Annotated in this window: 46 protein-coding genes, 1 tRNA gene and 6 pseudogenes (2 of these 53 cut by a window edge); 31 read left to right on the top strand and 22 right to left on the bottom strand. The window is 45.3% G+C overall.

Going from position 1 to position 57,671, the window contains the following annotated elements:
* A pseudogene (locus QUB24_RS07430) lies at window positions 1-269 on the bottom strand (ISKra4 family transposase); it reaches 790 nt to the left of the window's first position.
* Between the two features lie 180 nt (window positions 270-449).
* Window positions 450-994 (bottom strand): annotated as a pseudogene (locus tag QUB24_RS07425) (transposase); the annotation flags it as partial.
* Between the two features lie 448 nt (window positions 995-1,442).
* Between QUB24_RS07425 and QUB24_RS07420 the strand changes: the two are divergent.
* A pseudogene (locus QUB24_RS07420) lies at window positions 1,443-1,757 on the top strand (transposase); the annotation flags it as partial.
* 63 nt (window positions 1,758-1,820) lie between these two features.
* On the opposite strand, the gene QUB24_RS07415 reads toward QUB24_RS07420, so the two are convergent.
* From QUB24_RS07415 to QUB24_RS07400, 4 genes are all read right to left on the bottom strand, one after another.
* Window positions 1,821-2,567, bottom strand: a complete 747-nt coding sequence (locus QUB24_RS07415; RefSeq protein ID WP_333152013.1) for an SDR family NAD(P)-dependent oxidoreductase — start codon at window positions 2,565-2,567, stop codon at window positions 1,821-1,823.
* Between the two features lie 296 nt (window positions 2,568-2,863).
* A complete protein-coding gene (locus tag QUB24_RS07410; RefSeq protein ID WP_333152011.1) occupies window positions 2,864-3,814 on the bottom strand; it encodes a hypothetical protein in 951 nt (316 codons plus the stop codon).
* A gap of 169 nt (window positions 3,815-3,983) precedes the next feature.
* Window positions 3,984-5,987: a lipoxygenase family protein gene (locus tag QUB24_RS07405; protein WP_333152009.1), complete on the bottom strand. Its 2,004-nt coding sequence runs from the start codon at window positions 5,985-5,987 to the stop codon at window positions 3,984-3,986.
* Window positions 5,988-6,049: 62 nt separating this feature from the next.
* Complete coding sequence (locus tag QUB24_RS07400; RefSeq protein WP_333152007.1) at window positions 6,050-6,457, bottom strand: phenylpyruvate tautomerase MIF-related protein; 408 nt, start codon at window positions 6,455-6,457, stop codon at window positions 6,050-6,052.
* Between the two features lie 1,051 nt (window positions 6,458-7,508).
* Here QUB24_RS07400 and QUB24_RS07395 point away from each other — a divergent pair.
* The 4 genes and pseudogenes from QUB24_RS07395 to QUB24_RS07380 all read left to right on the top strand — a co-directional run.
* Window positions 7,509-7,721: pseudogene (locus tag QUB24_RS07395) on the top strand (IS1/IS1595 family N-terminal zinc-binding domain-containing protein); the annotation flags it as partial.
* A gap of 95 nt (window positions 7,722-7,816) precedes the next feature.
* A complete protein-coding gene (locus QUB24_RS07390; protein WP_333152006.1) occupies window positions 7,817-8,131 on the top strand; it encodes a transposase family protein in 315 nt (104 codons plus the stop codon).
* A pseudogene (locus QUB24_RS07385) lies at window positions 8,082-8,753 on the top strand (ISAs1 family transposase). Before QUB24_RS07390 ends, QUB24_RS07385 begins: the two are co-directional and overlap by 50 nt.
* Window positions 8,754-8,770: 17 nt before the next feature.
* Window positions 8,771-9,019 (top strand): ISAs1 family transposase, encoded by a 249-nt coding sequence (locus QUB24_RS07380; RefSeq protein WP_333152146.1) that lies wholly within the window; start codon window positions 8,771-8,773, stop codon window positions 9,017-9,019.
* Window positions 9,020-9,327: 308 nt separating this feature from the next.
* On the opposite strand, the gene QUB24_RS07375 is transcribed toward QUB24_RS07380, so the two are convergent.
* The 3 genes from QUB24_RS07375 to QUB24_RS07365 form a co-directional block, all read right to left on the bottom strand.
* Window positions 9,328-9,885: a single-stranded DNA-binding protein gene (locus QUB24_RS07375; RefSeq protein WP_333152004.1), complete on the bottom strand. Its 558-nt coding sequence runs from the start codon at window positions 9,883-9,885 to the stop codon at window positions 9,328-9,330.
* Window positions 9,886-10,109: 224 nt separating this feature from the next.
* Window positions 10,110-12,653 carry a mannose-1-phosphate guanyltransferase gene (locus tag QUB24_RS07370; RefSeq protein WP_333152002.1) on the bottom strand — a complete coding sequence of 848 codons (2,544 nt, stop codon included), beginning with the start codon at window positions 12,651-12,653 and terminating at the stop codon, window positions 10,110-10,112.
* Window positions 12,654-12,902: 249 nt separating this feature from the next.
* The gene (locus QUB24_RS07365) at window positions 12,903-14,141 is read right to left on the bottom strand and encodes a transposase (protein WP_333152000.1); all 1,239 of its coding nucleotides are present in this window, start codon (window positions 14,139-14,141) and stop codon (window positions 12,903-12,905) included.
* 411 nt (window positions 14,142-14,552) lie between these two features.
* On the opposite strand from QUB24_RS07365, the gene QUB24_RS07360 reads away from it, so the two are divergent.
* A complete protein-coding gene (locus tag QUB24_RS07360; protein WP_006633481.1) occupies window positions 14,553-14,750 on the top strand; it encodes a hypothetical protein in 198 nt (65 codons plus the stop codon).
* Window positions 14,751-14,757: 7 nt separating this feature from the next.
* Window positions 14,758-15,495 (top strand): class I SAM-dependent methyltransferase, encoded by a 738-nt coding sequence (locus QUB24_RS07355; RefSeq protein WP_333151998.1) that lies wholly within the window; start codon window positions 14,758-14,760, stop codon window positions 15,493-15,495.
* Between the two features lie 245 nt (window positions 15,496-15,740).
* On the opposite strand, the gene QUB24_RS07350 is transcribed toward QUB24_RS07355, so the two are convergent.
* Window positions 15,741-17,402 carry a hypothetical protein gene (locus QUB24_RS07350; RefSeq protein ID WP_333151996.1) on the bottom strand — a complete coding sequence of 554 codons (1,662 nt, stop codon included), beginning with the start codon at window positions 17,400-17,402 and terminating at the stop codon, window positions 15,741-15,743.
* Between the two features lie 507 nt (window positions 17,403-17,909).
* Entirely contained in the window at window positions 17,910-18,389 is a 480-nt protein-coding gene (locus tag QUB24_RS07345) for an NUDIX domain-containing protein (protein ID WP_333151994.1), read from the bottom strand.
* A gap of 152 nt (window positions 18,390-18,541) precedes the next feature.
* On the opposite strand from QUB24_RS07345, the gene QUB24_RS07340 reads away from it, so the two are divergent.
* The 7 genes from QUB24_RS07340 (at window position 18,542) to QUB24_RS07310 (ending at window position 21,618) form a co-directional block, all read left to right on the top strand.
* Entirely contained in the window at window positions 18,542-19,243 is a 702-nt protein-coding gene (locus tag QUB24_RS07340; RefSeq protein WP_333151992.1) for an alpha/beta fold hydrolase, read from the top strand.
* 261 nt (window positions 19,244-19,504) lie between these two features.
* Window positions 19,505-19,630 (top strand): hypothetical protein, encoded by a 126-nt coding sequence (locus QUB24_RS07335; protein ID WP_333151990.1) that lies wholly within the window; start codon window positions 19,505-19,507, stop codon window positions 19,628-19,630.
* A 177-nt stretch (window positions 19,631-19,807) separates the two neighbouring features.
* Window positions 19,808-20,224: a XisH family protein gene (locus QUB24_RS07330; protein WP_333152144.1), complete on the top strand. Its 417-nt coding sequence runs from the start codon at window positions 19,808-19,810 to the stop codon at window positions 20,222-20,224.
* Window positions 20,212-20,547, top strand: coding sequence for a XisI protein (locus QUB24_RS07325; protein WP_333151988.1), 336 nt, complete (start codon window positions 20,212-20,214; stop codon window positions 20,545-20,547). The genes QUB24_RS07330 and QUB24_RS07325 overlap by 13 nt, the downstream gene beginning before the upstream one ends.
* 167 nt (window positions 20,548-20,714) lie before the next feature.
* Entirely contained in the window at window positions 20,715-20,927 is a 213-nt protein-coding gene (locus QUB24_RS07320) for a hypothetical protein (RefSeq protein ID WP_333151985.1), read from the top strand.
* The gene (locus tag QUB24_RS07315; RefSeq protein ID WP_333151983.1) at window positions 20,924-21,208 is read left to right on the top strand and encodes a type II toxin-antitoxin system mRNA interferase toxin, RelE/StbE family; all 285 of its coding nucleotides are present in this window, start codon (window positions 20,924-20,926) and stop codon (window positions 21,206-21,208) included. The genes QUB24_RS07320 and QUB24_RS07315 overlap by 4 nt, the downstream gene beginning before the upstream one ends.
* A 56-nt stretch (window positions 21,209-21,264) precedes the next feature.
* Window positions 21,265-21,618, top strand: coding sequence for a hypothetical protein (locus QUB24_RS07310; RefSeq protein ID WP_333151981.1), 354 nt, complete (start codon window positions 21,265-21,267; stop codon window positions 21,616-21,618).
* A gap of 218 nt (window positions 21,619-21,836) precedes the next feature.
* Here the strand turns inward: QUB24_RS07310 and QUB24_RS07305 are convergent, their stop codons facing one another.
* Window positions 21,837-22,217 carry a hypothetical protein gene (locus tag QUB24_RS07305; RefSeq protein ID WP_333151979.1) on the bottom strand — a complete coding sequence of 127 codons (381 nt, stop codon included), beginning with the start codon at window positions 22,215-22,217 and terminating at the stop codon, window positions 21,837-21,839.
* 378 nt (window positions 22,218-22,595) lie between these two features.
* Window positions 22,596-23,177 carry an RNA polymerase subunit sigma-24 gene (locus tag QUB24_RS07300; RefSeq protein WP_333151977.1) on the bottom strand — a complete coding sequence of 194 codons (582 nt, stop codon included), beginning with the start codon at window positions 23,175-23,177 and terminating at the stop codon, window positions 22,596-22,598.
* A 195-nt stretch (window positions 23,178-23,372) separates the two neighbouring features.
* Here QUB24_RS07300 and QUB24_RS07295 point away from each other — a divergent pair, with 195 nt between their 5' ends.
* A complete protein-coding gene (locus tag QUB24_RS07295; protein ID WP_333151975.1) occupies window positions 23,373-24,749 on the top strand; it encodes an NB-ARC domain-containing protein in 1,377 nt (458 codons plus the stop codon).
* A 124-nt stretch (window positions 24,750-24,873) separates the two neighbouring features.
* A complete protein-coding gene (locus tag QUB24_RS07290; protein WP_333152141.1) occupies window positions 24,874-25,215 on the top strand; it encodes a DUF433 domain-containing protein in 342 nt (113 codons plus the stop codon).
* A gap of 48 nt (window positions 25,216-25,263) precedes the next feature.
* Here QUB24_RS07290 and QUB24_RS07285 read toward each other — a convergent pair whose 3' ends face one another.
* Both QUB24_RS07285 and fba read right to left on the bottom strand, forming a co-directional pair.
* Window positions 25,264-25,902, bottom strand: a complete 639-nt coding sequence (locus tag QUB24_RS07285; RefSeq protein ID WP_333151973.1) for a type I restriction endonuclease — start codon at window positions 25,900-25,902, stop codon at window positions 25,264-25,266.
* Between the two features lie 312 nt (window positions 25,903-26,214).
* On the bottom strand, window positions 26,215-27,291 hold the full coding sequence (gene fba, locus QUB24_RS07280; protein WP_333151971.1) for a class II fructose-bisphosphate aldolase: 1,077 nt from the start codon (window positions 27,289-27,291) through the stop codon (window positions 26,215-26,217).
* 760 nt (window positions 27,292-28,051) lie between these two features.
* Between fba and QUB24_RS07275 the strand changes: the two genes are divergently transcribed.
* Complete coding sequence (locus QUB24_RS07275; protein WP_333151970.1) at window positions 28,052-29,698, top strand: DUF6930 domain-containing protein; 1,647 nt, start codon at window positions 28,052-28,054, stop codon at window positions 29,696-29,698.
* Here QUB24_RS07275 and QUB24_RS07270 read toward each other — a convergent pair.
* On the bottom strand, window positions 29,681-29,827 hold the full coding sequence (locus QUB24_RS07270) for a hypothetical protein (protein WP_333151967.1): 147 nt from the start codon (window positions 29,825-29,827) through the stop codon (window positions 29,681-29,683). The two genes, QUB24_RS07275 and QUB24_RS07270, sit on opposite strands and share 18 nt — an antisense overlap.
* A gap of 28 nt (window positions 29,828-29,855) precedes the next feature.
* On the opposite strand from QUB24_RS07270, the gene QUB24_RS07265 reads away from it, so the two are divergent.
* From QUB24_RS07265 to QUB24_RS07240, 6 genes are all read left to right on the top strand, one after another.
* Window positions 29,856-30,110, top strand: coding sequence for a hypothetical protein (locus QUB24_RS07265; RefSeq protein WP_333151966.1), 255 nt, complete (start codon window positions 29,856-29,858; stop codon window positions 30,108-30,110).
* Entirely contained in the window at window positions 30,100-30,471 is a 372-nt protein-coding gene (locus QUB24_RS07260; RefSeq protein WP_333151964.1) for a type II toxin-antitoxin system PemK/MazF family toxin, read from the top strand. The genes QUB24_RS07265 and QUB24_RS07260 overlap by 11 nt, the downstream gene beginning before the upstream one ends.
* A 60-nt stretch (window positions 30,472-30,531) precedes the next feature.
* On the top strand, window positions 30,532-31,968 hold the full coding sequence (gene zds / locus QUB24_RS07255) for a 9,9'-di-cis-zeta-carotene desaturase (protein ID WP_333151961.1): 1,437 nt from the start codon (window positions 30,532-30,534) through the stop codon (window positions 31,966-31,968).
* A 183-nt stretch (window positions 31,969-32,151) separates the two neighbouring features.
* The gene (locus tag QUB24_RS07250) at window positions 32,152-32,598 is read left to right on the top strand and encodes an SRPBCC family protein (protein WP_015175311.1); all 447 of its coding nucleotides are present in this window, start codon (window positions 32,152-32,154) and stop codon (window positions 32,596-32,598) included.
* A 106-nt stretch (window positions 32,599-32,704) separates the two neighbouring features.
* Complete coding sequence (locus tag QUB24_RS07245; protein WP_333151959.1) at window positions 32,705-34,768, top strand: serine/threonine-protein kinase; 2,064 nt, start codon at window positions 32,705-32,707, stop codon at window positions 34,766-34,768.
* Window positions 34,769-34,854: 86 nt separating this feature from the next.
* A tRNA-Val gene (locus tag QUB24_RS07240) sits at window positions 34,855-34,928 on the top strand.
* A gap of 78 nt (window positions 34,929-35,006) precedes the next feature.
* Here QUB24_RS07240 and QUB24_RS07235 read toward each other — a convergent pair.
* The gene (locus tag QUB24_RS07235) at window positions 35,007-35,240 is read right to left on the bottom strand and encodes a hypothetical protein (RefSeq protein ID WP_333151957.1); all 234 of its coding nucleotides are present in this window, start codon (window positions 35,238-35,240) and stop codon (window positions 35,007-35,009) included.
* A 107-nt stretch (window positions 35,241-35,347) separates the two neighbouring features.
* Window positions 35,348-36,717 (bottom strand): annotated as a pseudogene (locus tag QUB24_RS07230) (IS4 family transposase).
* Between the two features lie 81 nt (window positions 36,718-36,798).
* Between QUB24_RS07230 and QUB24_RS07225 the strand changes: the two are divergent.
* Together QUB24_RS07225 and QUB24_RS07220 are read left to right on the top strand one after the other, a co-directional pair.
* Entirely contained in the window at window positions 36,799-37,194 is a 396-nt protein-coding gene (locus QUB24_RS07225) for an ISAs1 family transposase (protein WP_333151955.1), read from the top strand.
* A 130-nt stretch (window positions 37,195-37,324) separates the two neighbouring features.
* Window positions 37,325-37,702, top strand: coding sequence for an ISAs1 family transposase (locus tag QUB24_RS07220; RefSeq protein WP_333151953.1), 378 nt, complete (start codon window positions 37,325-37,327; stop codon window positions 37,700-37,702).
* A gap of 279 nt (window positions 37,703-37,981) precedes the next feature.
* Here QUB24_RS07220 and QUB24_RS07215 read toward each other — a convergent pair whose 3' ends face one another.
* Window positions 37,982-41,065, bottom strand: a complete 3,084-nt coding sequence (locus QUB24_RS07215) for an esterase-like activity of phytase family protein (protein ID WP_333151951.1) — start codon at window positions 41,063-41,065, stop codon at window positions 37,982-37,984.
* A 1,088-nt stretch (window positions 41,066-42,153) separates the two neighbouring features.
* Between QUB24_RS07215 and QUB24_RS07210 the strand changes: the two genes are divergently transcribed.
* A complete protein-coding gene (locus tag QUB24_RS07210) occupies window positions 42,154-45,357 on the top strand; it encodes an endonuclease/exonuclease/phosphatase family protein (protein ID WP_333151948.1) in 3,204 nt (1,067 codons plus the stop codon).
* Between the two features lie 222 nt (window positions 45,358-45,579).
* On the opposite strand, the gene QUB24_RS07205 is transcribed toward QUB24_RS07210, so the two are convergent.
* Both QUB24_RS07205 and QUB24_RS07200 read right to left on the bottom strand, forming a co-directional pair.
* Window positions 45,580-45,786 carry a hypothetical protein gene (locus QUB24_RS07205; protein ID WP_333151946.1) on the bottom strand — a complete coding sequence of 69 codons (207 nt, stop codon included), beginning with the start codon at window positions 45,784-45,786 and terminating at the stop codon, window positions 45,580-45,582.
* Between the two features lie 46 nt (window positions 45,787-45,832).
* A complete protein-coding gene (locus QUB24_RS07200; RefSeq protein ID WP_333151944.1) occupies window positions 45,833-46,207 on the bottom strand; it encodes a DUF1257 domain-containing protein in 375 nt (124 codons plus the stop codon).
* Between the two features lie 415 nt (window positions 46,208-46,622).
* Between QUB24_RS07200 and QUB24_RS07195 the strand changes: the two genes are divergently transcribed.
* From QUB24_RS07195 to QUB24_RS07185, 3 genes are all read left to right on the top strand, one after another.
* A complete protein-coding gene (locus QUB24_RS07195; protein WP_333151942.1) occupies window positions 46,623-47,825 on the top strand; it encodes a WD40 repeat domain-containing protein in 1,203 nt (400 codons plus the stop codon).
* Between the two features lie 695 nt (window positions 47,826-48,520).
* Entirely contained in the window at window positions 48,521-50,893 is a 2,373-nt protein-coding gene (locus tag QUB24_RS07190) for a PAS domain S-box protein (protein WP_333151940.1), read from the top strand.
* Window positions 50,893-52,593, top strand: coding sequence for an EAL domain-containing protein (locus QUB24_RS07185; RefSeq protein WP_333151939.1), 1,701 nt, complete (start codon window positions 50,893-50,895; stop codon window positions 52,591-52,593). The genes QUB24_RS07190 and QUB24_RS07185 overlap by 1 nt, the downstream gene beginning before the upstream one ends.
* Before the next feature lie 142 nt (window positions 52,594-52,735).
* On the opposite strand, the gene QUB24_RS07180 is transcribed toward QUB24_RS07185, so the two are convergent.
* Window positions 52,736-54,061, bottom strand: coding sequence for a J domain-containing protein (locus QUB24_RS07180; protein ID WP_333151937.1), 1,326 nt, complete (start codon window positions 54,059-54,061; stop codon window positions 52,736-52,738).
* Between the two features lie 204 nt (window positions 54,062-54,265).
* On the opposite strand from QUB24_RS07180, the gene QUB24_RS07175 reads away from it, so the two are divergent.
* Complete coding sequence (locus QUB24_RS07175) at window positions 54,266-57,568, top strand: DNA polymerase I (RefSeq protein WP_333151935.1); 3,303 nt, start codon at window positions 54,266-54,268, stop codon at window positions 57,566-57,568.
* A gap of 11 nt (window positions 57,569-57,579) precedes the next feature.
* Window positions 57,580-57,671, top strand: the 5' portion of a protein-coding gene (locus QUB24_RS07170) for a thermonuclease family protein (protein ID WP_333151933.1). It continues 466 nt past the right edge of the window; 92 of the gene's 558 nt are visible here — the first part of the coding sequence; the start codon lies at window positions 57,580-57,582; its stop codon lies off the right edge, out of view.

Genomic DNA, 57,671 nt, shown 5'->3' with positions numbered 1-57,671 from the left:
TTTGAGATTTAATTTTTCTGCTTGTTTTTCTGTAATTTTTAACTCACCCACACAGCTTTTTACTGTTCGGGGGCGTCCTTTGTCCGTTCCCGTGGTTTCTTTGATAAAAAAAAAGCCACTTGGGGTCCCACTATCTCTATCCATTGTTTTCTCAGGTGCCCTTCTATTGTTTCTAGGCTCTCTAATGCTTCGGGGGGAGTGTTTTTGTATAAAATTTTGGCGATTTCAGCAGTATGGGCTTGTAAACGTGCTTGTTCGTCAGGCGTCATGTTGGGTCCGTCAAAATTTTTTATTGACTATTGTAACTCTTGAGACACTCTATTCTTCAGTTCCTCTAAAATGGCTGATTGACTCTCAAACATATTTTTTGGGGAAGCTAAGTGTCGGTTTTCGCAAAAAACAATATACTCTATCATACTTTTGTATACTTGCAAAATCGGGATGCTCCCTATCACACTCACTGCTTTACGAAAAGCATGACCCAATAGATTATATGTATCTTCAACTTTGCCGCCTCCCCATAGCGGCGACGAATCTAAAGCCGCTTTGAGTTGGGATGAACCAAATCCACCTTTTTGCTTGGCAATTTCTACGGTGCGGTCAATTAAGCGTTGATCCACTTCTTTTTTAATTAAGCCGTTTCTAAATCTAATCAAAGTCGCTTTGCCCAAAGGGGGAGTTTCACAATTGAGACAATCGAGAACTAACTGCCAACGTTGATCCATCACCATTTCTTCAATCACTTCATCATCAGAAATCCCCAAATATGCTTGTAGAATAATTGCCAAGGCAAGTTGTGCAGGAGGAACTGGGCTGTGACCCACTGTGCTGTATTTAAAAATTGTAGCGAGTTCGTCTTGAAACTCATCATTAAATATGAATGAACGGTTGAGGCCTTAGAAACGTGAATAGCTTGGCTATGAATGATGCGTTTGATAATCAACTCTTCATGGTTTGAAAGTTCAATGGGAGGATGCCATAAGGGAGGACGCATAGGGTTTTTTCTTTCTTCCGGATGGTGAGAATTTAACAGGCTCCTCAACTCACATACCATATCTACCCGGTTTTGTCAATATCTAATACTGTACCGATGCCCTAGGTGGTCTAAGTTTTCTACTGTTATTTCAGTTGCTTTCTGCACTCTTCTGTTAAATCGTGATTTTATGGTTTCTCTAGACTTGAGTTTACACTATTTTTGGCTAATGATTGATATTTGGTTGCGTTCGCAATTAACACATTTTGGTTCTCCATCCTGTTACAGAGTCTAATTTTAACTGCCATCACTATTTAACTCACGCCCCAGCCTCAATTTTCAGCAATGGACAACCGCGTAATGCTTTGTTACACAATTCTCTAAGTGTTTTTACTCATTATTGTCTCGAAAGACTGACTTTGAACTACTCAAGTCCCGTATGTGCCAGTTGAGGGTGCGGAATGTGGGTTTAATGAAAAAACGCCCCAACTCAAGACTGACAATCATTTGGGATGGAGCAAGTTATCATAAGTCACAAGAATTCAGAGAGTATTTAGACTTGGTAAACCAAGGAAAACCCCCAGAAAAATGGCAAATAAATTGTATCTTATTTGCCCCGAATGCCCCCGAACAAAATCCAGTAGAAGATATTTGGCTACAAGCAAAGAATCTTTTAAGAAAATTCGCCTATCGCTGTAAATCTTTTGCCATCGTCAACAGGTTATTTGTTTTTTTTCGGAATCGTCAAATATTTGGATTTCCGAAACTTTATATCTATGGATAGTGTTCACAAATCATTTAGGATTGCTATATCTGCTTCCTTGGTTAATTTAGCCTAAAAAAGCGATCACTGCTGATCCATTGGTCTGAGGAGAATTTCGTTGACGTTGACATGCGGCGGTTGCGTAACCGCATAAACAATGGCTGCCGCGATGTCCTCACTGGCGAGTGGAGTTTTTGATTGAAGCCAGGTTTTGACCCATTCTTGCGCGCCGGTATCCGCGATCTTATTGCCCAACTCCGTCGCCACCGCACCAGGCTCAATCAGTGTAACTCTGATTTTATCGGTGTAGACCTCCTTCCGCAGGGCTTCCGAAAACGCGCCCACGCCGAATTTTGTTGCGGCGTAGACGGCAGCATTGACTAATACTTCGCGACCCGATGTGGAGGAAATATTGACAATATGCCCACCGCCTTGCGCCTTCATCAACGGCAAGGCGGCATGAGTAGCATACATCAAGCCTAGGAGGTTGATGTTCAGCATACTTCGCCATTCCTCAGTATTCGCACCATCAATCGAGCCGAGTTGCATGACACCTGCATTATTGACCAGGATGTCTACACGACCCCATTGTGCATTGGCTTTAAGCAACATATCGTGCGCTTGCGCTTCATCGGCTACATCAGCGATTATCGGCATTGCCAGTCCGCCGTTGTCTAAAATTTGTTTGCTTAGAGTTTTGAGTCGCTCAGCACGACGTGCGACCAGGGCAACATGCGCCCCTTCTGCGGCTAGTGCTAACGCTGTCGCTTCACCGATACCTGAGGAAGCACCAGTTACTAGTGCAACTTTTCCGTCTAATTTACCGACCATGTGTCTCTCCTTTCCCTTATTGGGTCAAATGCTGATGAAAAATACCAATCTCAATTGAGGCGATAGGCTGCTTTGTCTGTTTTACAGCTCAATTGAGATTTGCTCTTAAGCCCCCTTCGGGGGATGAACCGCAGCCCGCCACGAGAGTTCATAAGTACAAGCGTAAAAATTGCCATGAACCATGAACCAGGAACGTGAAATCCCACGTCATTAGATGGGTGGGATGAGTTCACTGAGTAATGAGGCTGCAAAGACTCAACTTTGACCCCCTATACTCTCGAATTAACCGCAGAAACTTAGGGTTTAGCTGAACCATCCGCGAATTCAAATTTGTGAACGATATAGCTTTTGAAGATAGGTTGTTGGGTTTCGGGTACGCGCTTCACAACCCAGCTGTGATGAGCATCCACAACAACCCGTTTACTGTGTGCGGCTGGTGGCTTCCACATACTGCCCTCCCAGTGGATGATTGCCTCCACATCAGCGTGGTCAGATGAAGGAGTAACCTTTATTTCTTTCACTTGATGAATTTCATCAAAATAGGCATTGATGGCACCGTCATACCATTGATTAAACTCTTCCCGATTCTGCACTTTAACGCCGCTGGGAAATTGCATTAGAAATCCTTCTTCTTCAAAGGCAAGGAAAGGAGTACATTCTTCAACTGGAGCGTGAGCATCTAGTTTTTCATAAAAATCCGCTGCCAATTGCTTGACTTCTGACTCAGTTAATGGAATTAACTCAAGTCCGTCTCGGCGTTGGATAAAGGCGACTATTTCAGGAATACGCTTGGGGAGGAATTCTCTAAGAGTCTTGAGGGCTTCGGCTCGCTCCTCTCGATTCTCGCTTTGCAGTACGATGTCAACGGTGATGGAAACTTCCGTTGCCCTGTCCCCCTCTTCACGCGCCTTGAAGGTGACGTTGTAGAGTGTGAATAGGGGTGTTGCCTCTGGGATGTCCATTTTCCAGACATGATTCTTCCGGTCGTTGACCAACAAGCGATCGCGGACTACCGAATCCATGAAGTTGAATCGGACAATAGAACCTGGCCCATCTTGCGGTTTGCCAAATCCAGTTTCGAGTTCTACATCCGTGCGCCCACTGAAAGCCTTGAGCAATTCGAGATAGTTGTCGAAGGCAGACCAGAAATGATCAACTGAAAGGGGTACGGTTTGCACGTTATGCAGTGAGATCCAGGAACCATACTCTAGCTCATCTGTCGAATCCAAGTTGTTGGTTGAGTTCATGTTTGTGTTTGTGTCTCTATTGGTTAGTGCAAGGGGTCAAAGCCACATTACGAATTTGCAATAACGCAGTTTAAGCAAGTCTGTAAACTTCCTTCCCGGCATAAAAAAGGGAGTGTTGAAACTCCCTTTTTTATGCCGGGATCAGATGAATAAACCAACGAGCAGGAGACTAGCTGTTGATTCTAGAACGAAGGTTGTTGAGATCGTACCCTAGTTTCTCAAACTCTGGCTTCTTACTCTTAAACAGTTCTATCAGTTGAGACGGGACATCTCCATCTTCATTTTTGAGAATGTAACCGTATTTGAAATTGGTTAGCATGTGTGACACAGCAACAATAATACTGGCTGCTTGGCGATCGCATAAAACCTTCTCATCCTCTTCATCTCCCATTGAGCCATTTCTCAAGAGACCGCCATACTTGAGTTCAACAAACTCAGGATTATGCTCATTGTGAATCCAACTATGCCAAAAGGTGCATTGGTAAATCACATACCGGGCAACCTGTTTGAGATTCTCGATATCTTGTACAGTGGGTTGCTCCGATGAAGTAATAGGTCTAACCGCTTTGACTTCCCCATTTATCTCTCGACGGGGATTAGATGAATGCTGAATTTCATTTAAGTCATACCATTCATCTCCATCATCAACTTGCTCCATACTCAGAGTAAGATAGGGAACGCTATGTTGAACCAACTCCTCTGAAAATCTGAATATTTCGTCCCAATTCCTGACGATTTCGTCATGATTGGTGACAAAAAATGAATCGACATGAGTGCTGATCAGTTCCCAGCATAAGTTGCCGAGTTTGGCAAATGTATGAGACTCACACAGCGGTGTCCTAGGCCGCCAATCTGTCCAATCATAAGTCCCCATACATGACCTGACCCATTGCAACATATCTGGATTAATGAACATGGGTTCTAGCTTGGCGAAAAACCCTTCCTGAGCGTCCATCAAGATTTTGCGTCCAAATTTGTTAATATGGACTACTTCTTTGAGATGAGGGTACAAGAGGTCGCGGAGGGGATTTTTTCTTACATTCCTCAAAAGTGCGATTGCATACTGCTCCATATCAAAGTGACACTGAGCAAGATGGCCCTTCACCTCCCCTAAAACACCCAGGTGAGTACCGCGAACGACTCGCTTAGCCTGCAACCACTTCTTTCCATCCGCTGGAGTATAAGTCTGCGATTGTTTCATTTGGGGATTCGGCTTGGTATTATTATCCTCCCGGAACTGAAGTGTTATCTCTATCGGCAACAATTGGTCGTTTTTTAATTCAAATTTGACTTTGTAATTTGGCAAATCTATCTTGCCAGTCAGGTCAAATTTCTCCCCATTAAAAGATGTCGTGTATAAAGAAGGATTGTTTTTATCCTTTTTTAAGATGAGTGGGTTGAACCCATTGAGCATTTTTTCTCCAAAGAATTCATCGCTTCTTGTATAACCCTTACGCTCTTTTTCTAGGATAAGCGTTAATGTTTCTGGAAATGATTTTTGGATCTCGTCGTAGGATGGCTGATTGGGATCTCTTCGATTTCGTTGAATTAATTCATTCATTGTTTTGCCATATTTTGCTACGGATTGCAGTGTTATGGCAAGAGCCTCAGGCACGAAATCGTGTCGAATAGAATTCGGAAGGGCATAAGGAAAGAGGCTATACTCTGGATCGTACTCATAAAATGAGAGTTGCACTGTCCCAAAGTCATAAACTTCTTGGGTGACATTCTCAGCACCCTTGACGACTTCAATCAAATTCCTCTTTTTGACGGTTTTTCCATCGATAATAAGGGTTTGAGGCACATCAAAAATCTTAAAATCCAAATCTGGGACATCACCAAAGCCCGCAAGACTGGGGTCATAAAATATTTCAAACTCCCCGTGTTTATTCGTCACCCCACTTCCTAGATAATCATTTAACCCGAATGGATCTCGATCCCATAACTCCACTTCTAAATTGGGTATGGGTATATCCGAATCCTTATGTACTATTTTCCCGATCACTTTCCGGGATTGCTTGATGACCTTTCCCTTTAACTCCTCTTTCAGTTTTAAGATAGAAGTCAAAGGTAAATCCTCTAAAATCTTATATGCTAGAAGCTCTTTCTCGGTATTGCTATATTGCTCTAGAGAGACTTCACCTGAAACAATTCTTTGGATAAAGTTTGCCATTTTTGATGATTTCCTCGATTCGCTCAATGGTTAATTACTGATTTGTTGTTATTTTCTTGGCTTCAGCTTTTTTTTCGAGCCGCTTCTAGGGCTTCTAAGTCAGCACCCCCTACTATCTGTGCAAAAGTTTTTCGATTCCAACCAACCAGATGCATCTGTGTGAATTCTTGGAAGAAAATGTACATTCGGTTGGGGAGTACATTGAAGTTTGTCAGTAATATATCGCTGATGCTTTCTGTAAGCTTGGTGGTAATCTCGACAGGCATTTTGACACTAAGGACTTGTACAATAGCTGCAGGCTTGTCATAATCACCCCCAAATCCCACATTGACCTTGGTGTTTACAACAACCGATATCATTGTTTTTGGGTCTCCTTTGTTTAGATGAATTGCGTCAGTAGTTTGAATAATAACATCATTTATGATTTTATTACTAAACTTCTGATTCGTCTCAATTCTTACAAAAGGCACCTTATTTTTCTCCTTAATAATAGAACTGTTTTTCAGCTCTTCAAAACAATTATTTCAGTCGCTCAATTTTTTAGCGACTAGTGCAGCGTGGCAAAAGCTTCCATCAGTCTTAGAAATAAAGTATGATCTCCCGCACGGTCGATAATGGTTTCCAACTCCCAGTTGCATCTTAGTGCCTGCAGAAACCCTGCCCAGTGCAGAAAATATTACTTAAGCAACATCACTCGACAGACGCGATTGCCTGTCCTACAATAGGAATGTGTTTGTAATGGGATGCTGCCCCACTTTTGCATCTAAAAAACTGCGATCTCACAATTCCACCTACCATCAATAAAGAGACTACACCACTCACTTGTAAGATGTAGTTGACAACAGATCCCTAATGAATAGACTATGAACCAGACCTGACCTGGTTTATAGACTTTTTACATCCTCGATAACTGTCACTCTCTGATAGGAATTGCATTTGAGTATGGGGTGTGAGATTAAAGTTGAATTGTCAGCCTCATGTTTGGTTGCCCACTATACTAACCTCTCCCATAGAGGAATGTCAAGAAAATGGCATCTATCTTAGGTAAAGAATTATGACATAATTAAAAATGGTAATACCAATTTTATGTGAAGTTGCATATATATAATAGAGAGAGAGCTTTTATGGTGCGTTTATGAGTCGTAGTTTAAAAATCACAATTGAGGAAAGTGCATAATTTTTAGAAAAACAACTAAAAAATACTCGTACTGCAAGCCTTAAAGAACGAATACAAGTATTATGGTGGTTAAAAACAGGGCAAGTACAGGAGCATCAAGAATTAGCGCATCGTTTGGGTAGAGACAAATCTACGATAACGGGCGTGGTTACAAAAGTAGCGACTTGTGGATGATCGGAATTATTATTGGTAAAAAAAGCGCCCGGACAAGTACCCCACTTGACTCTCTTTGCATTAGCAGGACTCAAAGAACGTTTAGAAAAAGGAGCAGCCTTCAAAAGCTACGGAGAAATTGTTGAATGACTCAAAAAAGAGTATAATCTTGGGCGTTGCTGAGTTAGAGTATGAATAGGAGGAATAATTTATGCAATGCAAGCGAATGTAAATCAACCCATATCCGTAAAAACGGCAAGAAGAAAGGAAAACAGAATCACATTTGTGTCCAATGTGGTCGTCAATTCATTAATCAGTATGAACCCCATCGAGGTTATAGCGATAGCATCAAACGTGATTGCCTAAAAATGTACGTCAATGGTATGGGTTTACGGGCGATAGAACCAGGGTAAACGCATCTTAACTTTAACGCAAAATATGCTACAGTTAAATCCGACTAAATTTCAATGTATTTTGTTGTAGTTTATTGGTGCTATCAATGGCAAGAGGTTTTAGTAAAGCTGTAACTTCCAAACAAAAACAAACAGATTCATTGCCTTCAATGAATATTTTAAATACCAGTTTTTTAGAGCATTTTGCCAATTTGAAATACCCAAGAATAGAAAGAAGTAAAGAACACTTACTCAAAGATATTATAGCGATTGCGATTCTAGCTATCATCAGCGGTTCAGACGGATGGGTGGCAATAGAAGCCTATGGTAACGCCAAATATAAATGGTTGAAAAGCTTTCTAGAATTACCGAATGGTATACCATCTCATGACACATTTAGTCTCCTTCTTTGCCCGAATTGAACCACAACAGTTTCAAGAAGGTTTTTTGAGCTGGGTAAATGCCATAGTCGGGGAATTAGAACTAAACGTGATTGCCATTGATGGCAAAACGATGAAACAATCTTATGACCGAAATGACCAGCAAAAAGCGCTACATATAGTTACAGCTTGGTCTTCATCTCATCAATTGGTTTTAGGTCAAAAAAAAGTCGATAAAAATCCAATGAACTGACAGCAATTCCGGAATTAATAGAAATGTTATAAATTGCCGGAAGTGTAATAACCATAGATGATCGCTTGCTGTCAAAAAGACATAAGATCTCTGATTATCAAGAAAAAAGTAGATTATGTTTTAGCTTTAAAAGGGAATCAAAAACTCCTCTATCAAGCTGTAAAAGAGTGGTTTGAAGTAGCTAAAAAAGAAGATTATTTAGGCAGAGACTACAGTTATTATAAGCAAGTAGAAGCTGGACATCATCGAGTGGAAAAAAGACAAGTGTGGACTGTTGATGTATCCGAGTTACCACAAGTGCATAATCAAGCATTATGGACTGGATTAAAAACAGTTGTCATGATAGTTAGTAAACGGCGGCTGTGCAATAAAACCACGACGCTCAGCTCGTTTTTACGCTTAGTAGTTTAAGCAGTAATGCTGAGAGAATTGCTGGGGCTATCCTCCGTCATTGGGGCATTGAAAATAGCTTACATTGGACGCTTGATGTTACATTTTGTGAAGATGAAAGCCGGATTCGGAAACAGAACTCTCCCGAAAATTTTGCACTTCTACGTCGATTAGCCATAAATTTACTGAAACAAGAAAAAACTTCTCAACAAAGTCTAAAAATGAAACGGTATCGAGCCGCAATGGACAATCATTATTTAGTTAAAATTTTAAACTCTGCCAGTTAATACTCGAAATCTAAGAGCAATCTAAGAAGAAAAATTATCCGGCTTTAATAATTTTATAAAATCTTAAGGTTCTGATTTAATCTGCTTAAGTGGGGTTAAGATTAATGATTTTAAGAAGGTTTTTTTAGTTATTTAGTAATTCACAAATTGCTGGTTTTGTCAAATTAATTTAGATGCGTTTACCCTGGCTATCTCTCACCAAATGCACTGGTTGTCCAGTGTTGTTTAGTGTCTAGCCGATCGCTCTTAAATTAAGGTGCCTCACTTTCGATCCAACAGTCCAGTTGTAAAGTGATGCACCCTAATTTTTAAAATGGAATCGGATCGTAATCGGGATTTTCCGGTTCGTTAGACGAACCCGACTGGCGATCGGACTCAGAATTTGAAGACTGATGCGAGTTCCAATCCGAACTAGAGGTGCGGTTAGGGCCGCTTGGAGCGCTGTTAGAACTGCGGTTCCGCGAGCCTAAAGGTACTACATTGCTCGGCACATTAGCCGGGGCGGTGTCGCGAATTTGAGCCGGTTCCGGGGCGGTTCTAGCAGCAGGAGCCGAACTCATGGCATCAGCCCCGACACTGTAAATCCTTTGAGCTGTCAGTTCAGCGCGCTTTTCTTTAATACCATCTCTTTCGATCGTATTCATGCTCAGTCGCCCCTCAATAATCACGCGATCGCCCTCGTGATATTTCTCGTGAATTTCTTGAGCAAAATTTCCCCATCCTATCACTTTCAAATGTTCGGGCGGATCTTCTGGTTTTGGGCCGGGAAACTGCACCAACATCTCAGCGATTTGAAGTTGATTGTCAGGAGTATAACGGAGTTGCGGTTGTTGAATTATTTCCGCCATCAAAATGCAGCTATTCATCTGTTATCTGTGCGTAATTGGGAATTAGGAATTGGAATTGGAAATTGGTAATTGGCCCGCGCAGGAAATTGGTAATTGGCCCGCGCAGGGAATTGGGATTGGGAATTGGGCATGAACTTTCAAGTAAAAAGGTAAAACTTAAAATAACGCATTTTATTTTTTTACTTTTGCATTACCAATTCCCCATTGCCAATGCCCTGCGCGGGCCAATGCCCAATTCCCGATTACACGTTACCAAATTTATCTTGGAGAACTGCCGCCTCGGCTTGACTGACAAAATCGTGAACGAGGGCGCGGTACTCCTTCAACGTTTCAGATACCCAATCTCGATCCTCACTGTTGGCGAAGATATGAACGGTCGGTTCACTAGCATCGGGTAAAACTAATACCCAATTGTCGTCGCTGTAGTTAAAAATCTTCACTCCATCTAATAATTCTAAACGATCGGGCGAATGAGTTTCTACTAAATGTCGCATCAGCGAACCCTTGATAGTCCAAGGACAGCGGACGCTGTAACTGCGGTGGGTGATACGGGGAAGTTCCGCCTTGATCTGTCCGAGCGATCGCTCCTGAATCGTCATCATTTCTATCACTTTAGCAATGCAGAACATTCCGTCAAATCCGGGATGCAACTGCGGGAAAATAAAACCCATAAGGCCGCTGCCGCCCAAAACCACATTCGGGTTCCTGTTAGCGGCTTCCATCAAAGCAGTTGGGTTCGCCTTCGTGCGGATTACCTTGCTTTGATAGCGTCGGGCGATCGCCTCCACCGCAGAAGACGCATGCACCGGCACTACTACTGTACCTTTGGGATGAGAAGTCAGCATCAAATTTACCATCAACGCCGTCAGCATTTCCCCACGAATCGCTATCCCAGACTCATCTACCAAAATGAGCTGTTCGCCGTTAGCCGATACCTGCACTCCAAAATTAGCGCTGAGTGCTTTCACCACCCGGCCGAGTTGGTCAAGCAAATATTCCCGTTCCCCGTTGCTTAGAGAAGTCTGTTTGAGACTGGCATTGAGAACCACCGCATCGCAGCCGAACTTGGCAAGCATTTGGGGCAGAATTGCTCCTGAAACCGCGTAAACGTAATCGATTACCACCTTAGTATTGCTGTAGCGTATTGCCTCAACATTCATCTGCCGCTCAAAAATGCGGTTGTAAACATCAAGAGCTTGGTTAAAGTACGTCATCTCTCCAATTTCGGGAATTAGAGCTCGCCGCAAATCTTCCTTAAAATAAGCCCCCTCGATTTTTTTCTCAGCTCCTTTAGTAATATTGATGCCTTTGATATCGAAGAATTCAATTAAAATGTGGTCGGAGCGATCGGGCGAAATGCGAACATGAATTCCGCCGGCAATTGATATTGTAGACGAAACCGTGCGCGCGATCGGAATTGCCGTCGATTCCAAATTGATCACATTAATTCCCACCGACATCAAACCCGCAATCAAAGACCTCGAAACCATCCGCGAAATGCTCCGCTGGTCACGAGAAACCGATACCGCAGTCCCCGGTTTCAAAGTCGAGCCATAAGCCGCGCCCAATTTCACTGCAAATTCCGGGGTAACATCCACATTTGCCAGTCCTTGAACGCCACGCTGACCGAACAAATTCCGCTTAGCTTGTTCTCCCCAAATTAAATTTTGATTTAACAGAGCGCCGGATTCAATATTTTTGCTCGGCCAGACGCGCACGCTTGGCCCCACTTGTGCTTCTTCTCCCACGATGGACATTGAACCGACGACAGCACCTTCGAGGACGTGAGCGCGCCTGTCTACGCGGGTACTCCGGCAAATCACGCAGGCCCTAAGATGAGCGTCTTCGCCGACAATTGCTCCGTTCCAGACGATGGGACGTTTGAGGTTGGCATCGGCCCCGACTGTCACGTTATCTCCGATCACGGTACCGGCATCGAGTTTAACTCGGGCTCCAATTCGGCAATTGTTGCCGATCATGACCGGTACTTCGACGATCGCGCTATCGTCAATAAAAGTATTCTGACCTACCCAAAGTCCCGATCGAACTTCGTTGTAGTAGCTCAAATCGAGTTTGACCTTTCCCCGCAGCGCGTCGTACTGAGATTCCCGGTAAACATCTAGCTGGCCGACATCGCACCAGTAACCTTCGGCGATGTAGCCGTACATCGGCTCGTTTTTTTCCAGTAGCAGGGGAAACAAGTCTTTGGAGAAGTCGCACTCCTGATGTGTCGGCAGGTAATCCAAGACTTCGGGTTCTAAAATATAAATGCCGGTATTGATAGTATCGGAGAAAATTTCGCTGCTAGAAGGCTTTTCCAGAAAGCGGCTGATGCGGTAATTTTCCTCGGTAATCACGACCCCGAATTCCATCGGGTTGGGAACGCGAGTTAAAATTAACGTGGCTTTGGATTGCTGACTGCGGTGAAATTTGATCGCTGCGGTTAAGTCGAAGTCTGTGATGCTGTCGCCGCTGATGACCAGAAAAGTTCGATCAAGCAATTCAGCAATATTTTTGACGCAACCAGCCGTACCCAGCGGTTGGTCTTCCTCCACAGCGTAAGTCATTTGAACGCCAAACTCTGTCCCGTCAGTAAAATATTCGCGCATGACATCGGGAAGGTAGTGCAGCGTCGCAATAATTTCCGTAATCTGATGCCTTTTTAGCAAATTGATAATGTGTTCTGCGATCGGGCGATTAAGAATCGGCACCATCGGTTTGGGCAAATCGCACGTCAGGGGTCTGAGCCTCGTTCCCGATCCCCCAGCCATCAGCACTGCACGCATAAAATCCTCCTTGCTTAGAAAGCTCTCTACCGCTATTGTCCGCTAGAAAAAGTTTGCCTGCTGTAATTCGTCGGCCGCGAGCTATCAGTTCTTAGTTAATTATCTTTGAGTAGTGACACGTCTGGGAAATCCCCTTCGGCCAGGCCCTCCCCCAACAGCAACCGATTTCAACCGAATTAGAACTTGCGGCATCGCAATCCCCCGGTCGAGCTCGGATTTGTAGGGGATGTTGGGTAATAGTTACAGGTTTTATAGGCAAATATTACACTTGCCTCGGACAACCATTTTGTAAGGTGTGACCCTCACCGGACGTACTACCACGCCCTGTATTCCCTCGGCAAAAGCGTTGGGAAATGCTTTTTTGACAATGTTAGCGCTGCCATTGACATCCGCATTAATCAGTCTGCCGTCACCAGCACGAAACAACCCTCGCTTAATGCGTTTACCTTTATACTCCGAATGCTTGACACAAGGTTCATTATCTAAAAAAGAACACTTTGAAGTGTAACTTTCTTCAATAACCTTCACAACGATTCCTGCTAACTGCGCTTTATAAGTTAGCATTTCAATAAACCTTGCATGAGGTATGGCTACGAAGTTCTGATTATTCCGATTGCCGAGATTTATTCCCTGTTTCCAGTTATCGTTTTTACCAATCACCAGTGTCCCGATTCGGTTAGCTACCAGATGATTGATGATGAATCGACTTGCATTATGCAGGTAATTATCTACTTTTACATTCCGCTTGTGAGTTAATTGTTCAATTTTGATTGATGTCTTTCTTTCCCCCTTCAAGTATGACTGAAACACTGTCTTATTTTTGTGATAGTAAGCATTGATTGATTTGAGGGGTTTGCCATTTATTATCAGCGGAACCCACCCTTTTTGATTGGATGTAATTGTCGCTAAATTATTGAGCCCCATATCAATTCCTGCTATCCCTTCTCTACCTGATGATGATTGACTTACATCCTTGGGTTCATAAACTACCTCCATCGAGTAATGGTAAGTCTTTGGGACGATTCTGACTTGATTTACGACCCTAACTTTAGTAGTCAGAAATATCTGGGTTTTCGAGAGATTGATGATTCCTTTCTTGAGCCATTCTTTACTGATGGATTGAGCGGTGTAAGTCAGGACATTTCTGCCTAATGTTTTGTGTTTGTATTTGGGTATTTTTGGTCTGGCTTTGAATTTCTCTGGATGGATGGCATATTCCTTGGTAGCTTCAAAAAATGATTGCCAGCTTTCATTTAATCTCAATAATACTTGCTGAGATACTTTGGCTGGTAATGCTAGATAGTCAGTCGTTCCCTGACATAGTTTCTGTATTTTGTAATAGTCGAGGTATTCTCCTGAGATGATAAATTTTTGTCTGATTAGGTAGTTAGCGTAGTTGAAAATATTCTTCGAGAGAAAGCACAAATTATCTAGCTGCTTGTATAGCCAGTGGGTTCGATCGATAATGTGCTTTTCAACTAGCTGCATTGTTGTACCGTCATTTTGACTATGCTATACTAGAAATGGCTATTAATGGCCATAAAGTCAATAAAGTTTTACAATACCAGTTAAAAAACAGAATGCAACTATAGGCCCGTGCTCGGAACCCTTCTCTCATCAGTCATTACCAATTCTTTAATTCTTCAATTCTTCCATCTAAAATGGTATAAGTCCTCAGAATCCTCGACTTTTGGCAGAAGTCCCTTCTTGCTTGCTCGGTGAAAGCTATTTCGGGGGTGTTATTTTTAAGTTTGTGGCCAGCGGGGATTTTGCAGTCTCTTTCTGAAGGTGGAATTACTACAGCTATCGGTGTGCCTTGGCGTCTGATAAATGATAGATTAAGGGTAGCGCTTTGACTAGCTGACCCAAAATCCTATCCATTGCTTAGGGGTTCTTTAAATGAGTACGTTAATTAGCTTGGCATTGCTGATCGCTTACGGCGGCGGTATTTGGAAATTTTGGAATGGTTTCGATCGCACTAACTTCGACAGAAGTTTTACAAATCGCCTGAAGCTCTCGCTGCTCTGGCCCGCGTTAATTTTTAATAAGCCTTACCGCCAAAACTTTACAAAAGCTCTCAAAGCTTCTAAAAGGTAATTCAAGAATGTCTAAAAAGTCCGATCGCCCAGTAGCGGGTCAGGAGCAGACTTGGTTTGCTAAAGGAAAATCAGATAGCTGGCAAGTTTTACTATCGCAGGTTGCTGCCCGGTTCGATCGCGAATACCGAGGAGAAGCTTTCGCCTTACCCGAAGAAGTCGAAGCAATGCCGATTTTCCTAGAATCAGTCGCAGGAACTCTCCAAGCAAAAACAGTTTCTCCCTTCTGGAAAATTGCCAAACCTCAAAAAAATCAGCGCTGTTTAGACATTGGCTGCGGAGTCAGCTTTCTCATCTACCCTTGGCGGGATTGGGAAGCATATTTTTACGGTCAAGAAATCAGCAGCGCAGCGCGAGACGCCTTAAACGCTCGCGGCCCTCAGCTCAATTCTAAGCTGTTCAAAGGCGTCGAATGGGCCCCCGCTCACCAGTTAAATTACGAGGAGGCTCAGTTCGATTTATGCCTCGCTACAGGCTTTAGCTGTTACTATCCCATAGACTATTGGAGTATTGTCATGGGAGAAGTAAAGCGGGTACTAAAACCGGGCGGTCATTTTGTTTTTGATGTCCTCAACCCCGATGCTCCTTTAGCAGAAGATTGGGCAATTTTGGAAACTTATCGAGCCGGCGAAGTATTTTTAGAGACAATAGAAGATTGGGAAAAAATGATTAAAGCTGCGGGCGCTAAGGTAGTAAAAAAGCAAAGCGGCGACTTATTTCAAATGTATAAAGTTCAATACAATTGAGAGGTTAAGGGAAATAGATAATTAGCTTTGTAGTCCAAACTTCAATCGTCCCAAGCCTGGTCAGGCGGACGAAAAACAACTTCGTTCTTAGTTGATAAAGTAGGGTGCGTCAGCCAGTAGAAATTAGTTGGAGAAGCAACAAATATTCAAGCTGACGCACCCTACTAACTACTAACTCACAATAGTGAAGCAAGCATATTGGATATTACCCATTCCCATAGCGATTGCCAATTACCGATGCCCAATTAATTTTCGGTAGTGGCAGGAGATGGGGCAGCTTCCGGCGATGGTGACACTTCCGGGGCGGGAGATGGCGATACTTCCGGGGCCGGAGATGGTGACACTTCGGCGGCCGGAGATGGGGCAGCTTCCGGCGATGGTGACACTTCGGCGGCCGGAGATGGCGCGGCTTCCGGCTGCGGGGACTCTTCGGTGGCCGGAGATGGCGCGGCTTCCGGCTGCGGGGACTCTTCGGCGGGTTGCGGTTGAGGAGAAGGCGACTGTTCCGCGGCTGGTTTCGGTTCAGGCGAGGGCGACGGTTGAGCCGCAGGCTTGGGTGCAGGCGGCGACGGTTGGGCCCCTGGCTGCGGTTTGTTTGAGGGGGCCGGCGGCTTCTCAAACTGCGGTTGCACTTCAGTAGGCGCTGGGGATGGCGGCTGGCCTGTTGGTCTGCTGGGCGCTGTGGGGGCGGGCGCTGGCTGCTGCTGGCCTGGTGGGTTGGGCCTGGTTGGGGTGACAGGAATGCCACTACAAACTTTTTCGTCGTACTTAAACTCGACATCCAGTTGGTAAAGCTTGTGCGTGCTGGCTGCTTCAAATGTTAGAGAAGGGCTAATAATCGCAATTTTAGCCGCATTATCGAGAATACCGTAACCCGTCGGGACGATCGGCTGTGGCTCGGCCTTGAGCAAGCCTTGAGGGCTGACAACTGCTCCAAAAACGGCTCTTCCTTGGAGTTTTTGCGAGCAAGCTGTTACGGGATAAGGGACGTTCACAGGAGTCGGGTTCGTCATTTCCAAGTCAGGATAAGCCTTTTTGAATTTATCAAACAAAGCAACATAGGTCTGTGCAGCCGCAAGTAGTGCCTCTTTGTCGGTGGGTAAGTTTGAACCCGGTTGGCCGGACTGAGTTTCTGCGATGAGATTCCTTTTATTGGGATCTTTTTGAGTCAATTTTGGTACTCCATCGGGTCCGACATTCCTGCCAATTGGGAATTCCGGGGTAAAGACTGGAGCTCCGTCTGGAAATAGTGGCAGTCCGCCTCTACTGGCTATGATCTTTTTGAGCGTCTCTGCTTCGTCTTCCGAGCCGCCGCCGGGAAGCTGGGGCGCTTCATTCAGCGATGGTGGTGGCGGGATATTGCGATCGAAATTACCAGGTAAGGGTGGGAAAAGGAAACCGCTGGGAGGTACGGGTGGTACGAAAGTGGGTATTGGCTGGGAGGGGGCTCTGACTGTTGGGGATGGAGTTTTGGGAGGTGGCGGGGCTGTTGGGGCCGTGAAGGGCGGGAGAGGGGAAGGAGGGAGAGGGGAAAAAAATCCAGGAGGGGGCATTCCCGGCGGCATGGCGGGCAAGTTGATGGTATCGGGTGCGGGGGGCAAGGGCGGGGCTAACTTTGGCCCTGGCCGAAGGGGAACTGGTGCGATCGAAAATGGCGTAAATCGCGTATTAGACGGTTTCGGTGGTATGGTTTGTGGCAGGCGGCCGGCTTCTGCGGGAGTTAGTTCTACTAAGCCGACAGAACCGGGGATATTTTTTGAGGAATTTCCACCATAAAGTATGTTTGAGAGCGTTGGGGCGGTTGCTCCGAGGACTCCGTGCAGGCTGACAGAAGCTAGGGCTGCCCACCAAAAAGGCTGGCGCAGCGGTTCCGAAAGGGTGTTGGCTAGGGAGGAAGAGTCAGTCATTTAAATTTTAGATTTTAGATTTTAGATTTTAGATTGGGGGATTGCGAGATTGAGTGATTGGGGGATTGGTAATTTATATTGTTGTGGTTGTGATTGAGTGTAAATTCGTTTTAATGAGGAGAGGTTGGGAATTCAAAGGTATAATTTTAGCACGATCGCCCTCGAAGTTGCCCGATCGACCTTGATGAAAATTCATGGGCCCGAAACTGAACCAAATTTATTAAACACGATCGACAAGTTCGATGGATCGGCGTTTCCAATTCGGTTACGCCATCAAAAAACTGATCGAGTGGCTGTCAGCCCAGCCCGCAGTCCCTCGGTAGCCCCGCCCCAAAATGAGTACAAGCCCCCGACACTAGCGTCAGGGTCGATTCTACAAATTGTAAATTAAAGTTCCTGCTCCCTGATTCACTGCGCTGCAAGTAAATCTAAAATCGTAAGGGCGATCGCACTCACGCCGAAGTCTCAAATCGAAAATCCAAAATCCAAAATCCAAAATCTATGGATTCACCAGCGATAGCGGTAATTTTTAAAAGGAGCTCCCTCAATGGTGAGCAAGTCGATGGGATAAATTGGAGCGCCGCTTGCCATATATTGAAACATTTCGCGAACTTCCTCTCCCCGCAACGACAACTCGTCTAATTCCTTGAGAGAATACCAGCCAGCGCACAAAGTATGCTCATCCGGCTTACTCTTGGGCGGCGTCTTATCTTGTGGGCGAGCCACAAAAATGACTCGGAGGCGCACATTGCCCCTAGGCATCACTGTGTGCTCTACCCGGAGAATTCCCTCAACGATGATGGAAATGCCCGCTTCCTCAAAGGTATTACGCATAGCAGCTTCGAGCAAAGTCTCCCCTTTTTCCACTCGCCCTGCTGGGAGATACCACTGCTGCTCGTACTTGCGCTCTTGTACCAGTAGAAAACGGTCTTCTAAGTGGACGACAACTAGGGTAAAATACCATGTTTGAATCGGCTCGCGAGCCATAGAAGTAGATATTCCCTAAGCAAAAGGTTTAACGAGTGGCAGATGTTAGCAATCCAAAGGATGCTTCGGCAAGTGTCTTTTAACTTGAAAAACAGATCGTAGCACTCCGACCGCAAAATCTAAAATCTCAAATCTAAAATCTCAAATTGACGATGCCATTACCAACCGTGATTTTACCAGGATATTTTGCTGCTGCTTCCGACTATCGCGAATTAGAAAAGTCTCTGGTCGATCGAGGTTTCCCAACAGTAACAGTGCCTCTGGGCAAGGGAGATTGGTTGCCGACTTTTGGCGGGCGGTCGATGGTGCCAATTTTGCGACAGCTCGATCGCACGGTCAAACAAATGTTACAGCAATACGGCGTTCGGCAGATCAATCTCGTCGGTCATTCCGCCGGCGGCTGGATTTCTCGCATCTATTTGGGCGAAAAGCCTTACACGATTCACGGCGACGTGCTTGAGGATGCGGGTTTGTGGGAAGCTCACCGTTATGTGAATACTTTAATCACTTTAGGTACGCCGCACGTCTCTCAAGAGCGCTGGACGCGCAAAAATCTAGATTTTGTCAAAATTCACTATCCGGGGGCTTTTCACCCGCAGGTGCGCTACGTGTGCGCTGCTGGGAAGGCTGTTTTTGGCAAGCGCGGTTTTGGGACTTGGCTGGCTTATAAAAGTTACGAGTTGACTGTGGGGAAGGGCGAAACTTGGGGAGATGGAATTACGCCGGTGGAAGCTGCTGTTTTGGACGGGGCCGAAAATTTGGTGTTGGAGGGAGTTTGGCATTCGCCTCGTTCTCCGGGGAAGTGGTACGGTTCGCCGGAGGTTTTGCCGGCTTGGATTGGGTATTTGTGTTAGAAATGAACCGCGAAGACGCGTTCGGCGAAGCCGTTCCCGTAGGGTAGGACGCGAAGGAAGAAGCAGAAGGTTTAAGGGGCGGATTTAGTTAGAATTTGATATTAGGAGCGAGTTTAGTGCGGCAAAACTCGCCCCCCCGATGCTATGTTTACTTAAATTTTTATCGCTAACTGAATAGAGTGAAAAAATATTTTATGTGGCATCATCGGTAAGATTCAGAAGTCACGGCGAACCACACAATCAAATTAGAGGTTGGCTGGGGTGGAATTGGGCGAAAATGCTACTGTGCGCTTGACGCAGATAACGAACCTCAGCCGGATGCTTTGTGGAGAATTGATGCCGGAGGTCGATCGCAAATTAGGGATGATGATTATGTGCGATCGCTAGCTGTACAATCATCGCAGTGTTTGGTATTTGGTGCGAGGGGCGATCGCACTCTCTTGGACAAGCCTTACGATAGCGAGCTCGCACGCGAGGTTTGATTTGGTGAGTCAACAATTTGAATTGCACTCACACATCTCCATTAATGCCAGTATAATTGTAATTGTTTGTCATCAGGGCTTTATGTCAGCAAAGGATAAATTTCATGATGTTGTGAAGATTGCCTTGCAAAAGGATGGTTGGCAGATTACAGATGACCCACTTTCCATCAGTGTGGGTGGAGTTGATATGTTAATCGATCTGGGGGCGGAACCTCTGCTGGCAGCCGAACGGCAGGGCGAGAAAATTGCTGTAGAAATCAAGAGCTTTTTGAATACTTCAGCGATAACAGATTTTCATTTAGCGGTTGGACAATTTATCAACTACCGTACAGCACTCAAGTTTAAAGACCCCCAACGTCAGCTATTTTTGGCAATTCCTTTGACGGCGTATAACGATTTCTTCAAGCTGGAATTTACAACTGCTGTTGTGGAAGATTACCAGTTAAAATTATTGGTTTATGACGTAGAAGAAGAGGTGATAGCTTTATGGAAAAAATAGAAAAATATCGGGATTGTATCAAACAAGTTCTCACGAAATATGCTGCATACAAGCCTTCTTATGGAGAAGTAGAGGTGCAAGTGGTTTTTGACACAGAACACAATCATTATCAAGTTGTTCGAGTGGGGTGGGATAACAAACAGCGAGTTTACGGCTGTCCTATACATCTCGATATTAAGGATGGCAAAATCTGGATTCAGCAGAATGGAACAGAAATCGATTTAGGGCAAGAGCTGGTTAATATAGGTGTGCCGAAGTCGGACATTGTGGTTGGGTTTCATCCACCTTATATGCGTCAGTTCACAGAATTTGCAGTGAGTTAAAACTAACGTTGATGCTTTTGGTTGCAGACATCGATCGCTCTTTATGTGTTATGGGGCGATCGCACTCTGTACAATCATCGCAGTGTTTAGTATTTGCTGTGAAGGGCGATCACTTGCGTACTTTGATTTGTTATACTGATAATTGTAGACTTACGAAGCTTAGAACAATGAAAACCTATAGCTTTGATGCCATTATAGAGTTAGTCGAAGAAATGTCTGATGACGAACAGATCACTCTCATCGATTTGATCGGACGACGACTGAAGGAAAAACGGAGAGATGAGATCGCTCTTAATATTGTTCGAGCCGATGAAGAGTATTTGCATGAACAAGTATTCCGAGGCACAGTAAATGATATCATGGCAGAATTAAAAAGATGAGAACTCTTGTCTTAGCCTCTTCTTTCAAACGAGCTTTCAAATCCTTAATCCGCCAAGAACCTGAAATGGAGGAAAAAATAGCTGAGCGACTAGAACTATTGGCTAATGATCCATTTCATCCCTCACTTAAGACCCACAAGCTGAAAGGTAAACTATCTGGTGCTTGGGCTTGTACTGTAGAGTACGACTGTCGAATAGTCTTCAATTTCAAAAAATATTCAGATTCAGATGTTGAAGAGATCCTTCTGATTGATATTGGTAGCCATGACGAAGTTTATTGAGTTCATCCTTTAAGCAATAGACGTAACTCGATCGTCATACAGTTATTAGGAGGATTATGAGAGATTGGAAGGCTCTAAAGGAACGCTATTTGCGAGATAATCTACCCATTCGTTTGGGAAATTTAGCATCGAATTTGGCACGAATTAAATCTTGCTGTCAAAATGCAGCTAATGGCGAAATAATTGAAAGTTTGCTGCAAGAAAGTAAGCTGTTTATTGAATGGACTGCTCAAGATGCAGAGATAGAAATAGCTGCTGAGTTAGTTGAGTTGCAAATTCAGTTAGCTTGCTGGCAGTATTCTTGGGCAAGGATTTGGGAGGATGCAGAACAACGAATGAGAGTTGGAGAAGAGGGAAGGATTAGGTCGGAGAAAGTGCTGAATATGTCGGGTTTGTTGGCTGTGAATTAGATTGGGGCGATCACCCTTTTTTTGCTGGGACAATTCCCTATTGGATAGCTACGCTTCAGGCCTGGAGTGCAACCATCGCCCTTTGAAAGGGTGAAAATGGATCAGATTGTGAGTGGAAAAAGAGGTTGGGTAACACGAGTGTCAACGGAATAGGCAAGATGGGCGATCGCACTAAGTTATGCTGCGACTACTTCGACAGACCTGAGCATTATATCCATTCAACCTTTGATGCCAAATCTATCATAAAGCATCTTTCTTAACCTATTGCTACCGCGTTTCACGAAGTCATCTTCAGATTCCTGCTCCAAAGGTTCACCAATTTGATTGCTAAAGTCAGATAAAAAAGATTCATTCTGAATTAAGCTCGACACCTCTTCTGAGAATTTTTGCTTTTCATTATTGGAAAATGAGAAGGGCGTCAACATAAGGAAAGTTCCTGCTGTTAAATCCATTTGAAGGGATGGAAGAGTTAAATCAGATTCTGGCAGTGATTGAGTAGGTGATTGCTTAATCTCATCCATAAATTGCTTAAAATTACTCATCACTGATTGAGTAGGTGATTGCTCAATCTCATCCATAACTTCCTTAAAATTACTCATCACTTATTCTCACTTGGTATGCCGATTTTTCCACGAACCATAAAAAGAACGAAGCAGCTTTTCAAATGACTTGACAACTTCCTCTATAATTTTACCTTTCGTTTTATCATCCAACCGATTCCATAGTCTGAAAAACCAATTAAATAGTTCAGATAGCCAACCAAACATCCGTATACTCCAAAGCTACGAAACAGAACCTATAACCCAACGCTGTAATATTGGCTGCATATAGATAGCCAAGCTTACCTTTTCAATCGCTGGCAGTTTTCTGATATTTGCTGCGAGGTGCGAGGAAATACTAAAGCCAGACTAAACGCTGATGAAGGTTGGGTTGCAACAGGAAACCCAACCTACCAATTCAAACTGAACTAACTATCTTTACCCTTTACCTCCAAACAGTTTATATATTCCGTATCCAACAGCAGCAGCCGCAGCAACAGGTGCAGCAGCAACTATGGCAGTACCAGCAATTGCGCCTCCCCCGACAACGCCACCGATACCCGCAAGGGTGCCCATAATTGCAGCACCAGAGGCACCGCCAGCTACCGTTACAGCACCAGCACCAACTAGACCAGCAGCAGCCCCAATGTTTGTAGCTGTTCTTGCCGCTGCACGAGCATCATTCTCTTCCTCAGACAAGTTCGATTGCTCTTTGAACAAAGTTTCATTCATTATTTTTGCCCCCAGATAAGCAGGGCCTGCTGCTAATACCGCAGGAGCCGCCGCCATACCACCACCAACCACACCACCTGCTGCAGCTAGACCCGAAGTAATTCCTGCTCCTGAAGTTGCTGCAACAGTCAACCCTGTTGCAGCACTGGCAGCCGCACCTACCGCAGCACCAGTTTCTGCAACCGCTTTGACTGTTTTGACTGTATTTCCATTAATTCCCAGAGTTTTTTCTACAACATTTTCTACCACTTCTTCACCTGCTTTACTGGCCAAATCTTCCCACTTCATAAATTAATTTATCCTTTTAATACTTGTTCCATTATCCTTAATAAATTCAAGGTTTTTCTAGCCCAATAATGTTCTATTTTGCCGCCAATTCTCCCTCGCTTATACTTTAACTTTAATCTAAGTTTGTACGAAAATGTACGAAAATGTTGGCAGTTGTGAGCTACAATACACAAAACTCTCGCATCTCCCTGCCAGATGAATCTTAAAGAAATGTTAAATGTCGCCGATCGCATAGTCTTCGAGAAAACGGGTCAACACCTTGACGATTTACAAGAGGCGGTACTGCGGGGAACTCTAGAACGCGAGACATACAAGCACATAGCCAAAGATTTTGACTGTTCTGAAAGTAGTGCTAGGAATGCGGGTTCGGAATTATGGCGGATACTTTCAGAAAAATTAGGGGAAGATGTCAATAAAAAGAATTTTTGCTCGGCAATGCAGAGGTGGCAAGTTTCAAATGTCTCCAATTTTGCAAAAGATGTTGTAGGGATTGGTATCTTTAACCTGTGTGGAGAACCTAGACACCCGCCAGATATATCAAACTCACATAATGACGAAAAATCTAACCCACAACAAACCAAAACTCTACATCAAGATTTAAGCGAAATGCCAGATTTGGGTGATTTCTTCGATCGCACTCCCGAACTCCAAACCCTCACCACATGGATTCTACAACAACGCTGTCGGCTCATCACCCTCACCGGCATCAGCGGTATCGGCAAAACCACCCTAGCAGTCCAACTCGTACAACAAATTAAAAACGAGTTTGAGTACGCAGTTTGGTACACTCTAGACGAATTCCCCACCCTAGAAAAATTTCAATCTAACCTAATACAGCTTTTTTCCAATTCCGAAAAACAAGATTCATCCCCAACCAACCAGAAACGATTACCGCTGATTAACTATTTACAAAACCATCGCTGTTTAATAGTCTTAGATGACGTTCACAACCTTTTCTGTAGCGGAGAATTGGCAGGAAAATATAAACCAGAATCCGAAGAATATCGCTCTTTATTCAAACAAATAGAAAAATTATCCCATCAAAGCTGCTTTATGTTAATCGGTTGGGAACAACCCAGAGAAGTGACTCAAGTTAAAAGCCAAAATACTTCTATTCGCACCTTACAACTCAAAGGTTTAGACATCGCCGCCGGATGGGAAATACTCAGAGATTATGGGTTAGAAGAAAGCGACAACAGTGAAACACTCATTCATCGTTATCAAGGGAATCCCCTATGGTTAAAAAGCGTGGCGAATCTGATTCAAGACTTGGGAGGAGGCGTGACAGATTTATTACCAAATGATACCATATTGTTGCCGGAAGATTTGAAAGATGTTTTACAGCAGCAGTTCGATCGCCTATCCGAACTAGAAAAACAAGTCATCTCCTTGTTAGCGAAAGAAAGCCAGCCAATCAACCGGGCAAAATTGCTAGAAAATGAGATAATTCCGGCTTCAGATTTGCTAAATGCCTTGCAATCTCTATCGCGGCGCTGCTTGATAGAACAACAAGCAAATTTTTACACGATTTCACCTGTACTGAGGCAATATGCGATCGCCCGTGCAGTGTAATTGATACAACCATTGCTTGCATTCTCGCCCTTCACCCAAATTACTAGAAGTGGCAATGGGCGATCGGGTAAATAGGGCGATCGGTTCGATAGAATCATCGGTAGTCGCAATTCCATTGTTTGCCATGACGCTGAAAGAATTAGAGCCTCAACTCCTGGCACTCTCTGACGATGAAAAAGCTCAAGTCGTTCAACTCCTCACTCAAGGTAAAATCACTCCTTGGCGTGGTATTGAAAAAACGCCTGATGTTTGTGGCGGGAGTGCCTGCATTGCTGGAACTCGCATCACCGTTTGGGGACTTGTAGAAGCTCGTCGCATTGGCTATAGCGAAGCCGAGTTACTCACAAGCTATCGATTACTCTCTGCTACGGATATTGCTAACGCTTGGGCTTATGCTGAAGCCTTTCCCGATGAAATTGAAACAGAAATTCGGGAAAACAATGAAGTGATGGACGAGGATTTGTAGCAGATGGCACGTCTTTATGCCGCCGATGAGCAATACCTTCACCGTAACTTAGATGGTAGTGATGCCTTGCCCTAAATGCTTCAAGACTTGAAAAGCCGATCGCAATTCACTTCGCACAGTATAAATCGAAAATGCCCGCGATAACCCGTATTCGGCTGTAGGTTGAGCCCTGAGTTTCACAAACAACACATCATCGCCATTCGTCAACATACCAAATCTCGGTTTATCCAAATCAGGATTTGCCATCATGTATGCTAATCCTTGGGGTAATGCCGATCGCGTCGAAATCGTAGTCTTCTTACACTCCAAAACCATTACCCAAAGCTGCCAAGGCAAAATCAAGATATCAATTCGTCCGCGCAGGGTTTCTTCCCCATCATCGATCGCAATTTCGATAGCAGCTTCAGCCTTCATCCTGAAAGGTGGATCGTAGAATCCCGCCAGTTCTAACAAAGGTGATGCCACCAGCAAAGTCACTGCCCCTTCTAACAATTCTCCATCGGCCCTATGATATAGCAATCTGCGTCGTAGCGTATCCAAAGCAGTCTGTTCAGAATCGCTGAGAGTTGGCAATTGGGCTTGCCACTCTGTAAAAAAAGCCTCATCCTCAGTTCGGCTCAAATTCAACCTTGATTCAGCCTCAGCCAGGCTTTTAATAGCTTCTGTAACTGCAATAACCTTTGCCATTCGTTCACCTTTGATTCAAACCGTTGAATTTCCCACGAACATTAGCTTCATTGTAAGCAAATATAGGGAAACTGCTATAGCGATCGCAGTTTTCAATATCATATGAATTCCGGTTGAATTGGAATGATTAAACCGCAGAGGACACAGAGAACACAGAGTCAGAGAACAGAGAGATGAATAATTCCTATGCTACCGGATTTGATATCACTTCTATTGGTTTCTGTCCAAAAACAAAAACCGGGCAACTCCACAGCTACCCGGAAATCCTAACTTTAGACCTCAGACAAAACTAAAATCTAAAACCTAAAATTCTTAAACAGCTACAGCCTTCTTAGGAGCGCTCAATTCGCCCTTAGCATACTTAGCTGCAAAATCGTCCAAAGACACTTGCTTAATCTTTGTACCGTGACCGGCGCAACCGAAAGAGTTGTAACGATCGCTACAAACCTTCTGCATATACTTGATCGACGGCTTCAAGAAGTGGCGGGGGTCAAACTCATCGGGCTTGGCGAACAAAGCTTCGCGCACCGCAGCGGTAATCGCCAAACGGTTGTCAGTATCGATATTGATCTTACGAACGCCGCACTTGATACCCTTTTGGATTTCTTCCACAGGTACGCCGTAGGTTTCGCGGATTTTGCCGCCGTTGCTGTTGATGATTTCCAGCAATTCTTGGGGCACAGAAGAAGAACCGTGCATTACCAAGTGAGTATTCGGCAAGCGGCGGTGAATTTCTTCAATGCGGCTGATTGCCAAAATTTCGCCAGTCGGCTTGCGAGTGAACTTGTAAGCGCCGTGAGAAGTGCCGATCGCAACTGCTAGAGCATCAACGCCGGTTTGCTCGACGAAATCCACAGCTTGTTCAGGATCTGTCAGCAACTGATCGTGAGAAAGCGCACCTTCAAAGCCGTGGCCATCTTCTGCTTCGCCCATTCCTGTTTCCAGAGAACCCAAGCAACCCAGTTCGCCTTCAACGCTAACGCCGATCGAATGAGCAACATTCACCACATCGCGAGTAACTTGAACGTTGTACTCGTAGCTAGCAGGAGTCTTAGCATCCGCTTCCAGAGAACCGTCCATCATGACGCTGGTGAAACCTTGGCGCATGGCAGAATAGCAAGTGCCGGGGGCATTGCCGTGGTCTTGGTGCATGGAAATGGGAATGTGAGGATAGGTTTCAACTGCTGCCAAAATCAAGTGGCGCAGAAAATTTTCGCCAGCGTAGGAGCGAGCGCCGCGAGAAGCTTGCAGAATCACGGGGCTGTTGGTTTCGTCAGCAGCGCGCATGATCGCTTGGATTTGCTCCATGTTGTTGACGTTGTAAGCCGGTAGGCCGTAACCATTTTCAGCCGCGTGGTCGAGCAGCAATCGCATAGGTACAAGCGCCATAGATATTCCTCCTAATTATTTGTGATTTTTGGGCAGTGAATTTTGGACAAGCTCAATTCTTACGATAATAGTGAAATACCCAAACTAAACGGAATACCGTTATAGTTCGGGCTTCGTGTCTCGTTTGCCGTTGCTCTGTTGGGTATCTCATTACAGAGATTCGTCACTGAAGACGATCCGAGTCTGACACAGCATCTCTGGGCTTTTACACCCTTTATCCCTTCCTAGGGAACCCACGCAGAAACCCTGTTTCCCAAGGCAAAAAACTCTTTCGTACAACAAACATGGATTATATTTCACAACAGGGCGTACCCTGTAAACCAGCGGTCTGTTTTTTCCCCCTTTCTCGCGGTCTGTTGTCCTTGCCAAGCATCTTAGTGCTACTGTAGCCTGTTGTTTGCAGTCGAGTGGGTGGGTCGCAACCACTTATATTTTACACGTTTTTTGCTAGAGAAATTAGGAACTTGTCGCTCTTTTTCACAAGCCTTGCGAAAGCTTATATCCCGACGCCCAATAGAGTACAATTACAGCGCGGGACTTACGCCAAAAGAGTTTAATCTTATCCCTCCATTGTACAGGCATTCGCCAGAAGGCCTTGGGTTAGATGCTGAAGGCAGAATTTTTACCTTCTAATTTTTAATTCCCGTAGGGCCTCGTTCCCCAGCTCGATGTCCTCTCCCCCTATAGGGTTTATGATTGATAAGCAGCGGTTGACCGGCTACCGGCACCGCAACAATGCTTCACCCAACGGGCTTACTCTATGGCAGCGCTGAATCGCACTACTCTTCGTCGGCTACAAAACTTACCTCAAATTCCCAGCGTGTGGGAGGGCGATCGCCGACCCTTATCTAATGCTGACTCACACATGATGCTAGATGACGATGACGTTCTAGAAGCTGGTGGCGAGTGCATTCTCTGGGTCGATGGCTCCGAAGGAGTCGTGAGGGCTATGGACATGGTAGGCCCAGATGCCGGCCCAGAGGCGCTCGTCCGGGCCTTGCTACGGGCAATGGAACATCCCCAAAGTCCGGCTCCCGCAGTCCGCCCCCAAAAAATAGTAGTCAAAAACCGAGAAATTCAATTTTATCTGCGGGGCGTACTTCAAGATTTAGGCATTTCCATTGACTACGTGCCGGAGTTGCCCCTAATTGACGAAATATTTCGAGGCATGGAAGAGGTAGCGATCAACAGACCTCCTGAGTTGCCACCTCAGTATGCTGAAGTTTTAATGGAAAAAGCTGCTCAAATTTGGCAAGACGCTCCGTGGCGGACTTTGAGGGAACACCAAATTATATCTATTGAAATCAATCAGTGGGATGTCGCCAGCCTCTACGTGTCCGTATTGGGGCAAGGCAGAATGGATTACGGAGTTTTACTGTACCGTTCTCTAGAATCCTTGAAACGGTTTCGAGAACGAGTCGTCAACGATGAATCTTTTGAAGATTTAGAACAGGCTTTTTTAGGGCAAGACTGTTTGTTTGTTACCTTTGAAAGTGCAGCAGATATTGATGAGGACGACGACGAAATTGATTTAGCCGATTTGCCTCCATCGGAAATTGAACCAAATTTCGGCAACCTACATCCTTTAGAAGGATTGCGATCGATCCTTTACGAAGAAGAAGCCCTCACGATGTTAGTGGCTCTCGAAGCATTTCATCGCTTTTTCCGCAACGGCCGCCGGAAATTGGGCTCAGACACTTTTCCCACTCTTAGCAGCCGCTACCGCATCCCTGTGCCGCAGCCTGACGGAGAAATTCAACAGGTATCCGTTAAAGTTTCCACGATGCCCGATGTATCAGACGAATTATTACAGATGCTCGGTGATGACGATGATGACGATGATGACGATGATGATGAATTTGACAAGCCACTGCTGCGGGACGATTTGGTGCCGCAAAATTCATTTTTGAGTCTCGGTGCCGTACCTTGGGAAACGGTAGATTTCCTGCGCCAAAGTGTCCAGTTTCACCAAGGTGCAGAAATTGATATTAATACCGCCGGAGATGGTTTGCCGGTGGTGATGATCCAAACTTCTCATCCGAAGGCAAAAACTATGATTCAGGATTTGAAAGAAGCTGGAGGTGTGAAGGGGATTGGTTTTAATCCGGGCGAAAATCCTTTTCAGGATGAGCAATACGACTTGGGTATTTTGCAAACTAAAAATGGCGAGTTGTATTTGTTTGGGGAGTTTAATGAAGACGATCCGGTGCATCAGGAAGCTCGCAAGAAGTGGGATCGCCGCTGTAAATTAACCAACGGTTGGTGCGGTTTGATTATTGCTAAAGGGTTGATGGGTGCTTCTCGCGGTCAGCCTCAGTTTAAGGATATGATCGCTTTGCTTGAGGTGCGCTGGGTGTCTGCTAAAGAGTTGGGAATTGGGCCACTTCAGTTAATGCCGATGTTTTGAAGTTAGTTGACTGTTGGCTGTTGACTGTTGACTGTTGACTGTTGGCTGTTGACTGTTGACTGTTGACTGTTGACTGTTGTGAGAAGGAAGAGGTAAAAGTAATATCCAAGGTGCGCCCCAGCGCACCATAGTTTTTAAATTATCAAGGAAAATGATTATGTCAAATTCTACTCAAAAGCGAGAAGTGTTAGTCGCCCTTGATGCTGAATTCGCGGAGAAAATAGACCAACTTACTGATGATTGGACGGAGGCGATCGAACAAGCTCTCCGTCTCTGGTACGCTAAGCAAATAGAAGATAAGTTGCGGAAGTTTTATCAAAACCGCAGCCCCGAGGATATTGAGGAGGAAAAAGAGTGGTTTAATTTTGTAGAAGAACAGATAGAAGAAACATGGAACAGCGATGGACTCTAACTCAACAGCAAAAACTTATCCCCGCCAAGGTGAGATTTATCTTTCAAGGGCTTTGCGTCAGTTAGGAGATACCAAAAAAAGACCTGTAGTTGTGGTTTCTCCCGATATCCGCAACGAGTTTACTGATTCTGTAATTGTTGTTCCTTTCACAAGTAACCTTGCAGGAGTAGAAAATCCTACTCGTGTCTTGATTCCTGCGGGTGAGGGAGGATTGCAAGCTGAGTCTCTAGCTGTATGTGAAAACGTTTCTGCTTGGCGGCAGACATTCCTAGAACAAGGCCCTTACGGTCAACTTAGTGCCGATGTCCTAGCAAGAATTCAGAGGGCTGTACAAGTGTCGATCGCCATTTATGAACTTTGAATGTTTCGGAAATTCTAAATTTTGTTACAATTTGTAAAAATACTGTAAAGGATAGGTAAAATGCGGGTTGCGATCGCAGGTGCGGGACTGGCTGGAATGACCACAGCAGTCGATTTAGTGGAGGCCGGCCACGAAGTAGAAATTTTTGAATCCCGCCCCTTTGTTGGCGGCAAAGTCGGCAGTTGGGTAGATCCCGACGGCAATCACGTTGAAATGGGTTTGCACGTCTTCTTCGGCTGCTATTATAACTTATTTGCCCTGATGAAAAAAGTGGGAGCTTTTGACGATTTGCTCCTCAAAGAACACGTCCACACTTTTATCAATCGAGGCGGCGAAACTGGTTCTTTGGATTTTCGCTTTCCCGTGGGTGCTCCTTTGCACGGATTGAAGGCATTTTTTACTACATCCCAGCTATCCGTACAAGACAAAATTCAAAATGCGATCGCCCTGGGAACTAGCCCGATCGTCCGAGGTTTGATAGACTTTGAAGGAGCGATGAAAACTATCCGCGATTTGGATAAAATTAGCTTCGCTGACTGGTTCCGCAGTCAAGGGGGCAACCAAAACTCGCTTAAAAGAATGTGGAATCCGATCGCCTACGCACTGGGTTTTATCGACACTGAAAATATTTCTGCCCGGTGTATGTTGACAATCTTTCAATTCTTTGCATCAAAAACCGAAGCCTCTGTCATGCGGATGCTGGCTGGTTCTCCCAACGAATATTTGCACAAACCAATTGTGGAATATTTGGAAAGTAAAGGAGCAAAAATTTACACGCGGCGCAGAGTCCGAGAAATTCAGTTTGAAGAAGGCGAAGAAACCCGCGTAACAGGCTTGGTAGTAGCTAACGGCGAAACCGAAGAAAATATTACCGCAGACGCTTACGTTTTCGCCTGCGACGTACCAGGAATTCAGAAAATATTGCCCCCAGCTTGGCGCAAATGGTCAGAATTTGACAACATTTATAAATTAGATGCGGTGCCAGTTGCTACAGTACAATTGCGGTTCGACGGTTGGGTAACGGAACTGGAAGACGAAGCCAAGCGCAAACAGTTGAGCCACGCTGTAGGAATCGATAATTTGCTGTATTCAGCAGATGCAGATTTTTCTTGTTTTGCAGACCTAGCGCTGGCAAGTCCCAAGGATTATTATAAAGAAGGACAAGGCTCGCTGCTCCAGTTGGTGCTAACACCGGGAGATCCGTTTATTAAACAAAGCAATGAGGCGATCGCCCAACACGTACTTAAGCAAGTTCAGGATTTATTTCCCTCAGCGCGGGAATTAAACATGACTTGGTACAGTGTAGTTAAGCTAGCTCAATCTTTGTATCGGGAAGCACCGGGAATGGATGTTTTCCGCCCCGCTCAAAAAACTCCGATAGCCAATTTCTTTCTAGCAGGAAGTTACACTCAGCAAGACTACATTGATAGCATGGAAGGAGCGACACTTTCAGGCCATCAAGCGGCTAAGGCAATTCTCGAAGCTTACAGTCATTAGTCATTAGTCGTCTCTCGTTTTCTCTCCTTCTCTCGTTCCCAGGCTCTGCCTGGGAATGCCTATCAGGAGGCTCCGCCTCCAGTATTTAGACAGAAAACGCGAGGCAGAGCATCTGGATCTGCGTTACCAGGCAGAGCCTGGGAACCAGAAATCTAAAATCTAAAATCTAAAATCTAAAATCGCATGACTGATTGGTTAGAACACAGTGTCCAAGTAGAAGTGGCAATTCCCATCGAATTAGCGTGGCAACTCTGGTCAGATTTAGAGCAAATGCCGCGCTGGATGAAGTGGATAGAATCTGTTCATGTTCTCGAAGAAGATCCAGAATTGTCTCGCTGGAAACTCGCAACTGGCGGGTTAGAATTTAGCTGGCTTTCTCGGATTCTCAAATTAGTGCCGAATCAGATAATTCAGTGGGAATCGGTAGACGGCTTACCAAATCGAGGTGCCGTAAGATTTTACGATCGCAAAGACAGCAGTATCGTCAAGCTGACAGTGGCTTACGGAATTCCCGGCTGGCTGGGAAAATTGATGGATAACCTATTTCTCGGCCGCGTGGTTGAATCGACAATTCAGGCTGACTTGGAAAGGTTTAAAGAGTATGCTCTGAAAGTGAAAGCGACATCTTAAATTCTGAGGACTCAAGTCCTTTGGTTTTTAATTGTAACGCGAGAGTCGATCGCGCTTGGGCGTCAGTATCATAGAGATGTGCTGCTGATTCCTTCTCGGTTTAGTTATGAGTTATTGCCTAAACCCCGCCTGTCAAAACCCGCAAAATGCCGATCGTACCCAATTCTGCCTGAATTGCGGCTCCAAACTGTTGCTCAGAGAGCGTTACCGCGCCATCAAACCCCTTGGGCGCGGCGGTTTCGGCCGCACTTTTTTAGCAGTAGACCAAGACAAACCCTCAAAACCGCGCTGTGCAATTAAACAGTTTTTCCCCCTATCCCAAGGTACCAGCAGCAGCGAGAAAGCAGCAGAATTATTCAACCGAGAAGCGGTGCGGCTGGACGAGTTGGGGAAACACCCGCAAATTCCCGAACTGCTGGCGCACTTTCAGCAGGAACGCTATCAGTATTTGGTACAGGAATTTATAGAAGGTCAAAATTTACAGGAAGAGTTGGCGCGGAGTGGGCCTTTCAGCGAAAGTCAGATTCTTAGTCTGCTGAAGGATTTATTGCCAGTATTGCAGTTCGTGCACGATCGTAGTGTAATTCACCGAGATATTAAACCGCCCAATATTATCCGGCGCCGCATTTCTCAAACTCCTATCATTTATACTTACCCCACATTAACCGGGGAATTAGTTTTAGTTGATTTTGGCGCTGCAAAAGTTGTGGAGGGTTTGAGAGAAACCGGTACAGTCATCGGTTCTCCCGAATTCGTGGCGCCGGAACAAATTAGAGGTCAAGCGGTTTATGCCAGTGATTTGTACAGTTTGGGAGTAACTTGCATTTATTTGCTGACTCAAATATCTCCTTTTGATTTGTTTGATATCAATCAAGATGCTTGGGTTTGGCGAGACTTTTTGAAGGTTTCAATTGATCCGAAATTAAGTCGCATCCTCGACAAAATGATCGAATCGAGTCTCAGTCGGCGCTACAAATCTGTAGCTGAGGTATTGAAAGATTTGCAGCCGCAGCAGTCTGCGGGGGCGGGCACGGGGGCGGGCACGGGGGCGGGCACGGGGGCGGGCACGGGGGCGGGCACGGGGGCGGGCACGGGGGCACCGCCCCTACCAGCGCCTAAAATTCCCATGCCGCAGAGGATGCCTGTGGTGCAGAATACAGTGCCGCCAACGGTTGCAGGCACCATTTTACCTGTGCCGCCGATGCAGCGGGTTGTACCCGCACGCGCGCCTACTTGGAGGTGTGTTCATACTCTGGTAGGGCATTCTAATGCTGTTACGTCGGTAGCTTTCAGCCCTGATGGCGCGACTTTAGCTAGCGGTAGTGAGGACAAGACGATTGAAATGTGGAAGTTGGAGACCGGTAAGCGGTGGTACACTCTCACGGGTCATTCTGACTGGGTGACTTGTGTGGCGTTTAGTCCTGATGGCGCGACTTTGGCTAGTGGCGGCCGGGACAAAATGATTCATATTTGGGATTTGAATAAGGGTAAGTGGTGGTACGCTTTGGCTGGTCATTCTGACAGGGTTTCTGCTGTGGCGTTTAGTCGGGATGGTCAGGTTTTGACTAGCGGCAGTCGGGACAAAACTGTGCAGTTGTGGAATTTGAATAAGGGAAGGCGGATGTCGGCTTTGACTGGTCACGCTGGCGGGGTGGAGGCGGTGGCTTTTAGTCCTGGCGGGGAGTTTTTGGCTAGTGGGAGTCGGGACAAGACTGTGCAGTTGTGGGATTGGCAAAATGGTCGATCGATTTGTACTCTGGCCGAGCACGGGGATTGGGTGCGGGCGATCGTTTTTGCTCCGATTTCTTCTATCTCCCCCCCTTCTCAAGGGGGGGCTGGGGGGGGATCTGTTTTGGCGACGGGGAGTCGGGATGGTACGGCGAAGCTGTGGCGGGTGGATGCACAGGGGCGAGGGACGCTGCTGCGGAGTATGAGGGACAATTCTGGGGATGTTTTGTGTCTGGCGTTGAGTCCCGATGGTCGGGTTTTGGCGACAGGGAGTCGGGATGGCACGATTTATTTGTGGGATGCGGGTACGGGGGGTTTGCTGGAAATTCTGACGGGCCACGGGGGGGAGGTTTTGTCGGTGGCGTTTAGTCCCGATGGGGGGAGTTTGGCTAGCGGTGCGGGCGATCGAACTGTGAAGATTTGGCGGGGGATGGGGCATTAGGGGCGATGTCAAGAGTGCCTGCTTAAAAAATTTCATATTTATGCTTGACAGGCGATCGAATGTTCTGCTACATTAGGAATTCGTGAGGACGCATAGCTCAGTTGGTTAGAGCACTACGTTGACATCGTAGGGGTCACTGGTTCGAGTCCAGTTGTGTCCATGAATTTCCATCATTTATAAATCAAGGGTTTTAGGTTTGCCGTCCTAGCAAAAGTTCCGTTTTCCGCTCATCTGTCGCTCAATCTTGCTCTTGAGCATAGCTAAGTATTTCCAAAACCACCTCCATATCAGCTAAGTCCGCCCTCGACTTTTTACGCCGCGCTTTTAACTGGTTGAGCAAGTCGGCCGGCTCTGGAAAATCGGGAAAATTTTTCCTGGGTGCATCATTTTTTGATTTTTGTCTCAGGTCGGAGAGTTCTGTCTCAATTCCCTCCCGATCGCGCCGCACTTCCTTGAGCTCTTGCTCCAGCATCTGAACCTTTAGTCCCAAATCGCCGTTGCGCTCGCATTACTCACAAGTTAAGCTAAAAGCACTATTGTCAATGAGTAATTTTACTCATTTTTTACCTGCTGACCCAATTAAAATATGACTCCATTTGTTCCTTTATTATTGAAAAAAAATTGTTCGGGACTTCTTTGAGTTCCAGGGAAAGGAGAAATAATTAGCCTGACATGAGGTTTTCACGCCTAGCTTAACAATCCCTAAATCTTGATTTTTATCGGAGGCAAAATACTTAACTAGGTCAGAAGCTAATCCTTTTTGATATGCCATAGAAAAATGATACATCCCCCGATAAATCATTTCTAATGAAATACGTTCAATTGGCACTCCTAATTCATCCGCAACTGCATCTCCTAAATCTACTAAAACCGCATAAAATAGCCAAGTAGCCCAGATTTGTAGCTGGATTCCGTTGGACGAACCAGTCCATAAATAACTTAAATTTAGGAGTCTCTTTACTGTACAAAATGCGTCTTCAATTCGCCAGCGTCTTTGATATAAATCTGCTACTACATAGGGGGCAATATTTCAGGTTCTCGGACAATTGTCAGATAAGAACGCCAGGAAGTCTTAGAGCGAATCTGTACTAATCTTATAGTCAAAGCTGGTGTCTGTTTTGTGCCTGCACCTATTTTAATTATCAGGTATTTGACATCATAAGTATTGGTTAATACCCGCTCGATTTGATAAGATGCACCTTTCTTGATTCGAGTGATAAATCCAATTTCTTGAGAAATGAGTTTTGACCAAAAAGCGAAATGATAGAAGCCTCTATCCAATAATAGTAAGGTTTTAGGCTTAACTGTTTTTAGTAAGCCTTCCTCCCAATTAGTATCTGCTTGTTTCGGATTTTCCCCCAACCAAATTTCTTCGGGAAGATGAGTTACTAGGTCTATAATTACTCCCATTTTTCCGGCTAATTGACCAATTGGCAGATCTGATAAACTTTTAAACTTTCTAGTTTACGAAATAAGGCTTCTAATGTTGAGCCGTCAGCTATCCAGATATTCTCAAAGTTTTTTAAGGCAAATTGTACGCTATCTGGTAATGGTCTCGATTTTCTCATCAACCATTTTCGTCGAAGATGAGGTAGTAATTATTTAAATACTTTTTCAAATAAAATTGCGGGAAAAGTTAAAAATCTGAGTGATAATGCTTGTTGGCTAATTTCTTGTGGCTGACACCCTAAAAATCCTTCTCTATTTAATAATCTGGTTAACTCTGTTACTCCTGCTACGGATCGCCATAATAAACTTAATATTGCTGCCATCATTAATGGTAGTGTTAGAATTCTATCTCTTAAATTTAGTTGCCGATAAAAAGTTTTTTGGGCCGCCATTGCCGGAATTAATAAATCTTCCAGGTGATTCGCGATCACTTCATTTTCTACTTGGGGACGTTTTTTTTTCTTTGCATGATCTCGGTTGATTCGTTTTTTGCGAATCATAACTGGTTCAATTATGGCTCAACTGCTTGCCCGGTAAAGGTTTCATCCTATTTTACCTTTTTTGGTCTACCCCTTGACAATTTGCACTTTTTCTTAACTTGTCACAAATGGACAGGAGGAGCAATTATTCCCATTGATGGTAAGACAATTAGAGGTTCTTATGACCGTAATCAAGGGAAATCGGCACTTCATGTTATTAATGCTTGGTCTGCTGAACAACGTGTAGTTTTGGCACCGATGAAAGTGGATGATAAATCCAATGAGATTACGGCGATTCCGGCCTTATTAGAGTTGCTAGACATTACTGATTGTATCATTACTATTGATGCGATGGGGACTAAAACTGAGATTGCTCAAAAGATTATTGACAAGAAAGGGAATTATGTTCTCTCACTTAAAGCTAATCATCCAACTTTATATGCTCAGGTTAGAGAATGGTTTCAACAAGCACTCGGCGCATCATTTTTCTGGGCTTGATGTTAGTTATGACCAACGGATTGAATCCGGTCATCATCCTAGAGAAATCAGTCAAGTTGGGTCGGTGCCAATTACAGTCATCCGTGAGCTTTACCAACCCAGATTAGGGGCGGGACTTTAAAGTGTGGTCATGGTGGTTCGAGTCCGTCATCTTTGGAATAAAACTACTGGGGAAGTGCAATTTTATCTAACTTCTTTAGATAGTGATACTCAACTTTTAGGTCGAGCTATCCGAAAACATTGGGGGATTGAAAATGAGGCTCATTGGACTTTAGATTGTACCTTTGCTGAAGATGCTTGCCGGATTCGCTCTTTCCACAGTTCCCAGAATTTAGCTGTCCTGCGACGTATTGCGCTGAATGCCCTCAATCGTGAACCGACTTACAAACGTAGTCTTCGACAAAAAATGAAAAGGGCAGCTATGGATAATGATTATCTGATTCAAATTATCCGTTCTTGTTTGGCTGACAATATATTAGATTCTTCTGAGTCCTTTTGTCAAGCGTGATTGAGATGCTCTTACCCTGCTACCCCAATGCTGCTCAACAAGCAGCTTTAAGCAGCATTGGGGTAGGCATGATTTGGTTTCCTATCCAACGCTTCAAAAAAGTATTACCTTTTTGACCAGGGCAATTCATAGACGTCTCCAGAAAAGAATTATGCGTCATTTAAAACCCTTGGTGGGGACAAGGAGATGGCGTCTATCTATAAATTCGGCGATGCCCAATTAATTGCCTGTACAGAGACAGGATTTGCAAGTTTAAACAAGACTTGAGTTCGACCGAGACTAAAAAGCTCCCCTTCCGAAGGCAGAAGGCACAGATAAAGAAACATTCTGCTCAGTAGCTATTTGACTGACTGGTTGGCTAACTGCGCCGACTCTAGGGAGATTTGTTGCTGTGGAACCGATCGCAAAATTCTGCTCGGTATCGAACCCCATCAAGCCAGAAACTGCTCTGAAGTCTGTTATCAAAGCACTGTCGATGTTATAGTCTTGTGCAATCGCCCCCGCGCTCGAACCACCACCAGTCAGAATATCTAGTGACTGCGATCGCCGGGGAATTTCATTCTCCAAAGCCAGCCCAAAAGCTAGTATTTGAGTAAATTGGGTAGCGCTAAAATTATTGTCGCTCACTAGCACTAAAGATTGCTGTCCGTTCGGCAACACTGGCCCCAAAGTCATACCTTCAACATTATCCAACCCTGTCGGCAAACCCAGGGTGTCAAAATTGAGTACCAAGCGTTTCTCAACAGGTCTGACAGTATTAATGTTAATAGCATTCAGCGAAGTAATATCGCTAATATCGCTGGCTCCGTTTAGCCGGACTTCGTAGAGTTTGATGGTATTTCCCGTGCCAGGTGCGCCTGCTGAAAAAGAGCGTTCTAGTGCTAAGAAAGTGCCGCGATTGTCTAAAGCCAACAGTTCCACTAAACCGTTTGTATTAAAGCCTGTCTCTGGAACTGCTGGAACTGCCACCGGGTCAGTTAGATAAAGAAATTCTTGTTCCGGCTGTCCTGTAGTTAAATTGTATTTGAGGATGCGCGATCGCGAACCGGTATTAATTGTTGCGATCGGCCCGTCTTGCACTAAAGCATTCTCCGTTGCTGTAAACAAGAATCTCCCATCAGGAGTAATTGTCAGATTTTCAAAAGCTAAATTGTTGCGAATTCCCGCTGTTGGTGCATCTGCTGGACCTATAACTGGTACAAACTTTGAGGGTACGGGTAATTGTCGCAACTGGCGACCAGTTCCTAAAGCAAACTCGTTGACAAAGGGACTCTGAAGTCTACCAGCCAAGGTACTGACTTCGCCTTCTGAGGAAACAAACACAGTACCGTTACTCGTTAAACCGATGCCTTCCGGGTCGATAGTATTAGTAGCAAAAGGTTGATTGTTTTGGTTGAGCAGAGTTGTCACCCCAGAGAAATCAATCCCGGAACTAGACAGCGAACCAGAACTTAAATCGATGTTGAGAGTATAGAATCTGGCTGGATTTCTGTCCGAACGATCGTCAGAAATAGTGTAATAGCGGTTGTTAATTGCGTCGTAATCAATGCCAGAAAGTCCGCCAAGTTGTGTGCCTTCGACAGTGACGGAACCTGTTGGATAAGTAGCTTGTCCGATGAAGTTGATATTTCTGACACTGGTGCTGGGAGAGCGATCGCCCACAGCAATATCGGCCCAAACTAAACTGTGGTCAGAAGTAGGAGTATTTTCCGCAGTTTGGCGATCGCCCACCAATCTGTACAGCGGATCTGTCGTCAAAGGCCAAAATACCCCAGCATCATTAATTGGCAAGTCAGCCGACGGCAAAACATAATCAACTCGCAGATTTCCTGGGTTATTTCCTGCATCTCCAAAATCCGCCGTATCAAAAGCAGGATTGCCTTTTTGGTTGACATTATTACCGCCGTCTGCTACTTGTTCAATTGCGCCTAAACTTGCAGGAATTGCGCTAGTGACTCCTGTATTTACTCGCGAGTTATTTAGCAACTGCAAAATCGCATTGTCAAAACTATCCCCATCAACAGGATCAGCATTTTGGTCGCCCATAATTACAAAACTAGCATTGGGAGCAAGTCCGCCAACTGTGCGGCGATCGTCGTAAATATAACTACCTCTACCGGGAGTAACGTAATCTGCCCAAAAGCGAATTTCATCATGATTTCGCCTGCCATTTCTGTCTTCAGGGCCGTCAAATACAGGCGGTGTCGGATGACTGACTAAGGCGTGAACAATCTCGCCGTTGATATTGATTGGCACATCCCAGTGACTCTTGGACGAAAGGCGAAATGCGTTTAATTCATCAGGCGAGTAATAGTCATTTGCTGCGGGGGTAGACGGGTCATCCGGCAATAATGCCCCTGGCATATCTTTCCAAAGGAAGTTTTGGAACGTGCGAATATTGGCAGTATCAATGGGATATTTTGAGTACACAGCCATTCCGTATTGTCCGGGAAAATCCCCAAACCCGAAAGCGTCGTTGCCGTAACCGTTTACACCAATTTGTGTAACAGCGGAACCATTGTTGTCTAAATCTAAACCCGAAGCAATGCCCGTGTTAGAAGGGGCAGTATAGCGAAAGGGATAATTAACAGGAGTTGCGCCATTTTGACTGACTGACAGATAGTTTTGCTGAAACAAATCTAGCGCTGTGCTGCTGCTGTCGTAGTCAAATTCGTTAATTAACAAAACATCTGGATTCACCCGCTGAATTGTTTCAGCGACATTCTTTGCTTGCTGGTTGTTGGGAGTAGATAAATCTGTAATTAACCGACCTGCATTACTGCGGTTCAAAGAAGCGTTGAAGCTAGAAAAGCGAACTCCCGGAACTGAGTTTTGGGCTACCGTGAAATCTCCTGCATCCAAGGAGTTGACTCCCTCCAAAATCGCGAGAAATTCGTTAGTTGCTGTATCTCGCAGAACAATGCTGTTGCTGAAATTACCCGTACCTTGAGAAATTTCGATATTAGCCGGGGAGATTCCACTTAAACTAATTAAGTCTTGACCTTTAACAAAATCGGTGATCAGGTCAGCATTTTCGAGTTGGGAACCGCCAGTAGTGCGTGTTCCGATTCGGCCGATCGCGAAAATATTTTTACCGCCACCGCCAGTTAAAATGTCGCGATCGAGGTCGCCGGAGAGAAAATCGTCTCCTTCGCCACCTTGAAGGGTATCGCGGTTTCGACCGCCGTAGAGTGCGTCATTTCCCGAATCGCCTAATAAAAAGTCATTGCCTGCATGGCCAAAAAGCCGATCGCTTCCTTCCTGACCGGAGATGGCGTCATCGCCCCCCAACCCAGAAATCAAGTCCGCTGCGATCGTCCCGCTTAATGTGTCATTCCCTGATGTGCCGTTAATTGCTGCCACGTTCAGTCACCCCTCTATACTGCTGAAGTCAAATATTTTCGGCTTTTGGAGTATAGTCTCACGCTAAGATTAAAGACTGATTATTTACTGGTTAAACACTCGCACACTTTGCTTCCTTGAGCCGATCGTTCCTGACAGCTTGGTATAATATCGCTCCGCAGTCGGGTTGTAATTATCTGCTCACTAAGTTCATGAGTCCGCTACTGCTTGTAATGCCTGAATACGGTCTAGTAGCGGGCAAGTCTTTGGGGAGAGTACACCAGTTACAGCTATTTTTCACTTGATAAAAGATACCATTCTATATTTGTCTTTTTCTCCACCGAAGCAGTCTGGTTTTCTTCCTTTGCGGCAGTAGTGGTTCGATAAGATCCCACTATGAGTCAGTTAAGTTACTGGATTATGGCATTTATTTCTAATCTTAGCTCGCCATCAGATATCCCCAATCGGTTCTCTAACGATTCTTGTTGGGAAAAAGAGAGTGGTGCGATTTAGAAGGTCGGGTTTTAGAGAGTAAAACTGAATCAAGACGTATGCCAGTAAACTATATGTACTGTATGTACTCTGCCTGCGTAATTCCTGATATATTTACCCTCATTAGACATGAAGAGTTAGTAGAGATTGGCTGTCAAACGTGAAGCTCCCGTAAAAACTCCTAGGTTTAATTTAAAATTAACCTTTCCTTTACAAAAATTGTGTAGAGTATCCAAGGGTTCAGTATTTCTGGCTACTTAGAAACAGTCTAGGTGGCTTCACGAATCAAATCTGTAGCGCGAGTAACAAGATGTTTCTAAATCAGACGCTAAAGATATTTGTTACTGGCTATCACCTTAGCCAAAAATCTTTATCTAAGCTAAGTAAGTCGTTCGTGCTTCCTCGCCTTTGGTCTGACTGTTTAGTGAGGCCAGATTCGTTGTTGTAACTTAGAGATTCTTAGTACAAATTAGTCCCCTGGTTGGAAACCTCAAAGCTTTTGAGGATGAGCGATCGCCCTCAAAGCACCTTTAAATTCAAGATGGCGTTCTCCCGTGCGATCGTCGCCAACCAACTCAACAAATTTCCACACTAATCAAAACAGGTTCTACCAACCAATGGCACCCACATATCACGACCTTCTTATCGGTTCGCTAACGCAGGATTGGTCAAACACAAGTCTCATCGCTGTTAATGATGACTGGTCTGGTATCCCAAGTATTGATGGTTTTCGCGGAGATGAACTAACAGGCGCAACGGGAACAGATCCACAAACCATTGTTGTGGCCGGCACATCGCCAATTGATGTCAATGCAAATCAGACCAATCCCAATACCTTCACCACCGGTGGTGTTGCTGAATTTGAGCTCGCGAACCCCGTTGTTGCCCTTACTGGTTCTGGTACAGCAGATGCCCCTTTTTTGCTGATTTACCTCAACACTGTCGGCGTTACGAACATCAACGTCTCCTTCAATCTCCGCGATGTGGATGGATCTGTCGATAACGCTGTTCAACCAGTTGCTTTGCAATACCGCGTCGGGACATCCGGCAATTTTATTAATATCCCTGCTGGCTACGTTGCAGATGCCAGCACAGGTCCAAGTTTAGCAACCGAAGTCACACCAGTTAATGTCACGTTGCCAGCAGCAGCACAGAATCAATCTCAAGTTCAGCTTCGGGTGATCACAACCAACGCTGTTGGGAATGATGAGTGGATTGGGGTTGATGACATCAGCATCACAGGCACTCCCGGTGGTGGCGAACCGACAACAACGGTCACACTCCAGGCAACAGACACAAACGCAGCAGAGGCAGGGCAAGAGCCAGGGACGTTTAGAATTACACGCACAGGCGACACGAGTGCAGCCCTGAATGTGAACTACACCGTCGCCACGGGTTCGGGTCAGGCGACTAATGGCACGGACTATACGCCCAACTTGACGGGAACTGCCACCATTGACGCGGGGCAATCCTTTGTCGATTTGGCGATCGCCCCAGTAGACGATAGTGCAGTAGAAGGCAATGAAACTGTCACGCTCAATCTAGTCGATACCAGCAACTATGACCTCGGTGGTGCGAGTACAGCCACAGTGACCATTGCAGATAACGATGTGTCACTGACCCGCATCCGCGACATCCAAGGAACGGATCACATCTCCCCCCTTCTTACCTCTGCAACCGATCGAGTCGGTGTCTTCAATGTTGCCGGAATCGTTACCGCCAAAGCTTCTAACGGATTCTACCTCCAAGACCCCACGCCCGATGCCGATGCTGCAACATCTGAGGGAATTTTTGTCTTCACAGGCACGAATTCCGCAGGTTCAGCCATTCTCAACAGTGTTAGCATCGGTGGTGCTGTTCTCGTCACGGGTACGGTGAGCGAGTTCCGTCCTGCAGGGAATGCGAATAACCTCACCACTACCCAGATTAGTAACACCTCGACACAGGCTTTGAGCGTTACTCCCTGGACAACAGCACCCACAACTACGATTACCCCCACAATTGTCAATCCTCCGACAACAGCCATTAACAATGACTTTTCCGCTGGAAGTCCTGGCAACGTGGAAACAGGCGGTGATTTTGAGCCTACTACTGAAGGCATTGATTACTATGAAAGCTTAGAAGGAATGCTGGTACAGGTTAACAATCCTGTAGCAGTTAGTCCGACAAACAGTTTTGGGGAAATTTGGGTACTTGATGACAATGGCACAGATGCCACGGGGCGGACGGCTCGTGGGGGTAGCCTCATCAGCCCCAATGACTTTAACCCAGAACGCATTCAGATTGAGGATGATCTAATTCGTCCTGGCTCTTCGTCAGCCTTGGTAGATGTCGGATCGCAACTTGATACAGTGACCGGGGTTATCAGTTACAACTTCAACAACTACGAAGTGCTGGCAACTTCCCCCATCACTGTTAATACTCCTAGTCCATTAGAGAAGGAAGTCACTACCCTAAACCCAGTTGATGACAAGCTGACAGTCGCTACCTTTAATGTGGAGAACTTAGACCCAGGTGATGGGGCTACCCAGTTTAATGCCTTGGCTCAACGCATCGTTACTAACCTGCAATCACCGGACATTATTACCATAGAGGAGATTCAAGACAATAACGGCCCGACTAACGATAGCGTTGTTGATGCTGCCACGACCTACAACACTTTGATCGCAGCGATTCAGGCGGCAGGCGGCCCGACTTATGAGTTCCGTCAGATTAACCCAACTGATGACCGGGATGGTGGTGAACCGGGGGGAAATATCCGCGTCGGTTTTCTATTTAAGCCAGAACGGGTCACGTATGTAGATCGTCCGGGTGGGACAGCCACAACGCAAACCACTGTAAATAATGTTGGTGGCGACCCGCAGCTTTCCTTTAGTCCGGGTCGGATCGTTGACACTGACCTCTCAGATGGTGATGCGTTTGCCAATAGCCGTAAGCCGTTGGTTGGGGAGTTTATATTTAACGGTCACAAGCTGTTTGTGATTGGAAACCACTTCAATTCCAAGGGCGGCGATCAGTCCCTCTTTGGCCCGAACCAGCCTCCCGTCCTCACGAGTGAAATCCAACGCCGTCAGCAAGCGCAGATTGTTAACAACTTTGTAGATAGCCTTGTCGCTGCTGACTCTACGGCAAATGTAATTGTTTTGGGTGACTTGAATGACTTTCCGTTCTCTGAACCTTTGAACATCCTTAAAGGGACACCGGGTGGTGTGGGTACACCAATCCTGAACAATCTGATCGAGACTCTACCCGCCAACGAGCAGTACACCTACAACTTCCAAGGCAACGCGCAGGTTTTGGATCACATCTTGGCGAGCAATACGCTGTTTAATAATTTAGATGAGTTTGATGTTGTTCATATCAACTCTGAGTTTGCGGATCAGGATAGTGACCACGATCCCAGTGTGACTCGTTTCACCTTTCCTCAGTATGTCGGGACACCAAAAAATGATTCCTTTACTGGCACCGATTTGAATGAAGTCATTACTGGTGGTGAAGGTGGGGATAGGCTTACGGGTGGCGGTGGTAGCGATCGCTTTGTCTACACCAACATTGAGGATTCAGGAGATCGGATTGAGGACTTTATCACTGGCACTGATAAAATAGTTCTCACTCAGTTGCTCGATAGCTTGGTTCCTGGGGGCTACGACGGCAAAAACGCGATCGCGGATGGTTATGTGCAGTTGGTTCAAAGAGATAGCAAAGTTGTCCTCCAGATCAATCAAGATGGCTTCAGTAATGACAACAAATTCAAAAATTACATTACTGTCGAAAACGTTCTGGCGGCCGACTTGAGCGCTCTGAACAACTTTGTATTTTAGAGGTGTTTGGTTGAGCAATTTTAGAAAAGTCAGTGTAAGTGCTTTGTATTAGCATTTTTACCGTAGGAAATCACCCAAACGATTGCTCAACCAGCTTAAGGGCATAATACTCCTCTGATGAACTCCATTTCTAGACCTCTATAAGGTTTAGGAATGGAGTTTACGGGGTGACAACGTTTCTGAAACCATGATGCTAAAAGCATTTAATACCTTTAGAGTAGGTTAAACAGGTGGACTTGGATGATCCAAAATCCCTGTAATCAAGGTTTCGCCATCAAATGTGAGAGGTTGAATTGACGATCGCCCAGCTTCCAGATTGGCTCGCAGTTCCTTAGTACCGAGATGCCTGCGGTATGATCCAAGGGCGATCGCCCCAAAAATGCCAACTACAAGCGCGAGGATAATTAGTACGATCGCCGATCGCCACATGGTGATTCCTCTTGATACCTAAAAACGAGTTAATCCAGCGCGAGTCTTACACCCATCTACCGACTACAACTCTCACCGTTCCATCTGCCAAAGTTTCCTCTTCTTCAACATGAAAACCCTCTGACAGCACCGCCGCCATCAAACTTTTCCGCGCGTATTTTTGACTAATTGAATTGACAAATTCCTGCTGATTAATTCGAGCGCCCCACAAATCCGCCACCAATTCGTAATCCTCTCCGCTGCGGCGAAAACCCAAATCGTAACCATTGGATTGCCGAATCACGTACTCGGCATTAGTTTTGTCACCCCGATAACCCCGTACCTGCACATTGCACTCTACTTGATAACCCAACTCTTCCAACACTTGATGTAGCAGTTCGCCGTTCTTGATCTGAACCTTGATCGTTGTGAAGTGTGACATATCACTTTCGGATTTTTGTGTGAAACGCTAATTTGATTATAATACTATAAACTGCAACAGTCAATAAGTTATAAGTTGCGCTCTTCAACTAGGTTTGAGCGTCAGCGAAAGTAGCCAGGTTACAAGCCACCGGATTCATCTGTGCAGAAATTAAAAAGATAGTATCCGATAACAATTCCCCCGATTTATCCGTGAGCTCGCTTTCTTCAATCCTCCAATTCTTCAATCTAAAATCTAAAATCTAAAATCCTATGATTCATCCGTGAGTTCGCTTTCTTCAATCCTCCAATTCTTCAATCTAAAATCTAAAATCTAAAATCTAAAATCTAAAATCCTATGATTCATCCGTGAGTTCGCTTTCTGCAATCCTCCAATTCTTCCAATCTAAAATCTAAAATCTAAAATCTAAAATCCTATGATGGCCGACAATTCTAACCAACCCAGAGAATATGATGCCGTCCTCGGCGGCCAAAGTCAAATCCCGATCGCCGGCGCTGTTTTGGGAGGCATCGCAGGAGTCAAGCAGCGCTTCAACAGTCCTAGTATCGAGTCGCGGATTGCCGCTGTTAAAGATGCTCCTAAATACGGAGGCGCTGGTTTAAATTTAGCAATTGAGGCGCTGCTTGACCCCGCAGCAGAAGTGCAGCGAGTTGCTTATTTAATTTTGCAACCGAGGACAGAACCTCTAGTGCGCCAAGCTTTAAAAGAATTCGTGCCTTACAAGCTTTTTGACTGCATCCGCACTGTCAAAACAGGGACAAATCTGACGATTAGTCCCGGAGGTGATTGCACGGCGAGTTTGCACGGGAAAATAATTAGAATTTGCGATGTAGATACAGGAGAAATACTCTATACTGTTGACAAGTATCCCCGCGCTCAAGAAACTTTTGTCCTTTGCCAAGAAAGCGAAGTTTTGGTGAGGAGCAGAAATACTCCGAAACATCGTGCGATCGAAATTTGGCAAGGAGGAGAATTGCGGCATACTTCCCTCGGACATGAAGGGGAAATTAGCGCAATTGTCCTCAGTCCCGACAGTCAAGTTATCGCCACAGGTTCGGCAGATACTACTATCAAAATTTGGAATTTAGAGACGGGAAAGTTAATCTGTACTTTTGGCAATCTTTTAACTTGGGGAGCTCATAAAGCAGGAATTGTTAGTCTTGCTTTTAGCCCGATCGCACAAACTCTCGCTAGCAGCAGTTCTGACGGTACAATTAAACTGTGGAACCTCCGCAGCAGAGAATGCTTCCAAACAATTAAAGGTTATGCGAATTGTCTGGCTTTCAGTCCAGACGGGCAGACTTTGGCGACTGGTGGCTGGGACAGAAACATTCAACTGCGGCAGCTATCTAATCCAGATAGTTCAATCACTTTGGCGGGGCATTTTAACTCGATAAATGCGATCGCCTTTAGTCCCGACGGACGCACTGTTTTTAGTGCTAGTGCTGATGGTAATATCAAATGTTGGAAGGCCAGTACAGGCGAAAATATTCACACTCTCAGCGGACATCAAAACTCTGTTACTTGTCTTACTTTTAGCAGCGATGGTGAAACTATTATCAGTGGAAGTATAGACAAAACGGTCAAAAATTGGGGAGTTATACCATTTGAGATTTGAGATTTGAGATTTGAGATTTGAGATTTGAGATTGAAGAATAGGGAATGACTGCTCGGCTATAGGTTGGGAGCTTGCCTAAAGTTGCAATTTTATTGACGGGTATTAATTGAATTTCCGCTAATACCAGACTAAGAAAATATTATTTCCATGCAAACATAAAGGATATTATTATATTTTTTATCACTCAATCAGCTTTTTTCGTATAAAGCCGGTTTAGCAAAGCAAGCCTGCGTCCAGGACTATTCTCATAAAACTCGCCCGGACGGACTTCCTAACTACAAACACTTTTTATGACTGGTAATTGACCGGATATGATATCAAGAGTGCGTCCTGGACTGTTTAATATTTCCAAATTCCTGATTCCAGATTCCTCGGTGCGTGAATCTACGCAAACAAATATAATAAATTTACAATCCTAGTTCTTGTGCAAGCCGAGAATTGCGGAACTTGTTTTTGCATTACTACAAATAGTTACCGTAAAAATACTGACGGGCAGGCATTATTCAGCTTATGATCAATTTGTGAACTGTCGCCGGAAAGCCTGAGATACCCGCAATTTCTGAATCCTTTAAGGTAGCTTTAATATATGGCAGATTGGTCGCATGAGTATTCGTGCTAATTGTAATATGTGACTTAAAAAGTTTATGCTTAAAAGATAGGCTGAGGTTAAATATACAGTGCGCCCTAGAGTAACCATGTCACACTGCAACCAATCCATCTGTCGTTCCCGCAATCTCGCAGAAATGTGCGATACTGCTGCCAGTTGGCAGCAAAAAGCCGATCAACTAACGGTAGAATTAAACACCACCCAGGATCTGCTTCACGCAGAAATCGATCGGCTCAAACAAGCCAACGAAACCCTTCACGCCGCCGTCAGTTGTGCCCCCGTTTTCCTGTGGGCAACAGACAGAGACGGCAAGTTAACCCTTGCAGCAGGGAAAGGATTAGAAAATTTGGGACTCAAACCAGGTGCAACTGTCGGGCGATCGATTTTTGAAGTTTACAGCAGCCAGCCAGATATCTTAGAAAATATTGCCGAGGTACTAGCAGGAAACGATCGCACTTGGAACGTCCGAGAGAGGCATTGTATTCACGAAATTCGATCGGCAGCCCTGCGAGATGGAAACGGCGAAGTTGTCGGGGCAGTTGGTGTTTCTACTGAAATTACCGAGCGCGAGCAGTTCATCGCCACTCTGAAAACGGCAAATCAAGAATTAGAAGACAGACTTCAGCAGCAAACGGCAGTCTTCAATGTAGCACTTGCCGAAAGCGAAAAAAAGTACCGTAACCTCGTAGAAACCTCCCAAGAATTGATTTGGTCGATCGATATTGAAGGCCTCTTGACTTTTGTCAATTCCGCCGCCAAACGCATCTACGGTTACGAACCGCCAGAAATGATCGGACGGCGCTTCACCGATTTTTTAGTTCCCGATCAAGAAAGTAGACCAAGAGAAATATTTGCCCAACTTTTAGCAAAAACCAAAATACAGCCGCAAACCGCTAATTCTCCTTACGAAACAGTACACATTCGCAAAGACGGTACTCCCGTTCACCTGCGCGTCAACAGCATCGTCAACCAAGCTGAAAACGGCGCTATTTTAGGCTTGTGCGGAACGGCGACAGATATTAGCGATCGCAAGCGATCGGAAGAAGCACTCCAAGAAGCTACAGACCAACTTCGCGCCGTTTTGGATGCCGTACCCGGACTGATTTCTTGGATCAGTTCAGATTTGCGGTATATTGGAGTCAACCAGCACTTAGCAACCTCATTCAACCTGTCTCCTGAAAGCTTTGTCGGTCAAGAAATCAACTTTCTCGACAAAGGCTCGACTTTCGGAGAACTGATCCGAATTTTTTTTGACAGTTCATCTCAGCAAATCTGCCAAGAAATAGAAATAGAAATTAACGGTTTCGTCCGCAACTATTTGATAGTAGCTCAGAAATATCATCAGGGAACCGCAGCAGTTTCTGTAGGAATAGACATTACTGACCGCAAGCGTGCGGAAGCTCTCAAAAACCAATTGATCTGCTCGTTGCAAGAATCAGAACACAAATTTCGCAGCCTTTATGAAGCCACCAGCGACGCAGTAATGTTGCTTGACGAAAAGGAGTTTTTTGACTGCAACCCCGCCACCTTAAAAATATTTGGCTGTAGCAACAAACAAGAATTTTACGGCAAGCATCCGAGGGAATTTTCTCCGCCGTTTCAGCCTAACGGACAAGATTCAGCCAGTTTAGCTGCACAGAAAATGAACATAGCAATGCTCATAGGTAGCTGTCGATTTGACTGGGTACACCAACGACTCGACGGTTCAGAATTTTCTGCAGAAGTTCTGTTAAACGCAATGGAAATTAACGGACAAAAATTTCTCCAAGCTGTAGTACGCGACATTACAGACCGCAAACGGGATGAAGATCAAATCAAAGCCTCCCTCGCCGAAAAAGAAGTCCTTCTCCAAGAAATTCACCACCGCGTCAAAAACAACCTCCAAGTTATTTCTAGCCTGCTGAAACTTCAGTCTCGCTACATTCAAGACAGCCGCGTTAGTGAAATGTTAAAAGAAAGTCAAAACCGAGTCAGATCAATGGCCCTGGTTCACGAACAATTGTATCAATCCAAAGACTTGTCAAACATTGACTTTGCTGAATACATCCAAAATCTCGCCCACAATTTATTCCAAGCTTATGAAAATCATGCAGAAGGCGTCAACTTGCAAACAAATATTGCGCCGTGTTCTCTCAATATTGATACGGCAGTTCCTTGCGGGTTAATTATCAACGAGCTTGTGACAAACGCCCTCAAATATGCCTTTAAAGGACAAGTTAAAGGTAAAATTAACATAGATTTCACTTTAGATAATAACAGATTTTGCGTGCTAACCGTGAGTGACAACGGAATTGGTTTTCCTCAAGACTTAGATTATCGCAAAGCCCGAACATTGGGTTTGCGATTGGTCGGGTCTTTAGTCAAGCAAATCCGGGGGGGAATAGAACTGTTAGAAACTGCTGGCACGACTTTTAGAATAACCTTTTGTCAACCAAAATTACGCTCTGAGGAGAAAAATTAGTGTCCAACAAAAAAATTCTGATAGTTGAAGACGAGAGCATCATTGCGGAAGACATTTCCGACAGTTTGATATCTTTAGGATATAGAATAACTGGGATGGTCTATTCGGGAGAAGAAGCGATTGAATCGGCCGCCACATTGCGCCCGGATTTAGTTTTAATGGATGTTAACCTGCAAGGAGAAATCGACGGCATTACAGCAGCGGAAGAAATTCGCTTGCGATTTCAAATCCCGGTAGTTTATCTGACAGCCTATGCCGATGAAACTACTTTGCGACGAGTCAATAGTACAAAACCGTTTGGCTATATTGTCAAGCCATTTGAAGAAAAAAACTTGCACACAACTATTCAACTGGCACTCTACAGACACCAGTATGACAGCTTGACCAACCTGCCGAATCGTTCATTTTTGCGAGAAAAGTTAAGTCGAGTATTAGATGGTCAAAAAGAATTGTCAGGAGTCGTTCCAGTTGTCACGCTTAGCTTAGATAAAATCAACCGCATTAACAGTACCTGGGGACACGATATCGGCGACTCGGTGCTTTGCAGCATCGCCCAGCGGCTAACTAACTGCATGGAAAACATTCATATTGTTGCTCGTTTGGAAGCGGCGGAATTTGCGCTGATTCTTAAACCAGTTGCAGAAAAACAGGATGTGGCTAAGATTGCTCAAAACATTTTAGATATTGTATCCCAATCTATGATTGTCAAAGATTGCGAAGTCTATGTCACTGCTAGTATCGGGATATGCTTGTATCCCGGAGACGGCACCGACGGAGATGAAATGCTGAAAAATGCTTATATAGCAATGTATCAATCTCAGCAGAAAGGCGGCAATAATTATCATTTTTATACGCCCACAAATGCTAATTATTTCATCAATACAATTCTTCAAGAAACTTCCCTGCGCCATGCTTTAAAAAGCTCAGAATTTGAAATCTACTATCAGCCGCAAATAGCAATTAAAACAGGTAAAATTATTGGTGCTGAAGCTTTGGTGCGCTGGAATCATCCAGAACGGGGGCGAGTTTCTCCGGGGGAATTTATTCCAATGGCTGAAGAGATGGGCTTGATTGCGCCGTTGGGTGAATGGGTATTAGAGACTGCTTGCAGGCAAACTAAAACATGGCAAAAAGCAGGTTTACCGCCCCTGCGAGTCGCAGTTAACGTATCAGCCCGTCAATTCGAGCGCAAAAATTTCACGGAAAGAGTCAGGGAGATATTAACAGAAACCGCTCTCGATCCCAAGTGTTTGGAATTAGAACTGACGGAAAGTCTGGTTTTGCAAGACGAAATTGCAGCAGCTAAAGCTTTTACGGTGTGGAAAGAGCAGGGGATTAGGATAGCAATTGATGATTTTGGAATGGGATATTCTTCTTTGAGTTATCCAAAACGCTTTCCGTTTGATGTGATCAAAATTGACAAGAGTTTTATTCGCGATATTGCAGACGATCGCCAAAATGCAGCGATCACAATAGCGATTATTCAAATGGCACACTGCATGAACATGACGGTGGTGGCTGAGGGGGTAGAAAATAAGCAGGAACTTGATTTTTTGTGCGAACACGAATGTGACGAAATTCAAGGCCATCTTTTCAGCCAAGCTTTGCCAAGGGCTGAGTTTGAAGCGCTGCTGAAAAGCGATAAGTGCTGGGATTTACATCAATTCCGGTTGCAATCCTCCGGAATTGTTGAGTGTTGAGTGTTGACTGTTGACTGTTGACTGTTGACTGTTGACTGTTGACTGTTGACTGTTGAGTGTTGAGTGTTGACTGTTGACTGTTGACTGTTGACTGTTGACTGTTGACTGTTGACTGTTGACTGTTGACTGTTGACTGACTAATTCAAAAAAATCGATCGCCCAACCAACTTCCCAGCCACAGCCCAAAACCGGAAGTAGCCACCAACAGGATAAACGTATAAAGCGCGCTGCCGGTGTGGATCAACCTTTCAGCAGCTACCATCCGGGCCACAACTCCAGCAATAATCCCGATCGCAGCCCAAGCCCCATAAACAGTCTTAGACCCGGCGATAGCCAAAGCTTGGACGAGATCCCCCGAACCCGCCCCAGCCAAAACCCCCGCCCACGCCCCAATCCCCAGCCCGATCGCACCAGAGAGCCCGACGGGGCCGCCAGAATTCCCACCTACTTCCGCCGCCAGCCCACACATCAAGCCAACAATCGCCCAACACACGGCCGCCACCAACGCCTTAACCCAATTCCCAGAAACTGTTCCCGCCATCAATCCCACCACTGTCACCACTCCCCCTACAGCCAAAACAACAGCCACAGCCCGCGACTCGGCCTCAGAACTGGCGATCGCCCCCAAACCAGCCCCAACTGCGGCCCAAGCAGCCCCTGTGACCTTTCCTCCCGCCTGAAAACCGGCGATCGACCCCCCTACCGCCCCAGCCAAAACTAACGCCGCCAGCCACACTCTAGGCGTTGCCGAACCCTCCGCCAGCAAAATCGCGGCCCACAGCCAATCTGCACCGCAGATTAAAGCCCACATCCACAGCGGGGCGGCTGATTTCGTCAAAATCCAACCGGTCAAAGCGTAACTCGCCACGGCGATTACCAGCGGCCACCAAGGGAAGCTTGAATAGTGTTGAGAGGGGCGCACTTCCCTCGGCGCGCTTCGCGGTTTTGAGTATTGAGTTGAAAATTCTGTTTTCCTTCTCGAAGTAAGCTTTCGAGTGTTTTGAGATGGCCCTGCTTCCCTCGCAACGATTCGCCCTGGTTGCTTTGTCCCCCGCCACGCTTGGCGATTGTGAGTGGTAAATCGTTTCTTGCTTGAAGAGTTTTTTTGAGTGAGAAATTTTTTGGAGGCGGCTTTTGGGCGGGTTTGACGGCGCTGGGAACCAGGCCTGGCGGCTGATTTTGCAGAACGCCTTCTCAGCGGCTTTTCCGGCGTAGGGGGCGGTGGCTGCTGAAACTGTTTTTCGATCGACCTCGATGATTCAGGCTGACTCAGAAACAACACCAACTGCTGGTAAGCTTCATTAATTTCTGTTAATCTTTGGTGAGCTTTTTGTTGCAGGCGATCGTTGTGGGCAAACCGATCGGGATGCCACACAAACGCTAAATCCCTGTAAGCGCGCTTAATTTCTTCTAGGGAACTTCCTGGCTCAATTTCGAGGATTTCGTAGCATCGGTTAATGTCACCCATAGGCTTCGATCGGCAGATGTTGGTAAATTGGCGTGAAGCGAAGCTATCCCGATCGGGAATCGTACTTCACATCTTCCACTATTCTCAGCCAAGCTGCACAGTAAGCCGCTCGCCGATCGAGTGTCAAGCGTCCTCAAGTCTGCGGGCCATCCCTAGGGTCGATCAATGCAGGCGGACAACTGAGTACAATGAGAAAATCCTTTCGTGCGATCGGTATTTGTGTCTGTGTCGGCAAATCAAGCTCCCATCTTCATCCTAGTTGACGGTCACTCCCTGGCCTTTCGCTCCTACTTCGCCTTCGCCAAAAGTCGAGACGGAGGCTTGCGAACGACGACAGGCATTCCCACCAGCGTCTGTTTTGGCTTTCTCAAGTCGCTGCTGGAAGTAATGGCGGCCCATGACCCCCAGTACATGGCGATCGCCTTTGACCTCGCCACACCCACATTTCGCCACGAAGCAGACGAAACTTACAAAGCCGGTCGTGCGGAAACTCCCGAAGATTTCATCCCCGATATCAAAAACCTGCAAGAACTCCTCAGCTATTTGAATTTACCTGCAATAACTGCTCCAGGCTACGAGGCGGACGATGTTTTGGGAACTTTGGCAAACAAAGCCAGCGCGGCAGGTTATCAGGTCAAAATCCTCACGGGCGATCGAGATTTGTTTCAATTAGTAGAAACCGAAAAACAAATCAGCGTATTATATTTGAGTACAGATGAACTCAGGCGATCGGGCAAAGGGAAATCCCAAGAATACGGCCCGGAAGAAGTCAAAGCCAAACTCGGTATTTTGCCCGAACAAGTAATAGATTACAAAGCTTTGTGCGGCGACAAATCCGATAACATCCCCGGAGTCAAAGGCATCGGCGACAAAACCGCCCTGCAATTGCTGGAAGCTTACAATTCCCTTGATGGAATTTATGCAGCCATCGACGAGATTAAAGGAGCAACTAAGAAAAAGCTAGAAGAAGGCAAAGAAGCTGCTTATCATTCTCAGCGCATGGCGACAATTGTCCAAGACGTGCCATTAGAAATCAACTTAGAAAATTGCCAGCTTATAGGTTTTGATGAATCCGCCTTGATTCCGATGCTTGAAAAGTTGGAATTTAAAACATTTTTAAGCAAAGTTAAACAAATTCAAAAGCGTTTTGGTGGCGTAGAAGAACCATTGACAGACAGTGGAACAGGCATCTTGCCTGTTGCAAAGGGCGGGCAAGATGCCCACCCCACAATCAATTCAACAGACAGTGGAACAGGCATCTTGCCTGTTTCTTTGGGCGGGCAAGATGCCCACCCCACAATCAATTCCTCGGAAGATGAAGCATCAGCTTTCTTCACTTTCGCAGAAACCCTAGCCGCCCAGCAGCAAAACAAACTGCCAATTAAACCCCGAATAATTCAAACAACCGAACAGTTAAACGAATTAGTCGAACTGCTGCAAACCTACACCGACAAAGCCTCACCCGTGGCGTGGGATACCGAAACTACCGCGATCGAGCCGCGAGACGCCGAATTAGTCGGAATTGGCTGCTGTTGGGGAACTGGTGAACAAGATGTAGCTTATATCCCAACCGGACACAAAACGGGCAAAAACTTGGACAAAGCCACAGTTTTAAATGCTTTGCGTCCGATTTTGGAAAGCGAGAATTATCCGAAAGCGCTGCAAAATGCTAAGTTCGATCGATCGATCCTGCGTTGTCAAGGAATTAAACTAGCAGGAGTCGTCTTCGACACCATGCTAGCCAGTTACGTAATCAATCCCGAAACCAGCCACAGTCTCAGCGAATTGTCAAAGAAATACTTAGGAATTGTCGCCAAAAGTTACAAGGAATTAGTACGAGAAAAAAACCAAACAATTGCTGACATCAGCATTCGAGAAGTAGCCGACTACTGCGGCATGGATGTTTACACTACATTTCAGTTAGTAGGTAAACTTAAAGCCAAATTGAAGGAAGCTGATGAATCTAGCTTTCCCGGAAAAACTTTGGAGGGGTTGCTGCTGGAAGTAGAACAGCCCCTAGAACCAATTTTAGCTGAAATGGAATATCAGGGGGTTCGCATAGACACAGGATATCTTAAAGAACTATCCAATGAAATGGAACCGCGATTAGCAGCAATTGAGCAGGAAATTTATAAAGCCATACCTCTTGAGGATTTCAATGCTTATCTCGCCGAAAAAATCGAACATATCGAACCAACTTTAGGCACGGTTCCTCAGAAAGTTTACGAGACCGTGCCCAGTGCAATTTTAAAGCCTTATCTCAAGAAAGTCTTGCCAAAAAACAACCTGGATTTAGCTGAGATTAAACAGAAAGTTTACAACACATCACCCAGTGAACTTTTAAAGTTGAACTCACCCTCCCAGTTGAGTGAACTTCTGTTTGACATACTCAAGCTAGACACCAAAAAGTCTCGGAAAACCCCGACAGGCTTCTACTCCACCAATGCTGACTTTCTAGAAAATTTGCAAGGAGACCATAAGGTTGTCGATGCTATCTTAGATTACCGTACCCTGCAAAAGCTTTACTCTACCTATGTAGATGCTATACCGAAGCGGGTGCGTCCCGATACTCAGCGATTGCATACTGATTTCAATCAAACTGTTACAGATACAGGTCGTCTGTCTTCTTCTAATCCTAATTTGCAGAATATTCCAATCGGTACGGAATTTTCTAAGCAAATTCGCAAGGCTTTTGTACCCGAAGAAGGTTGGCTGATGGTGTCGGCTGACTATTCTCAAATTGAACTGAGAATTTTGGCTCACTTGAGTCAAGAACCTGTATTAATTGAAGCTTATCAAAATAACCGAGATGTGCATACTGTGACGGCTCAACTGTTGTTTGAAAAGGAAGAAATAACTCCCGACGAGCGCAGGTTTGGCAAGACGATTAATTTTGGGGTGGTTTACGGTATGGGGGCGATCAAGTTTGGGCGATCGATGGGCAAGACTTCCAAAGATGGCAAGGAGTTTATTGCTAAATTTAACGCTCGCTATAGTAAAGTTTTTGAATATTTGGAGAAAGTAAAAAAAGAGGCGATCGCCCTCGGATACGTTACCACAATACTCGGCCGCCGTCGCTACTTAAACTTCGAGAGCGAAAGCCTCCGCGACTTAAAAGGCCGCAATCCCCAAGACATTCACTCCGATCGACTTAAATCTCTCAGCAGAGATGACGCCCAATCTTTGCGGGCCGCAGCCAACGCTCCCATTCAAGGTTCCAGTGCTGATATCATTAAACTTGCCATGATTGAGGTACACAAAATTTTGCAAAACTATCAGGCGCGGCTACTGCTGCAAGTTCACGATGAATTAATCTTTGAAGTCCCTCCCGATGAATGGGAAGAATTGCAACCAAAAATTAGAAGTGCGATGGAAAGTGCTCCGACAATTATAAGTGCGATGGAAAATGCTCTGCCGAAAAATACAAGTGCGATGGAAAATGCGCCCGGTATGGTACCGCTGATAGTTGACATCCACGCTGGGCAAAATTGGATGGAAACTAAATAAAACACAGAAATATGAGCCAACTTAAAATCGCCATTTTCCCCAAAATAAAAACCTTAAGTGCAGTTGCTCTGCTATTGCTACTATTTGGTTGTCCGCAAAAGTT

This window comes from Microcoleus sp. B9-D4 (assembly GCF_036705105.1).
Taxonomy (GTDB): Bacteria; Cyanobacteriota; Cyanobacteriia; order Cyanobacteriales; family Microcoleaceae; genus Microcoleus.
Note: the sequence above shows the minus strand (reverse complement) of the source record. Positions and strands in the feature narration are given on the sequence as shown.

Excerpts from the sequence above, each read along its gene's own strand:
- QUB24_RS07415 (WP_333152013.1), bottom strand. The coding sequence starts at position 2,567 with ATGGTCGGTAAATTAGACGGAAAAGTTGCACTAGTAACTGGTGCTTCC.
- QUB24_RS07410 (WP_333152011.1), bottom strand. The coding sequence starts at position 3,814 with ATGAACTCAACCAACAACTTGGATTCGACAGATGAGCTAGAGTATGGT.
- QUB24_RS07405 (WP_333152009.1), bottom strand. The coding sequence starts at position 5,987 with ATGGCAAACTTTATCCAAAGAATTGTTTCAGGTGAAGTCTCTCTAGAG.
- QUB24_RS07390 (WP_333152006.1), top strand. The coding sequence starts at position 7,817 with ATGGCAAGAGGTTTTAGTAAAGCTGTAACTTCCAAACAAAAACAAACA.
- QUB24_RS07375 (WP_333152004.1), bottom strand. The coding sequence starts at position 9,885 with ATGAATAGCTGCATTTTGATGGCGGAAATAATTCAACAACCGCAACTC.
- QUB24_RS07370 (WP_333152002.1), bottom strand. The coding sequence starts at position 12,653 with ATGCGTGCAGTGCTGATGGCTGGGGGATCGGGAACGAGGCTCAGACCC.
- QUB24_RS07365 (WP_333152000.1), bottom strand. The coding sequence starts at position 14,141 with ATGCAGCTAGTTGAAAAGCACATTATCGATCGAACCCACTGGCTATAC.
- QUB24_RS07360 (WP_006633481.1), top strand. The coding sequence starts at position 14,553 with ATGAGTACGTTAATTAGCTTGGCATTGCTGATCGCTTACGGCGGCGGT.
- QUB24_RS07355 (WP_333151998.1), top strand. The coding sequence starts at position 14,758 with ATGTCTAAAAAGTCCGATCGCCCAGTAGCGGGTCAGGAGCAGACTTGG.
- QUB24_RS07350 (WP_333151996.1), bottom strand. The coding sequence starts at position 17,402 with ATGACTGACTCTTCCTCCCTAGCCAACACCCTTTCGGAACCGCTGCGC.
- QUB24_RS07345 (WP_333151994.1), bottom strand. The coding sequence starts at position 18,389 with ATGGCTCGCGAGCCGATTCAAACATGGTATTTTACCCTAGTTGTCGTC.
- QUB24_RS07340 (WP_333151992.1), top strand. The coding sequence starts at position 18,542 with ATGCCATTACCAACCGTGATTTTACCAGGATATTTTGCTGCTGCTTCC.
- QUB24_RS07330 (WP_333152144.1), top strand. The coding sequence starts at position 19,808 with ATGTCAGCAAAGGATAAATTTCATGATGTTGTGAAGATTGCCTTGCAA.
- QUB24_RS07325 (WP_333151988.1), top strand. The coding sequence starts at position 20,212 with ATGGAAAAAATAGAAAAATATCGGGATTGTATCAAACAAGTTCTCACG.
- QUB24_RS07320 (WP_333151985.1), top strand. The coding sequence starts at position 20,715 with ATGAAAACCTATAGCTTTGATGCCATTATAGAGTTAGTCGAAGAAATG.
- QUB24_RS07315 (WP_333151983.1), top strand. The coding sequence starts at position 20,924 with ATGAGAACTCTTGTCTTAGCCTCTTCTTTCAAACGAGCTTTCAAATCC.
- QUB24_RS07310 (WP_333151981.1), top strand. The coding sequence starts at position 21,265 with ATGAGAGATTGGAAGGCTCTAAAGGAACGCTATTTGCGAGATAATCTA.
- QUB24_RS07305 (WP_333151979.1), bottom strand. The coding sequence starts at position 22,217 with ATGAGTAATTTTAAGGAAGTTATGGATGAGATTGAGCAATCACCTACT.
- QUB24_RS07300 (WP_333151977.1), bottom strand. The coding sequence starts at position 23,177 with ATGAAGTGGGAAGATTTGGCCAGTAAAGCAGGTGAAGAAGTGGTAGAA.
- QUB24_RS07295 (WP_333151975.1), top strand. The coding sequence starts at position 23,373 with ATGAATCTTAAAGAAATGTTAAATGTCGCCGATCGCATAGTCTTCGAG.
- QUB24_RS07290 (WP_333152141.1), top strand. The coding sequence starts at position 24,874 with ATGACGCTGAAAGAATTAGAGCCTCAACTCCTGGCACTCTCTGACGAT.
- QUB24_RS07285 (WP_333151973.1), bottom strand. The coding sequence starts at position 25,902 with ATGGCAAAGGTTATTGCAGTTACAGAAGCTATTAAAAGCCTGGCTGAG.
- fba (WP_333151971.1), bottom strand. The coding sequence starts at position 27,291 with ATGGCGCTTGTACCTATGCGATTGCTGCTCGACCACGCGGCTGAAAAT.
- QUB24_RS07275 (WP_333151970.1), top strand. The coding sequence starts at position 28,052 with ATGGCAGCGCTGAATCGCACTACTCTTCGTCGGCTACAAAACTTACCT.
- QUB24_RS07270 (WP_333151967.1), bottom strand. The coding sequence starts at position 29,827 with ATGGTGCGCTGGGGCGCACCTTGGATATTACTTTTACCTCTTCCTTCT.
- QUB24_RS07265 (WP_333151966.1), top strand. The coding sequence starts at position 29,856 with ATGTCAAATTCTACTCAAAAGCGAGAAGTGTTAGTCGCCCTTGATGCT.
- QUB24_RS07260 (WP_333151964.1), top strand. The coding sequence starts at position 30,100 with ATGGACTCTAACTCAACAGCAAAAACTTATCCCCGCCAAGGTGAGATT.
- zds (WP_333151961.1), top strand. The coding sequence starts at position 30,532 with ATGCGGGTTGCGATCGCAGGTGCGGGACTGGCTGGAATGACCACAGCA.
- QUB24_RS07250 (WP_015175311.1), top strand. The coding sequence starts at position 32,152 with ATGACTGATTGGTTAGAACACAGTGTCCAAGTAGAAGTGGCAATTCCC.
- QUB24_RS07245 (WP_333151959.1), top strand. The coding sequence starts at position 32,705 with ATGAGTTATTGCCTAAACCCCGCCTGTCAAAACCCGCAAAATGCCGAT.
- QUB24_RS07235 (WP_333151957.1), bottom strand. The coding sequence starts at position 35,240 with ATGCTGGAGCAAGAGCTCAAGGAAGTGCGGCGCGATCGGGAGGGAATT.
- QUB24_RS07220 (WP_333151953.1), top strand. The coding sequence starts at position 37,325 with ATGGTGGTTCGAGTCCGTCATCTTTGGAATAAAACTACTGGGGAAGTG.
- QUB24_RS07210 (WP_333151948.1), top strand. The coding sequence starts at position 42,154 with ATGGCACCCACATATCACGACCTTCTTATCGGTTCGCTAACGCAGGAT.
- QUB24_RS07205 (WP_333151946.1), bottom strand. The coding sequence starts at position 45,786 with ATGTGGCGATCGGCGATCGTACTAATTATCCTCGCGCTTGTAGTTGGC.
- QUB24_RS07200 (WP_333151944.1), bottom strand. The coding sequence starts at position 46,207 with ATGTCACACTTCACAACGATCAAGGTTCAGATCAAGAACGGCGAACTG.
- QUB24_RS07195 (WP_333151942.1), top strand. The coding sequence starts at position 46,623 with ATGATGGCCGACAATTCTAACCAACCCAGAGAATATGATGCCGTCCTC.
- QUB24_RS07190 (WP_333151940.1), top strand. The coding sequence starts at position 48,521 with ATGTCACACTGCAACCAATCCATCTGTCGTTCCCGCAATCTCGCAGAA.
- QUB24_RS07180 (WP_333151937.1), bottom strand. The coding sequence starts at position 54,061 with ATGGGTGACATTAACCGATGCTACGAAATCCTCGAAATTGAGCCAGGA.